This window comes from Streptomyces ochraceiscleroticus, assembly GCF_000720485.1.
Lineage (GTDB): Bacteria > Actinomycetota > Actinomycetes > Streptomycetales > Streptomycetaceae > Streptomyces > Streptomyces ochraceiscleroticus.
Map to the genome: position 1 here is coordinate 1 of NZ_JOAX01000018.1, position 57,671 is coordinate 57,671.

A 57,671-nucleotide genomic window follows, 5' to 3' on the forward strand; every position below is an offset into this window, starting at 1 on the left:
CACCAAAATCTACACCTCTCTATTCGTCGGCAGCGTCAGATGTGTATAAGAGACAGACCCCCGTCCCCGCCCAGCGCGACACCACCGCCACCAGCCGCGTCCCCGTAGGCGTGCCCGCGGCCCCCGCCCGCCGCCGGCGACTGGGCGCCGTCCTGTGGGGCGCGCTGGCCGTCGTGGCCGTCGGCACGGTGGCGGCCGGCGTGCTGTACCTGCTGCAGGACGGCGGCGGGGTGAAGGACATCCCCGGGATGTCCGACGACCCGGCCACGCCGTCCGCCTCCGCGGGCGGCAACGGCGCGGACAAGCAGAAGCCGCCGAAGGTCCCGGTGGGCTACCACCTCGTCACCGAGAAGGAGTTCGGCGTCTCCTTCCCCGTGCCGAACGGCTGGACCCGTCAGTACATGCCGGACCGCAACGAGGTCGACTACCTGGCCCCCTCCGGCCTCGTCGGCCTGAAGGTCAGTGTGCTGAACTTCGCCAGTTCGAATCACGTCCGCCACTTCGAGCAGGTCGAGCAGCAGTTGCAGAGCAAGTCGCCGGGGTACGAGCGGCTGCGGCTGCAGGACACCCTGTTCCGGGGGCAGCCGGCGGCGATCTGGGAGTTCACCTTCCAGGGCCGGGTGCGCGACTTCCGCGCCATCGATCTCGGCTTCGGCAAGGAGGGCGAGGACGAGTACGCGATCTACCTGTCGGCGCCGAAGGACCAGTGGCCGAAGTTCCAGGAAGTCTTCCAGGTGGCCCGCGACGGCTTCCGCTACAAGTGACAGCAGGTAGCGACAGGTAGCGACAAGCAGCGACCGGTAGCGACGAGTAACGCAAGTAACGGCCACCGGGGCGATCAGGGGTGGATCAGGGGTCGATCAGGGCCGACCCTGATGCCCGGACATCCGTCCGCATGTGACGATCGGGAGCATGACGACCGCTCCGCCCCGGACCGAGGGCCCCTACGCCCCGGCGCCCGACCCCGCAGAGCCGCCCCCGCGCCGCCTGTACCGCAGCGCCGACGGCCGGCTCCTCGGCGGCGTCGCCCGCGGCCTGGCCGGTCACCTGGGGCTGCCCGTCTCCTGGGTGCGGATCGTCTTCCTCGCCCTCTTCGTGGCGCAGGGCATGGGCGCGCTCCTGTATGCCGCGTTCTGGTTCTTCGTTCCCCTCGGGGTCGGCGGCGTCGGCACCCACCGGCACCCGGCGTACGGCCCGTACGCCCCGCCCGCCGCCTCCGAGGGCGCGGCCCCGGAGGGCTGGCGCCGCCGCTTCCGCCGCCTCGACAAGGGCCAGATCTTCGCCCTGATCGCGCTGGTCATCGGCGCGTCGGTGCTCGCCTCGCAGTTCCAGCTCGGCCGCGCCAACGCCTACCTCTGGCCGATCCTGCTGATCGGCGCGGGCGTCGCCCTGGTCTGGCGGCAGGCCGACAACGCCCGCCGTGCCCAGTGGCTGGAAATCGGCCGTCGCAAGGGCGTGCTCCCCGTAGTGCGCGGCGCGGCGGGTGTCCTCCTGGTCGGCATCGGGGTCACCGGCATCGTCGTCCTCCAGGGCTCGGTCCGGAACCTGGGTTCCGTACTGCAGGCCGCGCTCGCCGTCGTCGTCGGCATCGCGCTGCTCGCGGGCCCGTACCTGGTCCGCATGACACAGGACCTCTCCGAGGAGCGCCTGATGCGCATCCGCGCGCAGGAGCGGGCCGAGGTCGCGGCCCACGTCCACGACTCCGTACTGCACACCCTCACGCTCATCCAGCGCAGCGCGGACGACCCCCGGGAGGTCGCCCGCCTCGCCCGCGCGCAGGAGCGCGAGCTGCGCGCCTGGCTGTACAAGCCGGAGGGGCGCGGCAAGGACGAGGCCGCGGAGCCGGACCGCCTCGCGGATGCCGTACGGAAGGCCGCGGCGGAGGTCGAGGACCACCACGGCGTACCGATCGAGGTCGTGGTCGTCGGCGACTGCGCGCTGGACGAGAAGCTGGTCGCCCAGCTCCAGGCCGCGCGCGAGGCGATGGTGAACGCGGCCAAGTACGGTGGCAGCGGCGGCGCGGTGCAGGTCTTCGCCGAGGTGGAGGGCCGGACGGTGTTCCTCTCGGTACGCGACCGGGGGCCGGGCTTCGACCTGGACGCGGTGCCGGGTGACCGGATGGGCGTACGGGAGTCCATCATCGGGCGGATGCAGCGCAACGGCGGTACGGCGCGGCTGCGCTCGGCCCCGGACGGGGGGACGGAAGTGGAACTGGAAATGGAGAGGGCGGCCGCGGAATGAGCGCGACGGAAGCAGCACAGGGGAGCGGCGCGGAGGAGTCCCGGCGCGCGCGAGTCGTCCTCGTCGACGACCACCGGATGTTCCGTACGGGCGTCCAGGCCGAGATCGGCCAGACCGACTCGACCGGCGTCGAGGTGGTCGGCGAGGCCGCGGACGTCGACCAGGCGGTCACGGTCATCACGGCCACGCGCCCCGAGGTGGTCCTCCTGGACGTGCACCTCCCCGGGGGCGGCGGCGTAGAGGTCCTGCGCCGGTGCGCGCCCCTCATGGCCGCCACCGACCGGCCCGTCCGCTTCCTCGCCCTCTCCGTCTCGGACGCGGCCGAGGACGTCATCGGCGTCATCCGCGGCGGCGCGCGAGGCTATGTCACCAAGACGATCACGGGAGCCGACCTCGTCGACGCGATCTTCCGCGTCAAGGACGGCGACGCGGTGTTCTCGCCCCGCCTCGCGGGTTTCGTCCTCGACGCGTTCGCCAACACGGACGCCCCGCCGGTCGACGAGGACCTCGACCGCCTCACGCAGCGCGAGCGCGAGGTGCTGCGGCTGATCGCGCGCGGCTATGCGTACAAGGAGATCGCCAAGCAGCTCTTCATCTCCGTCAAGACGGTGGAGTCCCACGTCTCGGCGGTCCTCCGCAAGCTCCAGCTCTCGAACCGTCACGAGCTGACCCGCTGGGCAACGGCCCGCCGCCTGATCTGACGTCGTCGGAGGGCAGCCGGAGTTCGCACCACACGGTTTTGCCGATGCGGTACGGGCGGGGCTCGGCGCCCCACGCGTCCGCGAGGGCGGCGACGAGCGCGAGGCCCCGCCCCGACTCGTCGCCGGGCCCGGCGACCCGTGGCTCCGGCTGCGCGCTGCTCGCGTCGGCGACCTCGATACAGAGGGTGCCCGCCCGTACGAGTGCGCGGGCGCGCAGCTCGCGGCCGGGCGAGACGTGTGCGTGCCGGCACGCGTTGGTCATCAGCTCGCTGAGCAACAGCACGGCGGTGTCCGCGATTTCGTCGGGTACTTTCCACGACCGCGCCTGTGCGGCGAGCAGTGTACGCGCCCTCCCGACACTCCGTGCGCTCCTCGGCAAACGCCACTCGATGTCTTGGGGTGTTCCGTCGGTCATAGCCGCAGAGTGACCGCCTGGTCATAGCCTTGGGGAGTGACGGACCGGGTACCGCCGCAGTTGTACCCGGCCGGTACCCCCGGAGGTGGACGCGGTGACGGACGCGTGGCGCTACTGCGGTAACCAGGTCAAGCTGTGGCGTAACCATGCAGGCGTTTCGCGTGACGCCCTCGCCGCGGAGTCCGGCTATGCGCAGGACTCGGTGAAGTCCATGGAGCAGGGGCGCCGCCGCCCCACGGTGAAGCTCCTCGAAATCGCCGACGAAATGTGCGGCGCGCACGGGATGTTGCTAGCGGCGCGCGATTACTTGAAGCCGGCCCCCTTCCCGGCCCGATCCCATGAGTACATGGCGTTGGAGTCCGAGGCCATCGCCGTGCACTGGTACGAGCCGATACTGATTCCGGGCTTGCTCCAGACCGACGCCTACGCCCGAGTGCTGATGAGCGAGACCTACCCGCCTGCGGACGACGAGACGGTCGAGGAACGCGTGAGCGCCCGGCTGCGTCGGCAAGAGGCGCTGTCGTCCCGCCCCCGGGTCGTGTTCGACTTCGTCATCCACGAAGCCGCGCTACGGATGATGGTGGGCGGCATCAGGACCATGCGCCAGCAGATGCATCGGCTGCTGGAGGTCGGCGAGCTGCGGAACGTATCGATCCAGGTGCTCCCCATTGGCCGCTGCAGCGGGGTAGTCCTCATCGGCGGCATCGTCCTTCTGGAAACGGCCGAGCACGACCGGTACGCCTACGTAGAAGGCCAGCGGACGAGTGCTCTCTACGCTGACGTGGAGAAGGCCAGCGAGCTGACTCAGCGGCATGGCATGCTCCGCAAACATGCCCTCTGCGTCGAGGAGTCGGCCGAATTCATCAGGAAGGTGGCGGCGGAGCATGAGTGACGAGCTTGCTTGGTACAAGTCCAGCTACAGCGATGATGAGGGCGGCGCCTGCGTCGAGGTCGCTGAACACGCGGCACGCGTATACGTGCGGGACAGCAAGGAGCCCCTCGGCCCCCGTCTGGCGATAGCCCCCGCGGCCTGGGCGGCGTTTGTCGCGTACGCCGCCGGAGGCGAATAGGCGGATCAACGCGACCCCCGTCTACGGAGTACCGCCGTGGTGACCGGGGAGTGGAGCTCCCAGCCCATGGCCCGGTACAGGGAGAGACCGTCGTCCCGGGCCACCAGGACCCCCTGCGTCGCCCCCTGTTGCGCGGCGCGGGCCGCCAGGGCCGTCATCACGACCCGGCCCAGACCCTGGCGGCGGTGCGCCGGATCCGTACGCACGCGGTCGAAGACCGCCACCGTACCGGCCAGCGCGACCCGGCCGCCGGCCGCCACCTCACCCGTCGCGGCGAACGCACGCGCGTCGACGAGGCCGCCCTGGGCGACCGTCTCGACGACGTATCCGCCGGGCAGCACGGCTGGATCCGGCGGTGGCGCGGGCGCGGCGCCGGGCACCAACCCGTCCCGCAGCCCGTCGGGCACCCCATCGCGCGCCCCGGTGCGCAACGCGCGCCCCAGTGGGGCGGTCATCAGGTACTCCGGGGCCTGGAAGTCCCAGGACGCCGGCAGCGCGGGCTCGACGGCCGAGCGGGGCGCGCAGACCTTCAGCCACAGGCCGGGCGTGATGAGCGCGACGGACAGGCGGCGCAGTACCGCCGGGTCGGCCGCGGGCAGGACGTACCGCGCGACCTGGTCCGTGCGGCCGACGGCTATCCGGAAGCCGCCCGGTACCGCGACCGCGCCGTCCGCGCCGCGCGAACGTACCCAGCCGTCCACCCAGGCGCGTACGACCTCCGGCCGTGCCACAGGCACGCGGTGGTGCTCGGTCATTGTGTCCACGGACCCGATCGTATTGCGAGAGCTTCGCAATAGTGACGGTGGAATTCGGCCCCCTTGCATAACGCTGCCGGAGCCACCCGAATCCTTCAAAAATCAGGCTACTTGAGAGAGGCCGAGGGCCGTGCGGGTACATATCGGTGATGGTGTTCGGCTCTACTTCGATGTGGAGGGGGCCCAACTGGTGACGGACGGCCCGGACATGGCCGAACGGCCGACGATCGTGCTGCTCCACGGGGGTCCGGGGGCGGATCACACCCTGTTCAAGCCGGAGCTTTCCGCCGCGGCCGGTTTCGCGCAGGTCATCTATCTGGATCAGCGCGGAAGTGGTCGTTCCGTGCGCAGCGGGCCGCTGCAGTGGACGTGGGAACGGTGGGCGGACGACGCGATCGACTTCTGCGACGCGCTGGAGATCGAACGGCCCGTTCTCGTCGGTACGTCCAGCGGGGGCTGGGTCGCGCTGCTGGCGGCGATCCGGCACCCGGACCGGTTCGCCGGGCTGGTACTGGACAGCGTGATGCCCGGCGACACGTACGAACGGCTGGAGATGTTCGAACGGCTGGGAGGGGCGGAGGCCCGGGACGTCGCGCTGCGCTACTGGGCGGGGGACACGGGCGACGAGATGACCGACGCGTGGGAGCGGGTCTGCCTGCCGCTGTACTCGCAGCAGGCGGGCGGGGACGCGGCCGGCCGGGACCGGCTGCGCCGGGTGCGCTGGAACGACGACGTGCTGGACCACTTCCGGCTGGTGCTGGCGCGGGAGTTCGACCCTTGGCGCGGGCTGGACCGGCTGGCGTGCCGGACGATGATACTGGCGGGGGAGCAGGACCCGGTGGCGACCGCGTCGGCGGCCCGCCGCTTCGCGCACCGGCTGAGTCATACGGACGTACGGCTGCACGTACTGGCCAAGGCGGGGCACGGCGTCTTCCGCGAGGCGCCGAAACGGGCGATGGACCTGCTGCGGGACTTCGTGGTGAGCGGCCATGTACCGCGGCTGCATTGAGGATTGGGCCGGATGGGAACGGCCTGCCGAATTCCGACCGTAGGGTCGAATTCCGCGGGGGAATTGATTGACCGGGTGGTTGAGCGCTGGATCGTTTTCGTTACTGGTGTGGCGCCAGTTATCCCGAGTTCCGCCTCGCGACAGCAAAGCCGAAGGGGGACTCCGGGGGCGTGGCTGCTCGCGGTCGGTGCGGTACGGCGGCGGTCCGTAACAAGGGGGAGCGGGCCGCCGCCGTACCTCGGCGGGGGCGGCCGACGGCCGCCGGGGCGGAACCGACGGCGATGGGGAGCCGACCGCCTGAACGAGGACGCTAAACCTCCCGGCGGGCATTAGGCGGGGCATTGCCGGTACTTGTCCGTTCCGTTGCCATGGACTGGTCGCTTTCGGCCGCCGGGTGGCAGGTACCGACCGGTGGCGACTGGTGACGGACCGGGACAAGGACGGCAGCCCTGCCCGATGGCCGGGCCGAGGGCGGGGCTACGATCGACCACTATGGACGTAGTGATCAATGTGTTCGTCGCCCTGCACATCATCGGCATCGCCTCGCTGCTCGGCGGCTTCCTCACGCAGATGAAGGCGATGGGCGCGGGCACCGCCCGCTTCGTGCCCGCGATGCTGCACGGCGCGATCACGATGCTGGTGACCGGCGTCATCCTGGTCGGCCTGAACCAGATGCAGGACTACTCGGTCAACAACATCAAGATCGGCGTCAAGCTCGCCCTCCTGATCGTGATCCTGGGCCTGGTCTACGTGAAGCGTGACGAGGAGAAGGTGGAGAAGCCGCTCTTCGGGCTCGTCGGCCTGCTCACGGTGATCAACATCTTCATCGCGCTGCTCTGGACCTGAGCGCCTGCCCGGATTCGCCGGGCCCGGTGAACGTACGAACCGCGCGACTGCCCCGAGGGGGCGGCCGCGCGGTTCGTCTTTGTGGCCGGCGGGTACCTCAGGCCGGTCGTACGCTGAGGCCGATCGTGAGCTCAGGCCGGTCGTACGCTCCCGTAGATCGGCATGTAGTAGATCGACTCCACGCGGACGTTCGCGCCCGGCTTCGGCGCGTGGATCATCTTGCCGTCGCCGATGTACATCCCGACGTGGCTGATGTCGTCGTAGAAGAAGACCAGGTCACCGGGTTGCAGATCGCCCGTCGCGACGCGCGTGCCCACCTTCACCTGGTCCCAGGTCGTCCGCGGCAGCGAGACGCCCGCCGCCTTCCACGCCGCCTGGGTGAGTCCCGAGCAGTCGTACGACGTGGGGCCGGTCGCGCCCCATACGTACGGCTTGCCGAGCTGCGCGCGGGCGAAGGCGAGCGCCTTCTCCGCCTTGGTTGCGTACGAACCGTCGGGCACCCCGGAGCCTGACCCCGTCCCGGACCCGGTATCACCCCCGGAGCCGGACCCGCCGGTCGTACCACCCGATCCGCCGTCCTGCTGCTCCTGCCGCTCGCGCTCGGCCTGCTCCCGCGCCAGCTCCTCGGCCTTGCGCCGGGCCTCGGCCTTCTTCTTGCGGTCCAGCTCCGCCAGCCGCGCCTTCTCCTGCGCGGTCAGCCGGGACAGGAGCTGCCGGGCCTCGGTCAGCTTGTCCTGCACGTCCCGCTTGGACGTCTTCAGCGACTCCTGGGACTTCTGCAGCTCCTCCAGGCTCCTGGTCGCCTGCGCCCGCTTGCGCGCGGCCTGCGCCTGCTGGTCCTGGTAGTCGTCGACCGCCTCCTGCTGGCGGCCGGTGAGCCGCTCCATCAGGTGGTTGCGGTCCACGAACTGCTGCGGGTCCCGGGCCAGCATGAGCTGCGCGGTCGGGCTCAGTCCGCCGGAGCGGTACTGCGCGGAGGCGAAGGTGCCCAGCTCGCGCCGGGCCTCGTTCATCTTCTCGGTCCGCCGGGCCGCGGCCTCCCGCAGCTCGTCCACCTTCTCGCTCTGCGTGCCGGCGCGCTCCTTGGCGGCGTTGTACTTCTGGGTGGCGACCTCGGCCTGCCGGTACAGGCCGTCGACCTTCTTCTTGACCTCTTCTATGGAGGGCTTGGGGCTGCTGGGGGCCGCGTCCGCGCTCTGGGTGAGCAGCGTGACGGAGGCGAGCGCCGCGGTGGTGAGCCCGGCCGCCGTACGGCGGTGCGCGGGCACGGCGAGGATGCGGGTGCGCGGCTTGCGATGAGACGCCAAGGCCGGCGACTCCTTCCGTGGACCGCCTACCGGGTTAGCTGTCGGGTTCGGGCGTGTGCCGCATGCTGCGGCGTACTACGGAAGGTGCCCTACGGCCTGTGCGGATCGTTCCCCGTGCGGGTCGCTCCGTGCCGGCCGATTCACCCCGGTCGTACGTGTGGGTCCCCGGCTCCGGCTGTCGTGCGTACGAACAGTGCGTACGAACCGTGCATACGAGCTGTGCGCACGAACAGGCGGACTCGGCGGGGCGGCCCGTGCCGGCGCTTTCGCCGGGCGGTGGGGCGGGCTGCCCGGTCGGCACGGTAGCCAACTCGTGTGACTTCTGTGAAGGCTGATGTTCGATTTGCCCGATACATTTTCGTGACCTGATCGTGTCCGGGCCGATGACCGACCACCTGTGAACACGGATTGTCCGGTCTTGTTGTCCGTCCGTGAGTGCGGAGCGGGCCCCGTATCCTCCGCGCGCCCGCCGCGGGCGGCCCGTCGACCCCGGAATTCCGCGGTCCGGACCGCGTTGTCAGTGGGGCGGCCTAGACTCGGTGGGCGATGAGCAGCCTCTTTGACGACAGCTTCCTGGCGGACCTCGACCCCAAGGACGAGGAGCCGCCGCCTCCCGAGGACGAGGACCGTCCGGCAGCGGAGGAGGTGCCGCACGACCTCTTCGGCGGCCGCTATGACGCCCCCGTGCAGCGGGACGCGTACTACCGCGACGGCGCCGCCCGCCCCGCGGTGGACCCGGCCGCGCTGCTGGAGGGGCTGAACGACCAGCAGAAGGCCGCCGTCGTGCACAGCGGCGGTGCGCTGCTCATCGTCGCCGGCGCCGGCTCCGGCAAGACCCGCGTCCTCACGCACCGCATCGCGCATCTGCTCGGCGCGCGCGGCGTCCACCCCGGCCAGATCCTCGCGATCACGTTCACGAACAAGGCCGCGGGCGAGATGAAGGAGCGCGTCGAGGACCTGGTGGGCCCGCGCGCCAACGCCATGTGGGTGTCCACGTTCCACAGCGCCTGCGTGCGCATCCTGCGCCGCGAGTCCAAGAAGCTGGGCTTCACGTCGTCGTTCTCGATCTACGACGCCGCCGACTCCAAGCGCCTGATGGCCCTGGTCTGCCGCGACCTGGACCTGGACCCCAAGCGCTTCCCGCCCAAGTCCTTCAGCGCCAAGGTCTCCAACCTCAAGAACGAGCTCATCGATCACGAGGACTTCGCCGGGACGGCTGCTGACGGCTTCGAGAAGACGCTCGCCGAGGCGTACGCGATGTACCAGGCACGGCTGCGCGAGGCCAACGCCCTGGACTTCGACGACATCATCATGACGACGGTGAACCTGCTCCAGGCGTTCCCGGACGTCGCGGACCACTACCGCCGCCGCTTCCGGCACGTCCTGGTCGACGAGTACCAGGACACCAACCATGCGCAGTACACCCTCGTGCGCGAGCTGGTCGGCCCCGGGACGCCCGAGGTGCCCGCCGCCGAGCTGTGCGTCGTGGGCGACGCCGACCAGTCGATCTACGCCTTCCGCGGCGCCACGATCAGGAACATCCTCCAGTTCGAGGAGGACTACCCGGACGCGACCACGATCCTGCTGGAGCAGAACTACCGCTCCACGCAGACGATCCTCTCGGCCGCCAACGCCGTCATCGAGCGCAATGAGAACCGCCGCCCGAAGAACCTCTGGACGGACGCCGGCACGGGTCCGCAGATCACCGGCTATGTCGCCGACACCGAGCACGACGAGGCGCAGTTCGTCGCCGACGAGATCGACCGGCTGACGGACGCGGGCGACACCAGGGCCGGCGATGTGGCGATCTTCTATCGTACGAACGCCCAGTCCCGTGTCTTCGAGGAAGTCTTCATCCGGGTCGGGCTGCCCTACAAGGTCGTCGGCGGCGTGCGCTTCTATGAGCGCAAGGAGGTCCGGGACGTCCTCGCGTACCTGCGCGTGCTGGCCAACCCCGAGGACGCCGTCCCGCTCCGCCGCATCCTGAACGTGCCGAAGCGCGGCATCGGCGACCGCGCCGAAGCCATGATCGAAGCGCTCGCGCTGCGCGAGAAGATCACCTTCCCGCAGGCGCTGCGCCGCGTCGACGAGGCGTACGGCATGGCCGCGCGCTCCTCGAACGCCGTCAAGCGCTTCAACACGCTCATGGAGGAGCTGCGGACCATCGTCGAGTCCGGCGCCGGCCCCGCGACCGTCCTGGAGGCGGTCCTGGAGCGTACGGGCTATCTGGCCGAGCTCCAGGCGTCCACGGACCCGCAGGACGAGACCCGCATCGAGAACCTCCAGGAACTGGCGGCGGTCGCCCTCGAGTTCGAGCAGGACCGCGATGAGGACAATCCGGGCACGCTCTCCGACTTCCTGGAGCAGGTCGCGCTGGTCGCCGACTCCGACCAGATCCCCGACGAGGACGAGGAGGGCACGGGCGTCATCACGCTCATGACCCTGCACACGGCGAAGGGCCTGGAGTTCCCGACCGTCTTCCTGACCGGCATGGAGGACGGCGTCTTCCCGCACATGCGCGCGCTCGGCCAGACCAAGGAGCTGGAGGAGGAGCGGCGGCTGGCGTACGTCGGCATCACGCGCGCCCAGGAACGCCTGTACCTCACCCGCTCCACGATGCGCAGCGCCTGGGGCCAGCCCCAGTACAACCCGCAGTCCCGCTTCCTGGAGGAGATCCCCGACCAGTACGTCGAGTGGAAGCGCACCGGCCCGGCGACGCCGTCCGCGTCCATGGGCGGGCTGTCCTCCGGCCTGTCCGGCGGCGGCTTCGGGGCCTCGTCCTCCGTCTCCTCCTCGCGCAGCAAGGCGGGGCCGAGCGGCTTCGCGACCCGGCGGGCGAAGGACCGCCCGGTGGTCGCGCTGGCGATCGGCGACCGCGTCACGCACGACAGCTTCGGGTTGGGCACGGTCGTCGGCGTCAAGGGCAGCGGCGACAACGCCGAGGCCACGATCGACTTCGGCGGCGAGAAGCCGAAGCGGCTGCTGCTGCGGTACGCGCCGGTGGAGAAGCTGTAGTCGTACGTTGGCGGGGACGCCGTAGTCGTACGCACCGCAGGCGGCCCGCCCCCGGAGGGGCGGGCCGCCTGCGTGTTGCTCAGTTCGGGGTTGCTCAGTTCGGGTTGATGCCCTTGGAGCGCAGCCAGGGCAGCGGGTCTATCGCGTCGCCGCCGTCGGGGTGCACCTCGAAGTGGAGGTGCGGGCCGGTGGAGTTGCCCGAGTTGCCGGAGTACGCGATGACGTCTCCGGCCTTGACCGTGCCCGAGCGGATCTTCGCGCTGCTCAGGTGGCAGTACCAGGTCTCGGTGCCGTCCGGCGCGGTGAGCTCCACCATGTTGCCGTAGGCGGGGTTCCACTTGGTGACGACGGTGCCGTCGGTGGCGGCCATGACCGGAGTGCCGTAACTGACCGGGAAGTCGATGCCCGAGTGCAGCGACATCCAGTTGACGCCGGCCTGCCCGAAGAGCGCGCTCAGCCCGTGCTGCTTGACCGGCAGCGCGAACTTCGGCCGCAGCGCCTCCTTGCGCGCTGCCTCCTCCGCCCGCCTCTTCTTCTCGGCGGCCTCCCGGGCCTGCAGGTCGAGACGTTCCTGCGTACGACTGGCACGGTCGGCGAAGTCGTTCGCGTCCGCGCTCAGGTTGGAGAGCTGGGAGTCCAGCTTGTTGTTCGCGGCCGACGGCTTCACCGCCGAGGCTTCCGAAGCGGCCTGTACGGCGGTGTTGTCCTCGTCCTTGTCGGTCGCACCGGAGACGGAGGCGGCGGCCACGGCGCACACGCCCATGGCGGCCACGGACGGCACGGCGACGGTCAGCAGCGCGGACTTCTTCGGCGTCCGCCGCCGGCCCCGGCCGCCGCCGCTCCCGGCTTCCCGCCGGGCGGCCCGACGGCCACCGGGGGCGGCTGCGGAAGAACCGGGGGGAGCGCCTTCGGGCGCGGCTTCGGGGGAGAGGGTGGGGGTGGGGATGATCGCGGTGACCGAGGAGTGGAGATCGCTGTCGGTCGCGTCTTCGGCTCCGGCTCCGGCTTCGGGGTCGGCCAAGTCATCGACGGTGAAGACGGCGGTGGACTCGGCAGCGGCCTCGAACTGACCGGCTTCGATGTGGCTGTTGTCGAACTGGCCGGTGTCGAAGGAGCCGGTGTCGAACTGGCCGGTGTCGAACTGACCCGTGTCGAAGGGGCCGGTCCCGAACTGGGTCGCTTCGAACTGGGGCGTTTCGAACTGCGCGTCCTGCGGGGTGGCCTCGTAACCGCCGGCAGCCGGCCAGGCACCGCCGACCGTGTCGTACGCACCGGTGTCATACGTCCCGGTGTCGTAGGCACCGGTCACGTCGTACGCGCCGGTGTCGTAGGCACCGCTCGCGTCGTATGCCCCGGTGGTGTCGTACGTACCGGTGGCGTCGTGCGACGGGTACGCATACGGGTCGTACGTACCGGTCTCGTACCCCGCAGGGTAGGTGCCGCCGTCGTACGTTCCGTTCGCCTCGTACGCACCGCTCACGTCATACGCGCCGGTGTCGTACGTCCCGCTGTCGTACGGGACCGCACCGTAGGCGTCGTACGTACCAGTCACGTCGTACGCACCGCTCGCGTCGTACGCGCCGGTGTCGTAGGTACCGGCGGCATACGCACCGGTGTCGTACGTGCCGGTGGTGTACCCGTCGTACGCGGCGTAACCGAGCTGGGCGTCCTGCTGCTCGTGCGACTCGTAGCCGGGATAGGACCCGTACGAGGCGTCAGCAGCAGAGCCGGTCGGGTCTGGGTTCCCCGACGGGTGACGGTCGTTCACCACCAACTTCTCTTTCGCCTCGGCAGCAGGAGAATTAGCGGCGACTGTACCCGGCGGTATGCGATGGCGACAATCTTCCGTAGGTTTCGGGCCCTTCCAGACCGGGCATTTGGCCGTCTTTCGGAGGACGCCCGGCATGTTCTTGGCGCGACGTTCGGTGAATGTTCGACATCGATTGGCGTAGGCGTCGTGATCGGAAAGCGGGCCGGCACACGAGGTGGGGCCCGGATCCGAACGGGATCGGCCGACAGGCCGGGCGGTGTGGTCAGGCGACGGACGCCTGGTCGGGCGCGACCTCGTCCGCCGCGCCGCCGGGATTCTCCGACTGGGCCGGATTCGTCGGGTCTGCCGAGGCCAGCGCCTCGCGGATGCCGGCCGCGACCGTGCCGTTGACCGGAAAGGCCAGATGTCCGACACCGGAGACATGGATGTTCCGGCTCCGCAGATCGGCATGATTGATCTTTGCCGTCTCGGTCGGAACCATCATCTGATCGAGATCGCTCCAGAAGCAGACGAAAGAGGTCCGGCAATTCGGCGCGGGCCGGGCCAACTCCTTGATCACGTCGGAATCCGTCCGCATCTGGCGCACGAGCGGATGCGCGGGCAGCAGCGAGGCGAGCCGGGTGCCGCCGTGCGGGGTGCCGAGCGTGACCAGCGTCCGGATCCGCGCGTCCCCGCCCAGCCGCTGCACGTAGTACCGCGCGATCAGGCCGCCGAGGCTGTGGCCCACCAGGTCGATGCGCCGGTGACCGGTGCGCTCGCAGACGTCCTCCACATGCCGGCCGAGCAGCTCAGCGGCCTTGCGTATGTCGCAGGTGAGAGGGGAGTAGTTGAGCGCCTCGAGGTGGCACCAGCCGTGCCGGCGCAGCGAGCGGCGCAGCAGTACGAAGACGGAGCGGTTGTCGATGAAGCCGTGCAGCAGGAGCACCGGCGGATGCGACCGGCCCTCGGTCGGCAGCATGGCGGGCGCGGGCAGCGAGTCCGCGGCCTCGGCCGCCGGCCGTCCTGACCGTCCCGGACGTCCTGACTGCCCCGATACGGCGGATCCGGCCCCGGTTCCGGAGTCTGCGTCCGTTTCTGTCGCGGTCTGAGGCCAGGCGTTTGATCTCCCGGTGCTCGTCCCAGCGCTCGCCCCGGCGTGCGCCCCCGTATTCGCCCCGGCGTTCGTCGTTCCCGCCGGGGCCGTGGCGGTCTTGGCCGTGGTGGCCTTCGGACCGGTCTTCGTGTGTGCGGACGGCGATCGTCCGGCATCGCGTACTGCCTCGGCGTCCGAGCCCGCGGCCGAGGCCGCACGGGCTGCCGCTGCCGCGGCCTGCTCCTGCGAGACGCCCGTGGGGTACAGCAGGAGGTGCCCGGCGAGCACCGCCAGCTCCCAGACCGTGACGCGCAGCATGGCGGCGGAGGGGCGGATCAGACAGCAGAGAAAGGGCAGGGCCTTCATCGGCCGACCTCCGAACGGCACGCGGAGGACGCCTCTGTCCCCCGTCATGCCCTCATGGGGAGCCGTTGGGTGCGTACACGGTCCCTGTGCACCGTGCTCGCCGATGACGTCGAGGTACCGGCGCGGACTCCGGCGGGTGTTACCCGACGAGAGCCCCGCGGCTGCTGCGCCTGCGGTGTGTGCCGGCCGTACTGTCCGTTCCGTCTCTCCCGGCCGGCCTGCCCGTACGTGACGCGGTACCTCTTCCCCGCACACCGTGCGTGTGCATGGGGCCTGTACGTACCCGGAATGCGCACTGCCGTGCCGCGCGGCTCCGGCGCGGCGGTGCGGCAATCTGCTGCGGCTCCCTGCGCCGCCCCGCAGACGCCCCCGCCGCCTTGCGGCGGCGGAGGAGATGCGGCGTACGACGCGTAGCGAACGTGTCCCACGTGTGATTTCCCCCTCCCTCCATGTCGCGAAACGGCTCCGTACGCGATGCTGGGGATAACGTTCGTTCACGCTGGCGGCCGCCCTGGCGGCCGCATATTCGGTTGTCGGCTCGACGGCGCTGGTCAAGGCCGGTGCCGCGCTTGGCTTGGAGGCAGTGATGGGTGTGACTGGTCCGATCCGTGTGGTGGTGGCCAAGCCGGGGCTCGACGGCCACGACCGTGGAGCCAAGGTCATCGCGCGGGCCCTGCGGGACGCGGGCATGGAGGTCATCTACACCGGGCTCCACCAGACTCCGGAGCAGATCGTCGACACCGCGATCCAGGAGGACGCCGACGCGATCGGCCTCTCGATCCTCTCGGGGGCGCACAACACCCTCTTCGCGAAGGTGATCGAACTGCTCAAGGAGCGCGACGCGGAGGACATCAAGGTCTTCGGCGGCGGCATCATCCCGGAGGCCGACATCGCGCCGCTCAAGGAGCAGGGTGTCGCCGAGATCTTCACTCCGGGCGCCACGACGGCCTCCATCGTTGAGTGGGTGAACGCGAACGTCCGCCAGCTGACGGCCTGAGCGGGCCTCCGCCCGCCCGGGCCCCGACGCCGAACCCGGTGTTCGCCCCGGCCCCGACCCCGACCCCGGCCCGGGCGCGGGACGCCCCCGCGCCCGAGCGCTCGTCCGCGCGCCTGCCGCAGGCGGCGGCCAGGGGGCGGCTGCCCGGGGGCTCACGGTCCCGCTCCGGCGTGCCCGGAGTCCGCCCCGGCGTGCGGGGCGTCCCTCCCGGTCAGTTCCGCGTGCATCGTGGCGCGGAGCCGGAGCGTGCCGACCAGCCGCTGGAAGGCCTCGGACCAGTAGCCGTCCGCGCCGGGCGAGCCGTCCTCCGGCTCGCCGCCCTGCGCCGTGAGCATGTCGAGCCGGTCCGCCGCGGCCGGGTCCAGACACCGTTCGGCCAGCCCCATGACCCCGCTGAAGCTCCACGGATAGCTGCCGGCGTCCCGCGCGATGTCCAGCGCGTCGACCACCGCCCGGCCGAGCGGCTCGGCCCACGGCACGGCGCACACCCCCAGCAGCCGGAACGCGTCCGACAGTCCGTGCGACGCGATGAACTCCGCCACCCACGCCGCGCGTTCCCCCGCGGGCAGCACCCCCAGCAGCTTCGCCGCATCCCGCGACGACCCGGCCTCCCCATCGGAAGCGGCGATACCGGGAGCAGCGCTGCCCGATATTCCGTTGCCGGCTGCGGTCGGGGCGCCCAGGAGCGCCCGTGCCCAGGCGGCGTTGCGCTGGCGCACCGCCGCCCGGCACCAGGCGTCGTGCACCTCCGTCCGCCGCCCGTCCGCCACCGGCAGCGCGACGATCTCCTCCGGGCTGCGGCCTCCCAGTAGTCCCGGCCACACCCCGAGCGGTGTGGCCTCGAGCAACTGGGTCATCCACCACGCCCGTTCGCCCCGGCCGGCCGGGGCCTTCGCCACCACCCCGTCCCGTTCCATCCCCGCGTCGCAGGCCCGCGGCGGCGTCACGACGAGGACCGGGCCCGCGGTCGGCTGCTCCCGGTCCGCGCCGTCGTACTCGGCCGCTTCGTCGAGCCGGAGGCAGGCCGTGGCGCGTTCGGCCATGCGGGATGCCAGAGCGGACTCCGGCAGGGCGGAGAGCAGTTCGGCGGCTGTCGCCCGGACGTTACGGCTGCGGTCGGACAGCGCCTTCTCCAGGAACGGCTCGTCGGCCGGCGACAGCCCCTCGCGGAGCGAGTCCAGGAACATCAGCCGGTCCTCGGCCCGTTCGGTGGACCACGTGCCCGCGAGCAGCGCCAGGCCCGCCGCCGGATCGAGGCGGCGGGTCGCCGACAGCAGCGCGACCCGCTCCGCGAACAGGCCCTCTTCCCAGAGGCGTTGACTTGCCGCGTGGTCCTGTCGCGCGGGCAGTGCCGCCGCGCCGCCGATCCCGCGCAGCGCGAACTTCCAGTCGTCGTTCAGCCGCGCCAGCCACAGCGCCCGCGGCCCGGCCAGCGCGAGCGCGGCCGGCTGCAGGTCCGTACGGGCCCGGGCCGCGTCCAGCAGGGCCGGCAGCAGTGCGGCGGGCGCGCGGTACCCCTGCTCCCCGGCCGTCGCGAGCCACTGCGGCAGCAGCTCCGTCAGGTCGGGGGCCGCGCCGCGCCGGCTGCCCGCATGGCCGCCCCGGTCGGCCAGCAGCAGCGCCAGCCTGCGCCGTGCCGCGTCCGGCAGCTCGGGTCGCGGGTCCGGCGGGGCGACGGCCGGCCGCTCCGCGGCGGGCGCGGGGCGCAGGCCCGCCCGCCGCCGTACCGTGCTCACCGCGGCCGCGTCCAGCAGCGCGGCGGCGGGCTCCCGCCCCGCATGCACCGGCACCGGCGCGGCCCGCCGCTCCGTCCCGAGCAGCGCGGCACTCACCAGCTCCCCCCAAGAAGCCATCCGGTCCCCCTTCTGGACGGTCACGCTCCCGCTGGTTTCTCTCGTCTCATTCACGGCGTCCCTCCCCTCCCGTCGGTCGTTCGGCTCCGAGCCGTTCTCACAGCGCCACCGGCGCCGGGTCCCATGTCGTCAGCGGGACGAAGCCCCGGTGGCCGCACTCGCCGAACACGGTGAGGGGGCCGCCGCCGGATATCGCGGCGAGCTGCCACAGGCCCGCACCGCCCTCGCAGCGAGGGTCCACGGGCAGCGCCGACTCGCCGTCGGCGTCGGCCAGTTGCCACCCGGTGCCCGGCCGCCCCGGCGTGGGCGGCCGGCCCGGTATCGGTACGACGTCGGCCAGCACCACCGGCCAGGAGTCCAGCCACGGGTCGTCGCGCAGCGCGTCACCGTACGCGGCGAGCGCGGCGTCCGCGCCGCACCCGGCCGGTACGCCGCCGGGAGCGGCCGGTGCGTACCGCTCGCCCACGGCGACGCGCAGCGGGCGGGCGCCCGGGTAGTACGTCAGATCGGCGTCCAGGACGAGCCCCGGCGGCAGGGCGAGATCGTGCGCCCGCCCGGGGCCCGCGAAGGAGAGGTGCAGCGCCATCCGGCCCGTCCGCTCGCCCCGCATCCATATGCGCCGCGTGGTCAGCTTGCCCTGCGGGCCTTCCTCGCGGTCCTGCTGCGACAGCACCAGCCAGCGGTCCCGCACCGTCCGCTCCTCGGACGCGGCCGCGGGACCGGACGCATCGGTCGTCAGGCCCACTCGCGAGCGGACCGTGGCCGCCAGCGGCTCCGGAAGCCGCTCGATACCAAGGAGCCCCTCGTCGAGCAGGTGCAGCAGCGCGCATTCCTCCAGCAGCCGGGACGGCCAGTCGGCGCCGGAGCCCGGGATGGACCCCAACTCCCGCACCCGGGCCGCCAGTCCGGGCGCCTGGGCGTCCACCATGCGGGCCGCTGTCTCATCCCAACTGCCGTACCCCGCGCGGTCCGCCGCGGCCAGCCCGGACCGCAGCAGGTCGGCGAGGCGCCGCTCCAGCTCCTCGGCCCCCGCGCCGACCCGCTGCGCCCGGCGCTCCGCCCGCCGGCGCGCCCCCTCCGGGTCCGCGAGCCCCTTACTGCCCTTGTCCTTGCCCCCGTCCTTGTCCCCCTTGCCGGGCCGGTCCTCGCGGTGCTCGCGCCGCCCGGACAGCCACTCGGCTACCCACAGCGGCGGCTCGCCGCCCGTCACCACACCCCCGTCATCCCCGTCGGAGCCGTCCTCTCCGGCCCACAGCAACAGCAGTCCCAGCGCGTGCTTGCACGGGAACTTGCGGCTCGGGCAACTGCACTTGAAGGCAGGCCCCGTCGTGTCCACCATCGCTCGGTATGGCGTGCTCCCGCTCCCTTTGCACACGCCCCACACCGCTCCGTCGCCCGCGCCCGCCTCCGACCACGGGCCGGGCGTCGCGAGCTTGCCGCCGGCCTTGCGCGACGCCGCGTCGGGCGCCACCGCCAGTACCTGCTCGGTCGTCCAGCGTTCCCCCTGCGCTCGGGGGTTCGGGGTTTTCTCCCCGTCCATTCCCAGCATGTCGAAAACGCTAGACCCAGCCACTGACAATCGCTCTGACCAGCAGGTTTGTCACGGCGGGGTCGATTGTCAGTGGCATGGTGCAGTCTGGAATCCGCAAGCGGCCCGCGAGTTGCGGGGTGCGGGCCGTAGGGCCTGGGACAAGGGGGAGTCATGGATTGCGCGAGGGTGGAGAACGGCGCGGGGAACGGCCGGGGGACGGCGGCGGTAGCCGGGCGGCAGGACGGCGAAGCGGTGGCGCTGCGGCCGCACGCGGAAGATGCATTCGCAAAGGAGCTGGCCGCGCTGGCGGCCGCGGACGACCGGCCGCGGCCCGAGCGCTGGCGCCTCTCGCCGTGGGCGGTGGCGACGTATCTGCTCGGCGGCACGCTCGCGGACGGCACGGTCATCACGCCGAAGTACGTCGGCCCGCGCCGCATCGTCGAGGTCGCGGTCACCACCCTCGCGACCGACCGCGCGCTGCTGCTCCTCGGCGTGCCCGGCACGGCCAAGACCTGGGTGTCGGAGCATCTCGCGGCGGCGGTCAGCGGCGACTCCACGCTCCTGGTCCAGGGCACGGCCGGCACGCCGGAGGAGGCGATCCGGTACGGCTGGAACTACGCACGGCTGCTCGCGCACGGCCCCAGCCGGGACGCGCTGGTGCCCAGCCCCGTCATGCGCGCGATGGCAGAGGGCATGACCGCGCGGGTCGAGGAGCTGACGCGGATCCCGGCGGACGTGCAGGACACGCTCATCACCATCCTGTCGGAGAAGACGCTGCCCATACCGGAGTTGGGCCAGGAGGTGCAGGCGGTCCGCGGTTTCAACCTCATCGCCACCGCCAACGACCGCGACCGCGGGGTCAATGAGCTCTCCAGCGCGCTGCGCCGTCGCTTCAACACGGTCGTGCTGCCGCTGCCGGCCACGCCGGACGAGGAGGTCGACATCGTCACGCGCCGCGTCGATCAGATCGGCCGCTCGCTGGACCTGCCGCCGGCGCCGGACGGCATGGCCGAGATCCGCCGGGTCGTGACGGTCTTCCGCGAGCTGCGGGACGGCCTGACGACGGACGGCCGTACAAAGCTCAAGTCGCCCTCGGGGACGCTGTCCACGGCGGAGGCGATCTCCGTGGTCACCAACGGGCTGGCGTTGGCGACGCACTTCGGAGACGGCGTGCTGCGGCCGTCGGACGTCGCGGCGGGCATCCTGGGCGCGGTGGTCCGGGACCCGGCGGCCGACCGCGTCGTCTGGCAGGAGTACCTGGAGTCGGTCGTGCGCGAGCGCGACGGCTGGAAGGACTTCTACCGCGCCTGCCGGGAGGTGAGCGCATGACGACCCGGACAGCGGAGCACGGTACGGAGCGCGGCACGGGGGAGCGGCGGGCGGCCGGTCCGTGGCTGCTCGGGGTGCGGCATCACGGGCCCGGGTCGGCCCGTGCGGTCGGGGCGGCGCTGGCGCAGTACGAGCCGAAGGCGCTGCTCATCGAGGGGCCGCCGGAGGCGGACGCGCTGGTGGCGCTGGCCGCGGACGAGGAGATGCGGCCGCCGGTCGCGCTGCTCGCGCACGTGGCCGACGACCCGGGGCGGGCCGCGTTCTGGCCGATGGCGGAGTTCTCCCCGGAGTGGGTGGCCCTCCGGTGGGCGCTGCGGCGCGGCGTCCCGGTGCGCTTCATCGACCTTCCGGCGGCGCATTCCCTCGCGGGGTCGGGGTCGGGGTCGGGGCCGGAGGAGCCTTCGCTCGCGGGCCCGGAGGCCGAGGCCGAGGCGGAGGCGGAAGCGGGGGAGGGGACGGCCCCGGACGGACCCGCTGAGCCGGCTGGTCCCGTGGCGGGCGACGCGCGGGTCGATCCCCTCGGGGTACTGGCCGAGGCCGCCGGGTACGACGACGCGGAGCGCTGGTGGGAGGACGTGGTCGAACACCGCGGTACGGCCGCATCCGGTGACGCGCTCGCCCCCTTCGAAGCGCTGGCCGAGGCGATGGGCGCACTCCGGGAGGAGGGGGAGGCGGGCGAGGAGGGCGGGGCCTCCCGGGACGCCGTGCGCGAAGCGCACATGCGGCTGCGGTTGCGTGAGGCGCGGCGGGAGTTCGGGGACGACATCGCGGTCGTCTGCGGGGCGTGGCACGTACCGGCACTCGCCCGCCGGACGACCGTCACCGCCGACCGCGCCCTCCTCAAGGGCCTCCCGAAGGCCAAGGTGTCGGTCACCTGGGTCCCGTGGACGCACCGCAGGCTGTCCCGGAGCAGCGGTTACGGCGCGGGGATCGCCTCACCGGGCTGGTACGGCCACCTCTTCAGCAGCCCCGACCGCCCCATAGAGCGATGGCTGACCAAGGTCGCGGGGCTGCTGCGGGGAGAGGACTACGCCGTCTCCACCGCCCACGTCATCGAAGCGGTGCGGCTCGCCGAGTCGCTCGCGGCGATGCGCGGCCGCCCGCTCGCCGGTCTCACCGAGACCGAGGACGCGGTGCGCGCCGTGCTGAGCGACGGCTCCGACGTCCCCGCCTCGCTGATCCACGACCGGCTGGTGGTCGGCGACGTGCTCGGCGAGGTGCCGCGGGCCGCGCCCGCCGTGCCGCTCCAGCGGGACATCGCGCGGCTCCAGCGCACCCTGCGCCTCAAGCCGGAGGCGAAGGAGCGCGAGCTGGAGCTGGACCTGCGCAAGGAGACCGACGCCGCGCGGAGCCGGCTGCTGCACCGGCTGCGGCTGCTGGACATCCCGTGGGGCGCGCCGACCCATTCCCGCACGAGTACGGGCACATTCCGGGAGACCTGGCGGCTGCGCTGGGAGCCGGAGCTGTCGGTGCGGGTCGCGGAGGCGGGCATCTGGGGGACGACGGTGCTCGCCGCGGCCACGGCGCGGGCGGCGTCGGACGCGGCGGACGCGGGCGCGCTCGCCGAGGTCACGGCGCTGGCCGAGCGCTGCCTGCTGGCCGAACTGCCGGACGCGCTGCCGGTGGTGATGCGGGTACTGGCCGACCGGGCGGCGCTCGACGCCGACGTCGGCCACCTCGCCCAGGCGCTGCCCGCGCTGGTGCGGTCGGTGCGGTACGGCGACGTGCGCGGCACGGACGCGGCGGCGCTGCGCGAGGTCGCGGTCGGCCTGGTCGAGCGGGTCTTCGTGGGCCTGCCGCCGGCGTGCGCGTCCCTGGACGCGGAGGGCGCGGCGGAGATGCGGACGCACCTCGATGCGACGCAGCAGGCCGTGGGGCTGCTGTCCCAGGTGACGGAGGACGGGGGGCTCCGCGGGCGGTGGACCGCGGTGCTGCGCGTGCTGGCGGAGCGGGAGGCGATACCGGGGCTGATACGGGGGCGCGCAGCACGGATGCTCGTCGACGACGGCCGGCTGGAGGACGGCGGTACAGGCGGTACAGGAGGTACGAGCAGTGCGGGGGAGGGCGACGGTACTCGGGGGGACGGCGGGGCCGCTCGGCTCATGGGGCTCGCCCTCTCGCCGGGGGTGCCGCCCGCCGACGCCGCGGCCTGGATCGAGGGGTTCGTCGGGGGCGGGGCCGGCGGGGGAATGCTGCTGGTCCACGACGAGCGGCTGCTGGCGCTGCTGGACGGCTGGCTGACGCGGGTGCCGGGGGAGGCGTTCACGGACGTACTGCCGCTGCTGCGGAGGACGTTCTCGCAGTACGAGCCGGGGGTGCGGCGCACGCTCGGCGAGCTGGTACGGCGCGGGCCGGTGGCCGCCGGGGCGGTCGGCGGCGGTGCGGCGGTCGGCCACGGTGCCGCGGGCGGCGGCGAGGAGGCGGCAGCCCCCGGCTTCGGCCCGGGCCTGGACCGGGACCGCGCCGCGGCCGTCCTGCCGACCCTGCACGCCCTGTTGGGCGAGGGACCCGACGGCAGGGACCGCGCGCTCACCACCACAGGAACGGACACACCCTCGGGGGAGAGGCGATGACCGCGGAGTCGGCAGCGATGGGGGCGACAGCGACGGAAGCGGTGGCGATGGATCCGGTGGCGATGGATCCGGTGACTGGGGAACCGGAAACCGCTGATCAGGCCGAAGAGCGCCTGCGGCGTTGGCGGTTGGTGCTGGGCGGGGGAGAGGGCGACGGGACCGGGTGTGAACTGCGCGGGCGGGACGTCGCGATGGACGGCGCGCTCGGGGCGTTGTACGGCGGCGGTCCCGGTGAGGGGCCCGGCGCCGGGAGTGCCGGAGGGCGGGGCGGGCGGAAGGACGGCGCGTCGCGGTCCGGGGGGCTCGGCGGGTCCGCGCCCGTCGTGGCCAGGTGGCTCGGTGACATCCGCCGGTACTTTCCCACCCCCGTCGTCCAGGTGATGCAGCGGGACGCGATCGACCGGCTGGGCCTGTCCGCGCTGCTGCTGGAGCCGGAGATGCTCGAGGCCGTGGAGGCCGACGTCCACCTGGTCGGCACGCTGCTCTCGCTGCACAAGGCCATGCCCGAGACGACGAAGGAGACCGCACGGGCGGTCGTGCGCAAGGTCGTCGAGCAACTGGTGAAGCGGCTGGCGAGCCGGACGCGGGCCACGCTGACCGGCGCGCTGGACCGTTCGGCGCGGATCAGCCGGCCCCGGCACCGCGACATCGACTGGGACCGCACGATCCGCGCGAACCTCAAGAACTACCTCCCCGAGTACGGCACGGTCGTGCCGGAGCGGCTGATCGGTTACGGGCGGGCGGCGCAGTCCGTCAAGAAGGAGGTCGTCCTCTGCATCGACCAGTCCGGTTCGATGGCGGCGTCCGTCGTGTACGCCTCGGTGTTCGGGGCGGTGCTCGCGTCCATGAGGTCGCTCGCCACCCGCCTGGTCGTCTTCGACACCTCGGTCGTCGACCTCACCGATCAGATCGACGATCCGGTGGACGTGCTCTTCGGTACGCAGCTCGGCGGTGGCACGGACATCAACCGGGCGCTGGCGTACTGCCAGTCGCGGATCACCCGGCCCGCCGAGACGGTCGTCGTGCTCATCAGCGACCTGTACGAGGGCGGGATACGGAACGAGATGCTGAAGCGGGTGGCGGCGATGAAGGCGTCCGGCGTGCAGTTCGTGACGCTGCTCGCGCTGTCGGACGAGGGGGCGCCCGCGTACGACCGGGAGCACGCGGCGGCTCTCGGGGCGCTGGGGGCACCGGCGTTCGCCTGTACGCCGGATCTGTTTCCGGAGGTGATGGCGGCCGCGCTGGAGAAGCGGCCGCTGCCGATACCGGACCCGACGGGCTGACGCATACGCGTCCGCCGAGTCCTCCCCGGACGTCAGCCGAGCCGCCCCTCGCTGCATCAGCTACTCGCTTGCGGCGGCGTGTTCGCAGGTCGTACAGCCTTTCGTTAGTCTTCCGCCGGCCTTTCGTCACTGCCGATACCGGACATGACGGAGTAACGGTGACAGGTGGCACGGAGGACTTGCGCGGCACCTGGCTGCTCATGCAAGTATCTGCGCATCGCTCGATCACCCGCGACGTGCTGTGTGATGCGAGGTGCCCTGAGTGCCTCGCTCCCGGACGCCGTCCGTACGGGAAGGTCCCCCTTGTCTGCTGTGCTCGCTCTGCCTGCCGCCGTGCGCCTGCCGCGTACCGCGGTCGTGCGGCGTGCGCTGCTGAGCGGGCTCTTCCTGATCGGCTTCGTCGTCCTCGCCGTTGTCTTCGGCGGTGGTACGGCGCACGCGGCGGACACGGCCGAGACGCAGACGGAGGCGCAGGCCGCCTTCTCCGACGGCTCGACCGACACCACCGGTACCACTGACTCCACCGGTACCTCCGGCTCCGCCACGATGGGCGACGCGTCCGCCACTTCGGACCCCGCCACCGCCGAGACCACCGCCGACGAGCGTTCCCCGTTCGACGGTTCCGGTGCGGCGCTGGAGCAGGAGGCCGCGGAGCGTGAGGCGCGGGCCGAGGAGGCCGGCGCCCGGCTGTCCGCCGGCGCGCAGGCGACCGGGGAGCGGCTGGACGAGACCGTACGCCCGCTCGCGGACCGCCTGCGGCCCGTCACCGACCCGGTCACCGCTCCGGTGCACAAGGTCGTTGAGGGCGTCCAGGACGCGACCGGGCTTCCGGTCCGGCTGTCCGGCGACGGCGTGGGCCAGGACCGGGACGGCGAGCAGCCGCAGTTCAGCGACGCGCGGGACAGCGGCGGGCAGCACATGGCCGTACCCGACCGGTGCGGGGACCGCACCGGCGACGGCCCGTCGACGGCTCCGGTGGACACCACCGGCGGCCCGGACCGTACGGCGGCGCAGGCCGCGGCCGACGGTGCCGACGGCGCACCCGGCCGGGGCGGACTGCCCGGCCAGCTTCCGCAGGGCCCGGTCGCACCGGCCCCGCACCTCACCGGCGACGGCAACGGCCCCCGAGTCGGGGACCAGCACGCCGTACTGCCGGGCACGGACCCGCGCTTCGGGCTGGTGCCCGGTGGCGTACGGGCGGCGAGCGGCGCGCCGACGCGCGAGCGCAGCACCGACATCCCCGAATTCCCGGGCTAGGGCAGACCTCCCGCCGGACCTCCGACACACGCGCCTCATCGACGCACGGTGAGTGAGCGCACGGATCCGACGGCCGTCAGCACCCCCTAGACCTGCCGCGCGGGGGCGGGACAGGTCTGCCCGTCACACTTCCAGGAATTCGAAGGGCTCATCGCCACCATGCGCAACAACATCCGTCGTTCCATCTTCGTCGCCGCTGCCGCCACCGGCCTGTTCGCCCTGGGCACCGCGGGCGCCAACGCCGCCGAGCTGCCCGTCGACGCCCCTGACACCGGTGCCGTCACCGGTACCGTCCAGAAGACGCTGCCGGCCGGCGAGCTGACCGGCACGGTCGAGGACACCGCGGGTCAGGCGACCGGCACCGTCGAGAGCACCGTGGGCGGCGCGGCCGACAAGGTGACCGGCGTGCTCGGCGGCGGCGACCTGCACACCACGGACGGCCTGCCCACCGGCCGCGTCGGCGACGCGACCGGCACGCTGAACGACGTGCAGAAGAAGGCCGACCTGAACAAGGTCACCAAGACCGCGAAGGACGCCACCAAGGCGACCAAGGCCGCGGGCAAGGCCACCAAGACCGTCAAGGGCGCCGCCAAGCAGGTCCAGCAGGCCGGCGGCCGTCTGCCCGCCTTCCCGTTCCTGCCCGTCCAGGGCGTCCCCGCCCTCGACCTCCGCAGCCTGCCGATCGAGGCCCCCGCCGCCGAGCTCCCCACCCAGCTCCCCACCGAGCTGCCCGCCGACCTGCCGGTCCAGGCCCCCAACGCCGAGCTGCCCGCCCAGCTCCCCGCCGAGCTCCCGGTCCAGGCCCCCAACGCCCAGCTCCCCACCGAGCTGCCCGCCGACCTGCCGGTCCAGCTCCCCAGCGCCGAGCTGCCCACCCAGCTCCCCAACACCCCCGAGCTGCCCGACGCTGCCGGTGCCGCTGACGGTGTCACCTCGCTCGCCGGTACCGACCTGCGTCCCGGCACGCTGACCAACCCGGCCCAGGGTGCCCTGGCCACCGCCCGCCCGGTCGTCGACCAGACCGCCGCCGACGTGCTGCCGCCCGTCGCGCAGCGCGCGGTCGGCAAGGTCGTGCCGGTCGCCCAGGACGCGGTGGGCGGCGTGGGCCTGCTCGCCGGTGACGCGGCCGGCCAGGCCGCCCCGTTCGCGCAGGGCGTCGCCGCCGGCACCCAGATGTTCGCCGAGGGTGCGGCCGCCGACGCCGTGCCGTTCGCGCAGGGCACGGTCGCCGACGCGCAGGGCTTCGCCACCACCGCGGTCCCCTTCGCCCAGGGTGCGGCCGCCAACGCCGTGCCGTTCGCGCAGGGTGTGGCCGCCGACGCTCAGCCGTTCGCGCAGGGTGTCGCGACCGACGCCGTGCCGTTCTCGCAGGGCCTGGCCACCACCGTGGCCGCCGACGGCCAGGACATCGCGGGCAACGCCGCCGCCGGTGCGCAGCGCATCGTCCCCGTCGACATCGCGCAGGCCGACCTGACCAGCCCCGCCAACATCCCGGCGCTGCCGGTCCTGCCGGCGCTGGCGGGCTGAACCCCGGACTCCCGGGCCGGCGCCCGGGTGCCCACGGGCCGGCGTTGTGGGGACGCCGCCCGCACGGCCCCCGGTAGCCGCGACCAGCAGTAAGCAACACCAGCAGTACCCGCAGTACCAACAAGCCGCTGGACGGCCCTCTTTGGGGAGGGGGCCGTCCAGCGGCTTTTGTGCTGAGGGGAGCCGGATCCAGTGAGCGGTCCTCAGGACTTCGGCACCTTCAGCCGCTCCCAGCTCACCTTGCCCGGTATGCCGTCCGCGTCCTTGCCGCCGAAGCCGAGCTTGCGCTGCCACGCCGCGTAGGACTTGCGGTCGGCCTCCGTCCAGTACGGCCCCGGCCCGTCCTCGTAGTGCGAACAGCCCTCCGCGACCAGCCGCTTGCCCATCGCCGTGATGACCGGGCTGTGCGCGCCCGCCTGGAAGAAGCCCCCGCCGGGGAAGCGTTCGTACCGGGCCGGGCGCGGCCGGCCGCCCTCGGGCTTGTCCGGAGCGGGCTTCTCGGGCGCCGGCTTCTCGTCGGTGCCACCGCCACCGCCGCTCCCGCTCGGCTTGCCCGCGAGCCGCTTCTTGATGCGGTCCCGCATCCCGTCCATCGTGAAGCCGCGCGGGTCCGTCTTGCCCGGCTGCCACTCCTTGTGGCCGATGACGGATCTCTCGGTCCAGCCGTGCGCCCGGCAGATCGCCGCCGACACCTTCTCGATGGCGACCTTCTGCTCCTCGGGCCAGGGGTCGTCGCCGTCGCCGAGGTTGATGCACTCGAAGCCGTAGAAGTGGCGGTTGCCGTCGGTGTTGGCCGCGTTGTCGTGCGGCAGCCTCGACTCGTTGACGACCGCACGGAGGACGTCGGAGTCGCCGAGCCCGGCGTGGTTGGCGCGGCCGTTGCCGACCAGCCAGACCTCGCCCTTCTTGTCGATGACGCCGTGGCACAGCGGGCCGGGCAGTCCGGAGCGGCCCTCGTAGCAGAGGTTGACGGAACTCTCGGTGCCCTTGGTGACGGTGTGGTGGATCATCACGCCGTTCAGCGGGCCCCACGGGCCCTTGCTGTTCCTGTTGTGCCGACGCCAGTTGCGGACTTCGTGGACGGTCAGGCCCTCCTTGCGCAGGACCTCCACCAGGCGCGACGCGCTCAGCGGCTCGGCCATCGTTGTGCTCCTTCCTCGGCCCGCCCGGGCGGGCCGGTCCCCCGGTCGCGGCGCGCGAAATCACCCGCGCGCCGCCTCGTACCTACGCGGTGGCGCGTTCCCCGTGGCGCCACCCGCCGGTGTCACTCCTCCGTCAGCGCCTCCGCCTCGGCAGTCGTCTGCGAGCGCAGCGCCGCGCCGTGCGCCGGGCCGGCGGAGGCCACGTCGGCGGGCTCGTTCTCGGCGTCCGCCGCGGCGTCGGCGGCCCGCGCCTCCTCCTCGGCCGCCAGCTCCTCGTCGCTGGCCGCGGCGATCTCCCCGGCCAGCGGCTTGAAGGCGAGCCGCAGGTCGGAGACGGTCTTCTCGCCCATCACCCAGCCCAGCGGCGCGTAGTGCACCTGCGGCCCGAGCGGTGCCTGGAGGAGCGGGCGGCGCGCCGCGTCCGTCGGCCACTCCACGCTGCCGGTGGCCGTGCGGGCCGGTACCAGCCAGAAGTCGCCGCTGCGGTAGGTGCTGCCGGCCGCGAAGTACACCTCGACGCCGTCCTCCAGCGGCAGCCACGCGCCCTCCTCGACGCGCACCGCGCCGTTCTTCAGCCGTCCGGCCGCGCCCTTCTTCGTCGTACGCTCCTGGGCCCGGCCGGCCTCGCGGTGGTCCCAGCGGCGCAGGTACGGGTGGAGTTCGGGCCGCCGCCCGACGCCCTGCGCGGGCTCGTCCGACAGCCGCACCCGGCGGCCCGGCAGGTCCAGCTCCTCGACCCGCAGCAGCGGATGGGCGTCGAGCCGCGAGGCGACCGCGGAGTCCATGAACTCCACGTGGTCGCCGACGTCCAGGTCCAGCTTGTCGTCGTTGCCCAGCGTGGCCAGCTCGACCCAGGTGCCGTCCAGGCCGTCGACCGGGAAGGTCACCGAGCCGTTCTCGCGGGACCACTTGAAGGTGGCGTCCTTGGCCGCGCCGCCGTCGTGGATCTCGATCCGGTAGAGCTGGTTCTCCGGGCCGCGGTAGCGCGCGTCCGGCTTGACCAGGCACGGGTCGTCGTCGGCGTGGTCGGGGCGCTCGCTGCGCACGGCGAGCCGCGCGCTCGCCTTCCGCTGCTCGGCGACCCACTTGCGGAACGCCTCGCGGACCGGGGCCTTCTTCGTCTCGTCGCCCTCGATGTCCAGCTCGCCGCCGGGGAGCGGCAGCACCTGCCAGACGACCTTGAGCCGGGCCGCGGTGTCCGGCAGCGCCGCGCCGAGCGCGACCTCGCGCAGCGCCGGGTCCTCGGCGGCGGTGACCGAGCGCTCCCACACCTTCAGGTAGGCGAGGTAGGGGAACTGGGTGGGCAGCCGGTCCTCGGGGCGCTCGGCGTCGCGGTACGCGTCGGGCTGGTCCCAGTACGTCCAGGTGGTCGGCGGCTCGGCGGCCGCGCCCTCGCCGTCCTTGGCGTCCTTGTCGTCGTCCTTGGCACCGGCCTCGGCCGGGTCCGGCACCGGCACGCCCGGCTGCGGCCGGTACGCCTCGACCAGGATGCCGTCGACGTAGTACCGACCGGGGCTGATCGACAGGTCGTCCAGCTCGCGGCTGCCGCCGGTCATGTCGATCTTGAAGCCGGCGTCGCCGGCCGGGCCGCCGTGCTGCCCGATCAGGTCGGTGGCGGTCACCCGGGCCTGGTAGAGCTGGATCGCGGTCTGCTCATTGGCGTCCGCGTCGAGCTGGACGCGGCCCTGCTGGGCGAGGACGGCGGAGTAGTGGGCCTGCGGCCGGAAGGTGATGCGGGAGAGATCTGCGTGCATCGGAAGGGTTCCCCCTCGGAAAAGAAGCTCGTGGTTATCGGCTGGCGGGTGGCGGATCGGCTCAGGTCACGAAGAAGATCCCCGCATCCGTTCCGGCCGGTGTGTACTCCGCGAGCCGCGCCCGCAGGCTGTCCTCGCGCTGCGGCTGGTACAGGTCGTGGAAGGCGCCCAGTTCGGCACCGTCCTCGGCGGCGCGCCGGCATCCCTCGCCGGCCGGACCGTCAGCACGGGCCGCCGCCAACTGGCCGTAGGCGGGCGTGCCGTACCGCTCGCTGCGCAGCAACGGCCGTACGGACGCGGCGTTCTCGGGCCCCACCAGGTCCGGCAGGCAGCGGTAGCGGCGCGGCGTCCGGGAGCCCGGCGTGACGTAGGAGTACCGGATACAGCCGAGCTGCCGCCGGGCGACGTGCAGCCGCCCGGTGAAGAGGGAGTTCTCGGCGATCTGCACGGCGTGTACGTGGACTTCGCCGATGACCGTGGTGCGGTGCGCGTGCAGGACCGCGTGCGCGTGGCGGCAGTCCGGCGCGGAGAGCGCCTCGCGGTCGTGTCCGGTGGCGTCCAGGATGCTGTCGCGGATGTGGATCGGCAGCGGGTCGGTGGACACCTCGTCGCCGATGACCTCGATGGTGCCGAGGATCGTCCGGTCGATCTCCACGCACGCGCTCGTGCGGTCCAGTACGAGGCTGGGCTCCTCGGGGGAGTGCGGGTGGCACTCCGCCTCAAGCGACCAGCCGGGGACGAGCGTGCAGTGCCGCAGCGCGAGCGCGCCGACCGGGCCCTGGACGTTGATCCCGCGGCCGGTGATCAGCAGTCCGTCCAGCACCATCCGCGGCCGGTCACCCGCCGCGCACTCCTCGTCCCGCGCCCGGATGTTCAGCGCGTCGGGCCGGTTGCTGTACCAGTCCAGCAGCCGGATCACCGGCCGGGTGCCCTCGGCGGCGCGCACCTCCAGGCGGTCGCCCGGGTCCAGGTCGAAGTCGAGCTGTTCCTGGTAGGCGCCGCTGTGGGTGATCTCGATGATGCCGTCGGGGCCGCAGCGCCCGGCCCGCCGGTCGTTTTGCCACTGCCCGTACGCGTCCATGATCCGCTGGTACGTCTGGCCGGGCCCGACCCGGTACACGGCCGCGTCCGCGGGCGTCTGCCGCTCGCGGAGGTATTCGCCGCCGCCCAGGTCGTCCCCGAAGGCGTAGTGGTACGTGACCCATACGCCCTGGCGGGGAGCGGAGCGCGAGCCGAAGGCGATGCGGCCCAGCTCCGGGTCGACCGCGACCTGCCCGTGCCTGGGCCGGTAGCGCCAGTCGCTGAGGTCGGCCACCACGATGTCGGACGGGTCGACCGGCTCGCGCTGCCCGTCCCGCCAGATCGTGAAGGACTTGCCGGGCCCGTAGTAGTCCGCGAGCCGGTCGTGGAGCTGCCGGCGGCGGACGTACGCCGGGACGTTGTCGATGGTCGCGATGTGGGTGGCCGACGGCTCCGGCTCGGGCTTGGTCACCAGCGGGGTGTCGTTGCCGAGGATGGAGAAGGTGTAGAGATTGCGGGCCCGGTCGATGCAGTACGCGGGCGCCCGCGTCACCGAGTAGGGCTTGAGCCGCCACACGTACAGGCCCACTCCGGCGGGGGACAGGCCGCCCTGGCGGCGCCGCGAGTCGGCCCGGCGGACGTCCGCCGAGCGGGCCGTCGTGCCGAACGGGCCGCCCGCGAGGTCCAGCCCGGCGGAATCCCGCACGTCCACCGACCGGCCGCGCGCGGCCCGCCGCCCGTTGACGGCGGCGGTTCCCGAGCCGTACAGCTTCACCGGCTGGTCGTGGGAGAGCAGCCGGGAGAACTCCACGGCCCGCGCGGGCCAGTTCGCGACCTCCGCGGACAGCTCCTCCAGCAGCGCGAGGGTGCCCTTGCGGCGGCGGTTGGCGACCGTGGACGCCACGTCGCGGCGCGGCGCGAGCGCTTCGGCGAGGCGCCGGCGCGAGGAGTCCGGCAGGCCGCCGTCCTTCAGGCCGGTGGCCAGCACCCGCTCGTATCCGGGCAGCGGCTTGTAGCCCACCAGGTCACCGAGGTACGGCAGCACCCATTCCGCCGCCGTCTCCACGAACCAGTCGTCGTACTGCTGCTCGACCCCGTCGCGTACGAGGTCGACTTGTTCGGCGATGACGGCGAGCAGCGCGCGCAGCGGCTCGCCGTTCTCGGCGTCCCTCAGCCGGTGCCACTGCGGGAGCAGCTCCGCGAGCCCGTCCGGCTCCCTGGACATCACTTGACCTCCGTCAGAATCATGGTGTCGGCGACCTGCGGCGAGAACAGCGCGAGCTGGGCGGGCCGGATGCCGCGGAAGACGCACACCGAACGGCCCTCGGCCAGCGCCCGGGTGTCGGTGATGTCCGGGTTCAGGCGCAGCAGTTCGGCGAGCGGGATGCCGTTGCGGGCCGCGATCGAGGAGAGTGATTCGCCCTTCTCGTCGGTGACCCGGTACATCTGCTCGTCGTAGGTGGCCCGGCGGGCCGGGACCGTGGTCTGCGGGGCGGTCAGCCGCTCGCCGAGCCCGGCCAGGTCGGCGGGCGAGGCGGACGCCGGTACGCCGGTGAAGGCGTCCACGTCCACGTAGTCCACGCCGGGCACGGACTGGGCGGTGGCCAGCACCTCCGACAGCCGCGCGGGCTGCCCCAGTTCGCGGCCTTCGTAGCCGAGCCGGTGCAGCAGGGCGGCCCGTACGCGCGGTTGGACCGCCGCCCACGAGTGGTCGGGCGCGACCTTGACCTTGGCGACCAGCAGGAGCAGGACCAGCTCCCGCACGTCGACGCGCACCGGCAGTGCGGCGTCCCCGTACTCGGCCAGCGAGGACCGCAGCGCCCGCAGCACCTCGGCGTCGGCCGCGACCGGGTTGTCGTCCACCCCGGCCACCGTCAGATGCAGCACCTGCCGCCGCCCGTCGTACAGTTCGGCCGCCGCTGCCCGGCCGATGCCGGCCCGGGAGCGCGCGAAGTCCTCGTAGTCAGGGAGCGAGACCAGCCGGTCCAGCGCGGAGACGGCGAGTGGAACGGTACGGCGGGTGAGCCCCGGGCCGTCGGCGTCCGCGCCGCCCGTGGCGGGCTGCGGGTTGGTGACGCCGGTGACGCCCAGCGGGCGGGTGATCGCCTGGGTGATGCGGCCCGCCTTCACGTTGGCGGCGCGCCCGGTGCCGAAGCGGTAGCGGGCCCGGACGTTCTCGTGGCCGGTGGGCAGCCGCGCGCCGTGCACGCCGTCGCCGAAGGTCACCGTCGTCCGGCCGTCCCCGGCCGCGCCGAGCACGTACACCCGCTCGCGCGGCCCGCGTCCGGCCAGGCTGTCGACCCGGTGCCACAGCAGCCCGTCGACCCGGATCTCCAGCTCGGGCACCGCGCCCAGCGGATTGTCGTCGGGCAGCCAGGTGAGCGGGGACTGCCACAGCGCGAACGTCTGGTTCGGCTGCTCCGCGTTCCCGCTGCCCAGCGGCTCGTCCCGGCTCTCGCCGTGGGTGGCCGGCACGACGTTGCCCTGGATGCGGACGGTGTCGCGGCGGTACCGGTAGGCGAGGTCGGCGGTGAGCGTGAGGACCGTGTGGACATGGTCGCCGGGCAGGTGCTCGTCCAGCCGCTGGTCGACCGCGGCGATCACCGCCAGCTCCGTGCCGCGCACCCCGGCCGAGCCGGGGATGTCGGTCCGCTCGCCGGAGACGACGATGTACCGGCCGGGGCGCAGCCCCTCGTACAGGTCGGCCAGCTCCAGCTCGTTGCCGTGCACGTCCTCGCCCAGCGGCTCGTCCGCGCTGCGCAGCGGCTCGCCGCCCGCGTGCACGGTCGTGTCCCGGATCGCCGACAGTACGACGTCGTGCTCGTCCAGCCAGGGGTCGGCGAAGGTCAGCTCCGTGCCGCGCCCGGTGATGCCGAAGTTGGTGTACGCGGCGGTGCGGACGGCCGTCACGCGGGTGGTGACGAACGCCAGCTTCTTGTCGCCGGGGATGCCGTCCGGGCCTTCGGCGCCCTTGCGGGGCCGCTGGACCGCGACCCAGCTCCCGACCGTGATGCCGTCCTGCACCGACTCCAGCGGCAGGACGTAGCGGTTGGCGGGCTCGGGCACGGTGGCGATGCCGATCTCCACGGCGGGCGGCTCGCTGCCCGGCGTGCGCCGCACGGTCACCTCGTACTCGCCGTGCCGGACCTGGTGCTTGTCGCCGGGCGCGAGGTCCCAGGTCTTGGTGTCGCCGTTGTTGACGGCGACCTCGATCTTCCCGTCCTCGTCGGGGCGCGCCACGAACAGCGAGCGCTCGGGCAGCCCGGCCAGCAGCCGGACGGTGACCCCGGGCTCCTGGGACTCGGTCGGGCGGCGGCCCAGCCAGCTCAGGTCGCGGTCCTGCCCGGTACGGGTGGACACCTGGACCCGCCCGGGGCCCAGGTCGAAGGAGTTCTCGGACGGCAGGTTCTCCGTGTACTGCACCGAGCTGCCGGTCTCGACGTGCTGGAACTCCGCCTTCACCGGCACCCTGCCGGCCGTGTCGAAGACGATCCGCACGCTGGTCAGCACGCCGCCGGTGAGCGGCCAGTCCGCAGTGCGGATCACCCGGCCCGCCTTGTCCTGCACGGGCTTGAGCGGCGCGGTGGCCCCGAAGGGCGCGGACGTCACCCGCATCGCCAGCAGCGCGCGCAGCGCGGCGGGCGTCGCGGGCGCGGCCTGCCGCCACGCCGTGTACATCCCGTCGGACAGCCGCGGGTCCAGCGCCGACAGCAGCCGCGCGGTGAGGTCTGAACCGGGCGCGAAGAGGCGTCCGGGGTCGCGCGAGACGGCCCGCGCGCCGGACGGCGGGCGCACGACGCTCGTACGGAGGGCGGGCAGCACCGCGTCCAGGGCACGCAGCGCGGGCGTGGGCCGCGGGGCACCGGCGCCGGCCTTCTTCGGCTGCGGCTCCGACGGCGGCACGGTCCGCGCGGGCTCCAAGTCCCCGGCCCGCTCTCGGAGTTCCCCGATCACCGCTTCGAGCTGCTCGAACCAGGCCGCGACCTCCACGTACGGCGCGGCGAGTACCTGCACCTCGGCCAGCCGGTCGTGCGGCCCGGCCAGGCGCTCGGCGAACGCGGCGGGCGTCTTGGCGGCATTGCCCTCCAGGTCCTTGCGCAAAGGCGCCAGTACCTGCGTGTCGAAGGTCTCGATCAGCTTGCTGACCGGCCGCGGGTTCGGCGTCTCGGCGGTGGGCGGACCGGGCTCGTCCGGGTCGTCGGGGTCGCCGCCGTCCTCCGGCTCGGTGATCCACTGCTTCAGCTCGTCGACCAGCTCCTTGAGCGTGGGTGGCGCGGACTGCTGCAGCCCGATCGCGGTGACGTCCTCCTCCCGGTCGATGCGGACCTTGGCGACCGGCAGCAACTGCTGCTCCTTGCCGCCGAAGTCGAAGAGCAGTTGGTCACCGGTCTGCAGGGAGGTGTTCGTGCCCGAGACGTACAGCTCGGACCGCTTCTTCAGGTCCTCGGCGACCAGCAGCGCGGGCCGCCGGCGCCGTACCTTCAGCTCGTTCCACGCCCAGCGCGCGGTGAGGTCCTCGCTCGTCTCGAAGGTCTGCGACTCCTCGCCGGTGGCCGCGGGCACGCTGTGGCTGCGCGCGCCGCGCGGGATGACGACCGGCAGGTCCTCGGCGCGCGGGTCCTTGTCCAGGGTGTACGCGAGATGGGTGTCGGCCGCGACGCCGGGCCGCGGCCGGTGCCCGACCAGCCGCCCGAGCAGCGCGAGCGACCGGTGCTCGTTGGCGGTACGCAGATACCCCTCGTCGGCGATCCGCTCGCTGTGGAAGGTCAGTACGTCGCCGAGGACCGCCCAGGCGTCCAGCAGCCCGATCGCGGGGTCGTCGGTGGTGCGGACGGTCAGGCCGCGCAGCGCCGGGTAGGCGGGCGAGGCGAGCCGGTCCAGCATGCCGGCCAGGAACGTGCCGTACGTACCGACGCGGTAGTCCAGGGCCGTCCGGGCCGGCGGGTTGTACAGGGCGTCCGGGGCGCGCCGCTCGTCGCTGCCGCCCCCGCAGCCGCAGCCGCACGTGGCGCTCATCGCGCACCTCCGAGCTCTCCGAGGCTGATGACCAGGCGGCCGTTCTCCGGGCGCTCGGGGTCGTTGTCGCACACGGCGATCTCCAGCGGGCCGAGCCGCAGCACACCGTCCTCCAGTGCTCTGTTGTCGAGGTGGTCTTGCGAGAAGAGGCGCTGCAGCCGGGTCACCCGCACGCTCTCCACGCCAGGTACGGCCGCGGCGACCGCGGTGAGACGGCTCAGCCGCACCGGTTCGCCGAACGTCAGCGCGTCCGGATGGAAGAAGCCGAGGCGCCCGCCGGACAGCCGCCGGCTGCCGAGCACCCTGGTCAACTCGGCCAGAATGCCGCCGTGTTGATGTCCAGGCGCCGCACACACTTCGATCTCGATGTCGAGCGGTACCGTGCGGGCCGGCTCCACGACCAGGTCGTGGCCGATCCGCCGGTAGCTCTCCAGCGCGTACGCGACGGAGTCCAGCAGTTGGGGCGTGGGCTCGCCGGTGCGCGCCGCGTCGATCGCGATGTGCGCCTCCTGCACGCTGCCGGTCCAGCGGATCTCTGCCGCGGCCCGCTGCACACCGGGCAGCGCGGACGCCAGCTCCGCGTAGTCGGCGGCGGTGACGGCCCGCCGGCGGGTGCGCTTGAGGTCGAGCGGCGCGAGCTGCCGTACCTGCTCGACGGACTCGGGCGCGGCGCCGCCGGTCGCGGGCAGCGGATTGCGTACCCCCGCCACCGGCATCGGGTCGCCACCGTCCGATTCCGCGGCGTCGCGGCTGAGTACCAGGTGGTTGATGGCCTCGGCGCCCACATTGCCCGCCGTGCCGCCGCCCAGCCGGTAGTGCAGGGTGAGCCGGCTGCCGGGCTCCGGGCGCGCGCCGTACCGGCCGTCCCCGAACCGCAGCGCGATCCGCCCGTCGTCCTCCAGCTCGCCCACGAAGTGGCGGTCGCGCGGCCCGCTGTCCAGCAGGTCGCGGCGCGGCTCCCAGGTGTGCTCGCCGTCCTCGATCCGTACGGCGGGGAGCGCGGCCCGTGCGTCGGGCGCCAGGCTCGACGCCGGGCCGTGCAGCACCGGCTCGTCCGGGTGCAGCCCCGCGGCGTACGCCGGGCCCCAGCTGTGTGCGATCTCCCAGGCGATCCGCGCGTCCAGCACCGCGCCGGCCCGCGCCCGCGCGCTCAGCACGTCCAGGCGGCGCAGCTTGGCTGCGAGGAGCCGGTCGGCGCGGTGCAGCAGCTCGCGCAGCGCCCGTACGGGATGCCGGTGCAATTCGAGGTGTTCCAGGATGTGCAGCCCGAACAGCACCGTCAGTTCGGAGATCTCCGCCTCCGACAGCCCGTCGTGGTCCCGGGCGCTGCGCCACAGCTCCACCAGCCGCGCCCGCACCCGCTCCCGGATGCCGGCGAGCCGTTCCGCCTGCCCCGCCGCCACCAGCTCGGGGCGCGGGAACGGCACGGTCTGCGCGACGGGGGAGCGGTGCAGGACGGGCCGGAAGCGCGCCCGGATGCCCGGGTACACGGACTGCGCGAGCAGCGTGCGCAACGCCTCGGCCTGCGCGTACACCGTCCCCGGCACGACCTTCTCGCGCCGCTGCCCGGCCAGCTCCAGGCCGAGCCCGGCCCGTACGGTCGCCTCCTCGCCGACCACCTCGAACAGCTCACGGATGTCGTCGGCGGTCAGCGCCCGGTGGTGCTTGGTCTTCTCGATGAGGTGCTCAATGGTGCGCGCCGTGGCGTTCCCGCTGTCCTTGTGGTCGGCGCACCCGAAGGCGGGCGGCTCGCAGGACCCGGTCACGGCCGGTACGGGCGGCACGGTCACCGTCTCCGGCACGCCCTCCGGGCACTCCCCGAAGGTCAGCGACCGCCCGTGGTCGACGAGGACGACATTGCCGCGCGCCACGCTCACGTCGTCCACCGGCGCGCAGTCGCTGCCGCCCCGCGTGGACAGGCACAGGGGGAACGTCAGCGCGTCCTCCTGCGCCCAGGTGACCTCCAGCACCGGCTGCCCGTCGAGCTGGTCGACGGCGGGGGTGACGGAGGTCAGCCGGACGGCCTGCCGGTGGCCCGGGTCCTGGTCGCCGGGCGTGCCCGTACGCGGACCCTTGACCTCCTCGAACAGCAGCAGGTCACCGGGGGAGAGGCGCAGGGAGCGGGTCTCGTGGGTGTCGTCCGCCCACTCGTCCCGCAGCGTCGCCGACGTCGCCCCCTTCGGCAGCGCGCAGACCTCGTCGCCCCAGGTCCACAGCCGGATGGTGTTGTGTTCCGGACGCAGCCGCAGCGGCGCGTCGCCGACCGGCTCGAAGACCTCCACGGAGCCGCGCTCGTCCAGTACGGCCAGGTCCCGGTCGTCGATGACGGTCCCGATCTCCGGCCGGTCGCGCGGCCCGTACGTACGGAAGTCCACCGCGGCGAAGCGGAACGTACCGGGCAGCAGTACCTGCTCCCGTACCGTCTCGACGGACACGAACGCCCGCGCGCTGCACCCGTCGTGCATCGGGTAGTCGATCAGCCGCACGTGCCGGCGCACCGACACTCGCCGCCGCGCCGTGTCGAGGTACGCCTCCGTGGCGACCGCGTCCTGCTGGTAACTGATCTGGTCGGCGGTGTACGCCAGCAGCTCGACCAGCGTCATCCCCAGGTCGGCGGGGTTGCGCTCGACCCAGTCGGGCGTGGTCAGCCGCAGCCGGTCCAGGACGAGCCGGCGCAGCGTCTCGTAGTCGCGCGCGGTGTAGTCGATGACGGGCGCGGGCTTGAAGGTGTCCGGGCAGTCCGCTCCCGCGTCTTCTCCGCCTCCTTCGTCCACGCAGTCGAAGGGGCTCGGACAGTCCGTCCGGAACCGGAAGTCGGTGGCGAAGTACCGCTGGTCGAAGCCCTCGTACGGCTCCGTCCCCGGCCGCCCGTACGGATCGGTCTCCACGACCGACAAGCGGTACCGGGACGTGTCACCCGTCCGGTCCAGCACCACATGCAGCCGGTCGTCGAGCTCGGGATCCTCCTCCCGCTCGACGGAGACCTCCAGCGCCTCCAGGCCGGTGATCCGCCGTCCGCCGTCGATCCGGATGTTCTCCGGGCACAGCCCGTGCGGCGCCTTCCCGAGGAACGTGATGGTCAGCGTCACCCCGTCGTCCGCGACCTCCACCCCGTCGATACCGTTCAGCCGCGCGGCTCTGATCCGCCCGCGCCGCTGGTCGGTACGGCACACCAGCTCACCGCTGATGAGCTGCTGCTCACTCATATCTCGCCCCGCCCCTCGAACACTTCGTCGCGCCTGCTCGCGGTGGAGCGCACCACATAGCGCAGATACACCCGTACGACGTTCTCCTCGCTCACCACGTCGAGCGACTCGACCTCGATCAGATCGCCCAGCCACCGCTGCAGCGACGCCTGCACGGACAGCTCGACCGCCGACGCCAGCTCCGGGCTGTTCGGCGTGAAGACCAGATCCAGCAGCCCGCAGCCGAAGTCCGGCCGCATGACCCGCTCACCAGGGCTGGTGAACAGCAACTGCTCGATCAGATCCCGCACATGCTCGTCGTGGTCCACGTGCGCGGTCCGCCCCCGCCGGTCCGTCCGGAACGGAAAAGCGATCTCACTCCGCACTTTCTTCACAGCCCTCATCGGCTGGACACCCCCTGATGGACGGGCGCCACGACCGGCGGGCCCTGCGGCACCAGCCCGGCGCTGAAACACATCGCCGCCGAGGTGTCCAGCAGCACCGGCACCCCGTCGATCCGTACCTCGTCTCCGCCGCCGACCGGCAGCCAGCGCACGCTGGTGCACGGCTGCGGGCGGCCGCCGACGGAGTGCGGGCAGCCGCTGACCGTGAAGAGGTCGGCCGCGGTGGCCACGGGCGCACCGTCGACGCGTACGCCCGTGCCGGCGGCCGCGGTGGACACCGCGCGGCCGCCGTGCGGACAGCTGACCACGGCACCGCCGTGGACGAGATTCCCGGTCACCACGTCTTCTCGCTCCCCCGTCTTCGCTATCGCTTCTTGGGCACGGTCAGCCGGCCCTCGTTGATGTCGACCTGGTCGCCCTGGAGCAGGATCGCGGCTCCCGCCCCGTTGCTGATCTGCACGCCCGCCGCATTGATCCGTACATACGCACCACCCGGCGCCTGCAGCAGAATCCCTTCCTCCGGCACGTCCGACAGCACGATCTTGTGATGCCCCTGCGTCTCGATGACCACCGGCTCGGCACCGGCCCGCGCCCCGGCCTGCGCGTCCACCGGCATTTCGGCCTCGGCGCCGTACCAACACCCCGTCCACACCGGGAAACTGGGGTCCCCCTGCTCGAACTCGATCCACACGCCCGCGCCCTCGCTGGGGACCACGTACTGACCCGCCTGCGCGCCCGTGAACGGGAAGCAGGGCATGGCCCAGGTGGACGCCTCGTCGCCGAGCACGTCCGGCACATGGGCCGTGATCCGGCCGATCCGCAACGGATCGTTGTTGCTCGCCACCCGGCCCCGGAACTTGCCGAGGAAGCGATTGTTCGATGCTGGCGCCATGGTGGCTGCTCCTGGTCGGTCTCTCTGGTCTTTCTGCGGTGGTTCGTTGCGGAATTACGGGCTTACGGGCGTACGCGGTCGCTCCGGGCAATCAGCCCCTCACGCGACAGGGTGAAGTTCTGCTGGTACGACCCCGGCCGGAGGTTATGGGTGACGCTCTTCACGTAGTAGTCACCGTCATACGTGACCCCCGCGCCCCGCACCCCGACCAACTCCCGCGGCCGCAACACATATCCATGCCGATTCACGTCCAACTGCCCGGATCCGGAAATGGCATCGGCACTCGTGGCGGCCCGCCCCAACGCCTCCGCCTTCGCCAGCGCCTCGTCCTTCTTCGCCGTCCCGCTCAGAGTCTTCCGCTTCAACGCGGGCGAGGCGCGCCGCCCCAACGGCGGCCGCAGCGGACTGATATCGGGCTGGGCGAGCAGTGGCGCCCGCCGCGTCACAGGATCCTGAACCCGCGCCTGCGGCTCTTCCCTCGCCGTCCCGTCATAAGCGAAGGTGAGCTGATCAACGGTCGAATTCACATCCATATTCACATTCAGCGCATGCTGCCGCTGCCCGAGCCGCTGCTCGGGGCCCCAGAAAGCGGTCGACCTTCCCGGCACGGGCCCGGGCTCCAGGTAGAACGTATAGCCGTTCGCCCCCGCCAACTCATTCACATACTGCAAGTCAGTACCCGTTTGGTAGTCCACTCGGGCCTGCTCTCGCGGCGGCTGCGGCACCTGCTCCCGAATGATCCGGGCATCGATCCCGTAATCCGCGTACTTCCCGAGAATCCGCTCCACCCGCTGCGAGGGCGCCAGATTCGGGTACCGGTCGGTCCGCTCCTCCAAGTCCATGAGCAGCGTCAGATCTTCCCCCGTGACCGTCAAGGTCGTCTGCCCGGGCTGATTACTGGCCCCGACCTCCTGCCGCACGATCAACCCGTCCAGCAGCACCACAGGCGTCCCCTTGACGGCAACGGTGAGAATCACCCGCGTCTTGGGATCAAAAAACCCCTCGGGCAGCAGCCTCTGTACAATCGCGCCCTTCTTGGTGAGGTCAAAAGCGAGCTGGAATCCGCTTCTCTCACCCGCCGTACTGGTGATCTGCGCGGACAGCAGCGCCTCCGTCACCTCCTGCGGCACCAGTCGCGCCAACTTGGGCCCCATGTACAGCGACACATGAATGGGCCCGCCGCCCACGGGCAGGTCATCAGCCATTCCGCACCCCCGGCCCGCCCATCCCGCCGGGGAATCCACCGGGCATCGGCACGGCTATCTCCTCACCCGGCTCATCGGTCAACTCATCGGGCGCCAGCACAGGATTGGCATCGGCAACCCGCCACCACTGCCCCGAATCCCCGAAATACCGCTGCCCGAGCTGATCGGCCCGCTCCCCGGCACTGACGGTGTGCGGCAGGATCTCGTCGGTGTCGTGATTGAGCGGCGGCAGCAGTCTCCGCTTGGCGTACTTCACCTCACTGCCGTCCGCGTCCCGATGCACCCCAATCTCCACATCGTGATACCGACTGCTCCTGGGATACGGATGAGCCCCCGGCACATCGTCCAACGCACTCTCATACGGCTCGATCACGCTCAGATCCCTCCCCCGAGCCCAAGCTGCGCCAAGCTCCCGGCCCGAGCCCGCCGCGCCAACTGCTCCTTCTGCGCAAGATGAGCCAGGTACAACTCAGCCCCCCGATGCCCCGCCGGCAGATCACTCACCGTCAAAATCTTCATCCCGATGGAGAGCGAAGCCCGAATGGGATTCAGGTTCACATCAAACGCCGACTCATTGACCGACAGCTCCGTCAACCTGACGGGCATAACCCGCTTGCTCCCCCAAGTGAAGAGCGTCAACGGCATCTCGATCGGGCTGATCTCGATGGTGCCTTTCTTGCTGAGCTTGGAGGCAGCGCGCAACTGCGCCGTGGTCGGCTGCACCAGCATTTCCAGGACGGCGAGTTGGGGGTGAATCCCATCGGGCGCGGCGACGTCGAGCTGATCGGTAGCGTCAATCTCAGCGGTGAACTTCCACGTCTCCTGCGCGGGGCCCTTCAGCCGCAGCGCTTCGTTACGATCCCCACCGCTGTCCCCACCACCTCCACCGCCTTCTCCTCCGGCGGCTTGGGGCGCGACGGAGCGTTCGAGCGTGTCGGGGTTGAACTGCAGCACAATGATCCGCTGCGGCGTCCCACGCTCGGGATCAACAATGACGATCCCGGACCGAATGGGCTTGGGTATGTCGGCGTAGGTACTCACAGTCGGGCCTCCAGGCGTGCCCGCAGGTCGCTGTAGTCGTGCCCGGGGAACAGTTCTTCCAGTGCGTCCAGGGAAATCTGCAACTGGCGGGCGAGGAATTTGAATTCGTCGTCAGCCAGTCGCGTGTCCGTGTAAAGGTACTGCCAGCCAGGGATTCCTTTTGTGATGAGCAGGATGTCCACGTACGACGAGTAATCGAGGTCCAGCAGGTCGAATCGTTTGTGGTTCATGTCGTAGAGCCAGATCTCATGGCACGGGGTCATGTCCATGGGGACCCGCATCGCCGCGAGACGGCCCGAACCCGGCGCTTCCTCAAGTACCTTGACCTCGTCCATGACCAGCTGCTCTGCCGGTGCGAGTCGTTCGTCCGTGTAGGGCAGGTACTGTCCCCACACGCAGGTCCTGAGATCGTTGAGGGCGAACTCTCCGTATATGTTCTGATCGGCGGTGTGCCAGGAGAGGTGGACGCGTTCGGAGTCGAGCAGATGGTCCGCCACCTCATCGACGGCGGCAGTCCCCAGATACCGGCCAATCAGTTCCGCATCGGCCTCGGTGAGCGGGCGCTCCCGTTCGCTTTCGATGTCGTATTTTGCCACGGTGAGTTCTGCCGCGGACCTTACTTCTTCGAACGCCTCGCGGGCACGCGCCTGGAATGCGGTTGGCATCTCGTCCTCCCCGGCTAGTTCTTCCAGTCGATCTTGTCTTCTTTGGCAAGCTGTTTGAGTTTTGCGAGCGCGGGGTTGATCAGCCGCCGCACCTCGACCGACATGCTTCCCTTTCTGGTGTCCAGGTACCGTCGCACATCGGAAACCGAGTAGTAGTGCGGGTGGCCGTCCGGTACTTCACGGCCGTACTTAGTGGTGGTTTTCGCCTTGCCGCTCGTGTCCAGTCCGGCGATATAGCGGGCAATCTGTCCCCAGGGGCGGGTCGCGTCCCCATTTCCGCCGAGGCGGTTGGTGATGGTCTTGGCTCGTGCGGAATTGATGAGGAGTTTTGTGTGCTCGTCCGCGGAGGGCAGTCGTATGCCCCCGATGGGATTGGTCTTCTTGGCCGTCGTGTGGGCTTTCCAGTCGCCCCGGTTCTTCCCGGTTCCTTTGATGTGGTCGTATTCGCCGTAGCTGGAGGTGATCTGTTCAGGGAAGCCCTTGAGGAGTTGCCCCGCGCTGTCCTTCTGTATGGGGTGGAAGGAGACAACGGACTTGTACCAGATCATGTCTCTCTTGCCTTCGGTGTCAGCGTAAGCGAAGTTTTCGAGATCGGAGTTCATCGGCGTGTTCACTGAAGGCCCGGGTGCCGGAACCAAATTGTTGTTGGATGCCATGCCTCCGAGTTTTTCCGGGAGCAGGTGCATGCGCACCCAGGCAGACCCCCCGGAGAGACCCTTCGACGCCACGTAATCCCAACCAGGTGGGTTGCTGTGGGGGCCCGGCTCTTCGCCTGTGCCTCGCACTGAGCGACTGAGGAACCGCGCCTCCATGGAGCTTGCCTGGTTGCCGTTGAAGGCCGGCAGATCCGGTTTCGGCATCTCGTCCTCGCGCAGCTGCTTCAGCGCGATCTTCGGTTGCCTGAGATGGCGGTCGCGCCAGCGCTTGGCCCTCACCGGTATGGAGGAAGGGTTGAGCGTGGCCACAACGTTCACGTCCGGGTCGCCGATACCCCGCAGGCTGGTGAGCCGGTAGTGGTTCTTCATCGCGGTGAGCAACGGGTCGAAGCTCTTTTCCCACATGCCGTCTTCGTCGAGCAGCGGAAGCAGCCTGGCGCGTATGCGCGCGGTGATGAGGGCAAGTCTCTTGCCCAGGTCGTCGTGGGAGCCCTCCTTCTGCTTCTGCTTCTGCTTTTCCGGCTTGGTCTTGGGCCTGCCCGGGCCGGCCTTGTCGGGCCGGGGCTTCGGCTTGCCGGGGCCCTTGTGGGACGGCTTGGGGTTGCGGGGCTTGCCGGGGCTGTCCTTGTCGGGCTTCGGCTTGGTGCGGGCGGGGCCGGCCTTGTCGTCCCGGGGTTTGGGCTTCTTGCCGTCCGCGTCCTTGTCCTTGGGCTTGTTGGGATCCTTCGGCTTTGTGGGGTCCTGGTCCTTGGGCTTGTTCGGGGTGTCCTTGTCGCCGTCCTTCGGTTTGCCCGGGGCGTCCTTGTCGTCCTTGGGCTTGTCCGGAGCCTTGCCGTTCGTGTCCTTCGGCTTCGGCTTGGTGTCCGGGTCGGGCTTGGGCTTCGGCTGGGGTTCTGCCTTCGGCTTGGGCTTCGGGGCCGGGGTCGGGCGGGTGTCCGGCTTGTCGGAGTCCTTGGACAGGGGCTTTCCGGGGGCGTCCTTGTCGCCCTTCGGGCGGCCCGGCTTGTCCGTGTTCTTGGGCCTGCTCGGAGCGTCCTTGTCGTCCTTGGGCCTGGCGGGGCCGTCCTGGTCCTTGGGCTTGGCCGGTTCGGGCTTGTCGTTCTTCGGCTTGCCCGGAGCCGTGTCCTTGGCCGGGGACTTCGTGGTCGGCTTGTTCGGGTCGGCCTTCGGGTGCGGCTTCGCGTTCGGCCTGGTGTCCGGGCCGGTGCCCTTGCCCGGCTTCGGGAGGGCGGAGGTGGGGCGGGGGGCGTCCCGGTCGGAGCTCGGCTGTTCCTTCTTGCCGCCTGTGTGGGGCCTCTGGTCGTCCCCCGCACCGCTCTGCCGGCCGCCCCCGCCGCCCTTGTCTCCCTTGCCGAGCTTCGCCGCCACGGCCTTCAGGCGGCGGCCCACCTTCGCGACGTACTTGCCGATGCCGTTGAGGAGGGCCTCGTAGGCCAGTTCCAGGAGGGCGACGATGCCGGCTGCCACCGCCTTGGCGAAGAGGACGCCCGCGCCGCCCTGGCGTACCGCCTTCAGCCACTCGATGACCGCGCCGATCGCGCGCAGGATCTCGCTCAGGGCACCGATCGCCGTGCGGATCGCGTCGATGACCGCCATGACCCAGCCCGCGCCGGGGATCAGTTTGGCGATGACCTTGGTGATGACGATTTCGCCGATGATGAAGGGGAGCATGGGCACGATGGCGTCCCACGTCTCTTTCACGATCTTCTCCAGGGTGAAGCCGCCCTTGATGAGCTTCTGGATGATCGCCTTCGGGACGCCGATGATCTCCTCGATCTTCGACTGGAACCACGATTTGACCGCCGCCTGCACCTCGCGGAACAAGTGGTTCTTCGCGCCGTCGACCGCCGAGTTCTTCGCGCCGCTCAGCCAGCCGCCGGGGTCGTCCATGAAGTCGATCGCGATCATCATGAACTCGCCCAGTGCGCCCAGGAGTTTGGACGCGTACTCCAGGACGGTCTTGATCGCGTCCACGACCGCCTTGATGACGTCCACGAGCATCTTCTTCAGGACGTTCAGGATGTCGCTGAGGAGCTTGGCGATGCGGTTGAGGAGGTCTGTGATGACCTTTTTGAGGAGTGCCGCCAGCTTCGTGACGAGGGCTATGGCCGCCGCTATCAGGTTCGTGATGAATTTCCGGATGCGGTTGGCGAGGTCAATGATCGCCTTGACCATGTTCTTCGCGAACTCGATCAGGTCATTGATCAGGTTCTTGACCGTGTCGACGATCCACTTGCGCGCCTCGTTGATCCAGCGTTCGACGTTCTCCTTGAAGTTCTTGATGAAGTTGACGACTGCTTCACGCGCCTCCCGGATGATCCGGACGATCGCGTTCTTGATCTCTAGGACCTTCTCCTTGAGCCAGTCGAACGCCTTCGTGAGCCAGTTGCCCGAGTCCTTGGCCGCGTTGTCGGTCTTCTGCTTGGCGTCGGTCTCGGCCTTGTCGCCCTTTTCCTTGATCTTCTTGTCGCTGTCCTTCTTTTCCTTCTCCGTGTCGTCGTCGGTCTTCTTTTCCCGGTCCTTGACGTCCTTGCGGACCTTGTCGCGCTTCTCGTTCTTCTTCGTACCGAGCTTCTTGAGCTCCTTGTCCTGCTCCGTGCGCCAGTCGGCGCGCTGCGACGTGACCTCCGACTGGGCCTTCGCGCGCTCGCCCGACTGGTCCGCGGTGTTCTTGGCCACCTCGCCGGCGACCTGCTGCCTGTGCTTCGCCTGCGACTGGCGGAAGTTCTTGTCCTTGGTCTGGCGACCGTCGGACATCTCCTTGTGGCCCTTGCTGAACGCCTGCTGGAACTGCGGCTTCCGGTCGTGCTCCGCCACGGTCGACGCCGCCTCGGCCGGTACCGCCCCCGTCGACGCCTTGCCCGTGCGCACCCCGCCCTTGCCGCCCTCGCGGCCGGGCACCTTGCCCTTCAGCTCCTCCTTGGGGGCATTGGGGTAGACCTGGTTCTCGCCCATCGTGCGCCCGGCGTCGTCACGGCCCGTCGTGACGGTCTCCTCGCCCTTGGCGTCGACCGCCTGGCCCTGCTCACCGGCCTTCTCGTCGGCAGCGCCCTGCATGTTCACGCCCGGCGCGTTGCCCGCCTGGGCCTGCTTCAGGGCCTCGTCCTTCGTCGGGAGCCCCGCGAACTTGGCGGCCAGCTCCTCCTTGTCCACCTTGAAGCCGAGCTTCTCCGCGACCCAGCCGACACCGAAGCCGAGGGCCATCTTGAAGGTGTCCCAGCCGCTGGGCTCCTCCGCCTTCTCCGCCTCGATCTGTCCCTCGGGCTTCTTCTCGCCCTTGACCTCGGCCTTCTCGTCCTTGGGCGCGTCGGACTTCTGTGCCGGATCCTGGGAGTACTGCGCCGGTGCGTCCGCCTTGGGCTTCCCCTCCAGGGTCTGGGGCGCGCCTGCCGGGCGCTGCATGTTCGGCGGTGCCGCGGCGAGCTGCTTGTGTTCGTCGCCGACCGTGCGGTCCACCGAGCCGCCCACGCCGCCCATGGCCTCAAGCGCCTTGTGGGGCTTGAGCCGTGAGGCCGAGGACAGGCCGGCCTCGGGGGAGACCTGGGAGAGGTTCGGTGCGGGACCCGAGTCCTTCTTCTTCCCCTTGGCCGGTGCGCTGCCCTTGCCGCCTCCGCCCCCACCGCCGCCACGGGGTGCCTTGGGCGCGGGAGCCGCCTTGGGCACGGCGGACTTCGCGCCCGGCTCCTCCTTGGCGCCCGGCTCTTCCTTGGGTGTCTTCGGCGGCGCCGGGGCTTCCTTCGGCGCGGCCGCGGACGGCTTCGCCGGTTCCTTCGCCGCCGGCTCCTTGCCGCTCTCCGGGGCGGCGCTCTGCGAGCCGGCACCCTCCGAGTGGGCGCCTTGCGACTGCCCGCCCTGCGCCCCGGAGGACGCCTCGCTGCTCGCGCCCCCCGGCGTATCCGCGTTCGAGCCGCCCGTGGTGTGCGAATCCCGCGCGGGCGACGGCGACTTGCTGTCCGAGTCCTTGCCGTCCGCGCCGGCCTTGTCCTCGCCCTTGCCCGCCGTGTCGCCGCCGCCCTTTTCCGCGGTGGCCGGCTCCGCCTTCTTCTGGCCGTCGTTCTTCTGCTCGTCCTTCTTCGGTTCGTCGCCCTTGCCTGCCGTCTCAGGCGCCGCGGACTTGCCGCCCGCGGCCTTCTGGGACTCCTTCTCCTGGCCATCCTTGGCCTTGTCGCCGCCGGCCTTGGTGCCCTTCTCCTCCTTGGCGGCGGACTCCTTCTCCTCGCCGCCGCCGTCCGCCCTTCCCGGTGACTCCTGTACCGCCTTCTGCGCGGCGACGGGCCCGGCCTTCGGGTCGTCCCCGCTCTTCGGGTCCTTCGACGGGGTGCCCGCGCCCGGCCGGGAGTCGGCCATGCGCTCCGCGTCCGGGTCACCGGAGAACGCGTCGTCGGGCCCGCCCTCGGTCTCCACCGACGGCTCGGACTCCAGGGGGGCCTCGGCCTCGGCCTCCTCCGGCTCGGCCTCGGCCGCTTCGTCCTCGGCGTCCTCCGCGTCCCGCTCGGCCTGCACCTTGTCGGCCCTGGTCGGCGGCGGAGCGGGGAAGGAGGGCACGGACCGGTCGTCCGACGAGGAGGGGTCGAGTGTGTCCGCCGTCGGCACCCCGGACACGTCGAGGTCCTGCTCGGGCAGGAAGTCCTCCGGCTGGAGCTTGGTGTCCCAGGCGCTCTTCTCGGCGCCGCCGACCTCCACCTCCGACGCGCTGCCGGAGCCGAACGGGTCGTCGTCGGCCGCCTCTTCGGGACCGTCGAGGTCCTGGTTGCGTACGCCGTCGAGCCTGCTGGTCCTGCCGGGCAGCTCGGTGTCCCTGCCCGCCGTGGTGGGGGAGCCCTCGGGCTTGTCCTTACCGCCCTTGTCCTCCTGCTTCACCTGCTGTCCCGCCGCGTGCTGCTCGGCGGCTTCCGGGCGGTTCTTCGCCGCGGACTCCTCCTTGCTCGCGGCCGCCGCGCCCCGCTGTTCGGTCTCCTCCTTGCCCGCCGCGCCCTTCTTGTCCTCCCCGCTCTTCTTGTCGTCCCCGCTTTTCCCGCCGTCGCCGCTCTTCTTGTCCGCGCCGTCCTTCTGGCCCTCCTGGGCACTCCCGGACTTCTGCTGACCGTCTTCCTTGCCGCCCTCGGCCGCCGTGCCCGACGACGACTCCTTCTTCTCGGCGGCCGCGCCTCCGGCGGAGCCCGGCTGTTCCTTCCCGGCGGACGAGGCACCGTCCTTGCCCGCGCCCGCCTCGGACTCCTGCCCGCCGCGCGGCGCACTCCCGCCCTGCGGGGTGCTCCCGCTCTGCGGCGTGCCGCCGTTCCGGGGCGTACTACCGGGCGTGGGCCGCGCCTCGGCACGGTCCTTCTCGGGGCCGGGCGCCGGGGCGGGCTTCTCCTGCCGGGCCTGCTCCTCCTTGGCCGCGCGGCGCTCGCTGTCCCGCTCGATGCGCAGGTCGTCGGCCATGTCCGGCTCCACCGCGGGGGCATCCTGCGCCGCCCACTCGGCGGCGTCGGCCCCGAGGTCGCCCTGCGTCTCGATCTCCTGGACGAGGTCGAGCACCCGGTCGTGCTCCGAGCCGAGCAGCCGGGTCTCCAGACGCTCCAGAACCGAGTCCTGCAGCTCCTCCGGCAGGCGCGCCAGTTGCATACGGGTGCGCTTGGACCGGTCCTCCGGGTCGCCGCGCAGCGACCGGACGACGCCGTTCGCCAGCCGGTCCACCAGCGTGGCCGGGTCCAGCTTCTCCATACGGGAACGGTCCGCGTCCACCGTCGCGTACCGCAGCCACCCCGGCGTCGCCCGGCCCTCCTCGACCTCGGCGGCTGCCGGTTCCTCCGCGCGTACCGAGTCCCGCATCGCCCCCAGTACCGACTCCTGCGCCGCCGACTCCGCCTCTCGCTCGATCGTCTCCTGCGGGAGGCTCACCGAGCCCAGGTCGCGGCCGGCGCGGAGGGCGCCCAGGCCGTGCGGGTTCTGGACCGTGTGGAGCAGCTCGTGGGCGAGCAGGCGCTGCCCGTCCGCCGTACCGGGGCGGTACGTGCCCTCGCGGAAGAAGATGTCCTGGCCGACGGCGAAGGCGTCGGCGCCCATCAGCTCCGCCAACTGCCCGGACTCGCGGTCCGTGTGGAGGCGGACCTGGCTGAAGTCGTGGCCGAGCTGTTCTTCGAGGTCGCGGCGGACGCTCAGGTCGAGGGGCTGGCCGGCGCCGCTGACGATGTCCTTGGGTTCCGGGGTACGGGATTTGGCGTTGCGTTCCCTGCGCTTGCGGCGTTTTTCGGCGGCGGTGGACTGGTCCTGCGACGCCGACGACTGGCTCGTGCTCATCGGGCCTCACCTCGTCCGGTCAGGCCGGCGTGGACCGAGCGGGCCAGGGCCTCGCCCAGGCGGGCCGGTGACGTCGTACGGGGGAGGGGCGGCAGCCCGGCGAGCCCGTCGAGCGAGACCGGGGAGCCGTCGGCGGCCAGTGGTACGCCGCGTTCCTGTACGAGACGGGTCAGCTCGCGCTGGAAGGACGTCATCACACGGTCGGGATCGACGCGGGAGTCGAAGCCGTCGAGGACCAACTCACCGATGTCGATACGAAAGGAGCGCGGGGCCTCGTTCTCCGTGCGGCGGGAGACCCGCGCCGCCGCGCCCTCGTCACCGGGCTCGTAACCGGGCTCGTTCAGACCCATCCGTGGACCTCCGACGGGGTCAAGGAGCGTTCCAGCTTCAGGTATTCGGTGCGCGCCGCGGCCAGCATGTGGCGCATCTGGAGGTGGTCGCCCTCCTCGGCGGCGAGGAAGGCCCCCGAGAGGGCGATGTTGCGGATCGAGCCGCCGGCGACCGTCAACTGCGCGAGCAGCGCCGGATCGATGCCCTTCGTGGGGGCCTGGGGCGGCAGGACGCGGCGCCAGATTTCGGCGCGCTCGCTCTCGCCCGGGAAGGGGAAGTCGACGACGAAGCGGATGCGGCGCATGAAGGCCGAGTCGAGGGCCTTCTTCATGTTGGTGGTCAGGACCGCCAGGCCGCGGTATGCCTCCATGCGCATGAGGAGGTAGCTGACCTCCAGGTTGGCGTAGCGGTCGTGGCTGTCTTTTACCTCGCTGCGCTTGCCGAAGAGCGCGTCCGCCTCGTCGAAGAGGAGCAGGGCGCCGCCTCGTTCGGCCGCGTCGAAGACCCGGCTGAGGTTTTTCTCGGTCTCGCCGATGTATTTGCTGACGACCTGGGAGAGATCGATGATGAAGAGGTCGAGGCCCAGTTCCTTGGCCATGACCTCGGCGGCCAGGGTCTTGCCCGTGCCGGAGCCGCCCGCGAAGAGGGCCGTGACGCCGAGGCCGCTGCGGAGGGCCTTCGCGAAGCCCCAGTCCTGGTAGACCGTGCTGCGCCGGCGTACGTGCGCGACGATCTCCTGGAGGATGCGGAGCTGGCGGTCGGCGAGTACGAGGTCGTCCCAGCCGGCGCGCGGTTCGATGCGGCGGCCCAGTTCGTCCAGGCCCATCCGGGCCTCAGTGAGGCCGGCCTGCCAGGCGAGTTCCGCGCCGTCCAGCACGTCGGAGTGCGGCAGGTCGCGGCGTACGGTCGCGGCGGCCTGGCGCACGACGTGCGGGGGGAGCTGGAACTGTGCGACGAGGGACCGCACATGCTGGTCGGTCACCTCGGGGACGTCGGCGAAGGCGTCGGTCCAGAGGCCGAGGTGTTCCTCGTCGGAGAGCTTGGGGACGGTGACGCGTTCGCCGCGGGGCCGGCCGGTCCGGCGCGGGTCCTGGCTGGAGACGACCAGCGGTACGGCGGCGCCCGCGATGAACGCGTCGGCGGCCGCGTGCTGTTCGCGGTCCAGCTCGCCCGTCTCGATCAGGAGGGCGGCGGGCAGCAGGATCGCCTCGCGCTGCCAGAGGCGGGCGAGACGGTCGCGTTCGGCGGCGTCGGTGGGGATGTCGTCGGCGGCCATGGAGTACAGACCGAGGCCGGACCGGCGCGCCGCGGTGGCCGCGATGTCGGCGCGGGTGCGCAGGTCGGCGCCGACCAGCTCGACGCGGAGGGGCGCTTCGGGGCCGGCACCGGACCAGCCCGCGGCGACGCGGTCGGCGGCGGCATCGTACGAGGGCGGCAGGGACGCGGGCGCGGTGGTGCGGGTGAGCAGGCCGTGCAGCCTGGCGTCCAGGTACGGCGTGCCGACCAGGAAGTGCAGGATGCGCTCGTCGAGGCGGAGACGGGTGGTGGTCAGCCGGGTCTCGTCGTCCAGCTCGATCAGACGCCAGCGGCGGAGCGGCGCCACGGGCGTGAGGGCGCTCCAGTGCGGGTCGCCGAGGACGGCCAGGGCGAGCGAGAACGTCGGGTACGTACGGGTGGGGTCGCCGCTCGCCGCGGCGCAGCGGGCGGCGGTGGTGGGGTCGAGCTCGGCCGCCGCGGCCAGCAGGACGAGCTCCTGCTCGAAGCTGCTGAGGCCGAAGCAGGCGGCGAGCGCTTCGAGGGCGCGCGGGGTGGCGGGGGAGCGGGGCGCCGCGACGGGCGCGGGAGCGGGCGCGGGTGCGACGGCGGAACGGGCCGGTTCGGCCGTCGACTCAGCCGCCTCAGCCGAGTCCGCCGGGCCCGTGGCCTCTGCCGCGTCCCCGGCGGGCGAGGCGTCCGTACTGCCCGTACGTGCCCGCGCGGCATGGGCGTCCAGGCGCGCCAGTACGGAACGCACGGCAGCGGCGAGCACGGCGCCGTCGTCCGCGCCGTCGCCCGCGGCGCCCGGTCCGTTGCCGCTGCCCATGTGCTGTTCCGCCCCCGTCTCGCGCACCCTGCCTCAGCTCTCCTTGCCGTCGTCGGTACGTGTGGCGCCCTTGGCGCCGCCGGTGGACTTGCGGGTACGGGTACGCGAACGCGTGGGCGTGGTAGCGGACTTGGCGTCGCCCTGGGCCTCGTCCCGCTTGTCCGGTGCGGGAGCCGCCGCCTTCTTCGCGGGCCTCTTCACCGCCTCGGAAGGGGCCTCCGAAAGAGCCTCGGGCCGAGCCGGCGCGGGCACGGCGCCCTCAGCCGGCGCACCCGCCGAAGCCGGCGCGTCCCCCAGAGACGGCCGCTCCGGCGCCCCCGGCGCCCCGAACGGCGCCACCCGTACCTCCGGCCTCCTGACCGGCTTCGCCGGTGCCGGCTTCTCGTGGCCGTCCAGCAGGACCAGCGATGCCTGGTACACCACCGACAGGGAGTACGGCGTGTTGTGCAGCATCCCCCACAGCTTCGACGTCTCGTCGACGTCCATCTGGGTCGGCGTGAAGCGGACCTTCTGCAGGGACTCCGCGAGGTCGCTGCCGTCCAGGTACGGGCGCTGCGCCGCCTCCGCGATCAGCTCCTTGGGCAGTACCGGGATCTCGTGCAGCGTGCGCACGACGCTGCCGATCAGGCGCTGCCCGACCAGCTCCGTCTCCTCGCCGTACGCGCTGATCACGTAGTGCAGGTCCAGCGCCGCCGCGGAGCGCTTCAGCAGCGTGCCGTCGGGGGCGCGGGTGACCAGGTCGTTGTTGCGCATGGAGGGGTTGTGCGTGACCTGGTAGCAGAAGACGGTGACCGTCGGGTCCGTCGGCGGGTCGGCCGGCGGCTTGCGGGTCTCCACCGAGACGGCCATGTCGATCTCGGGGTGCAGATTGTGTTCGATCAGCAGCGCAAGGGCCTGGGTGACCGTCGCGACGGCGAGTGCGTTGCTCATGAGTTCAGTCCCGGTGAAGTCCGTGAAGTCGTCGTGGCCATGCCCGTCAGCTCGTCCTCTCCCCGCGAGCCAGGTAGTCGGCGAGGCTCAGGGCAGGCCCCCGGCGGTCGGCGCGGCCCGCCCGTGCGCCCGTCGCCGGCCGGTCCGGCCCGGCTGCGCTGACCTCCAGCCGTCCGATCTGTACGTGCACGACGCGCTCGGCCGGCCGCTGCCCGCGTCGCCCGGCGGCCGCGCGTGCCGTGTCGCGTGCCGTCGGCACCTCCGTACGGGGGCGCAGCGCGGGCGCCACGGCGCGCGGGGCGGCGTCCGTGTCCGGGCGCAGAGGCGTGGCCGCCGGCCGGGGCGCCCCCGGCTCCTCCGGACGGCCGCCCGCACGCCGCGTTCCAAGGCGCTGCCCCTCGGGTGCCGCGGGCCGCGGGCCCGGTTCCGGCCGGGCGGCGGGCCGCAGCAGCGGGGCCGTCGGCCGTACGGGACGCTCGGCAGGGACCACGGCGTCCGGGCGCGTGGCCTCGGGCCGCAGCACGGTCGTCTCGCGTTCGGTGGTCCTGATCTCCCGCTCGACGCGGAGCTGTTCGGAGGGAGCGGTCAGCGGAGCGTACGGATTCCGCGCGGCCGGGGCGTGCGGCTCGGCGGGCGCGCCGCCCAGTGACTCGATGCGCTCGAAGGGGCCGGGCAGGCGCGGCTGTACGAGCGTGCGCCGGGCCGATCCCGTACCCACGCCGGGCGCGCCCGGCAGCGCGTGCCGAACCGGGGCGTACCGCGCCACCAGCCGCCCCAAGTAGTCGTCAGACATCTGCGCACAGCTCCAGGTAGTAGCGGCGCCGCAGCGGGCTGAGCGCCAGGATCTCGGGCTCGCTCCAGCCGTAGGCGGAGGCGAGCAGGTGGACGTCCAGGAGCACGTCGCGTGCCCAGGCGTCCAGTTCGGTCCACAGGTAGGCGGCGATGTCCAGCTCGGCCGGGGTGGCCGCGCCGCACTCGGGGCAGGCGATGTTCAGCGTCACCTCGGCGCCGGGGTCGGCCTGCTCGACCGCCTCGGCGAACCGTTTCAGTACCGCCTCCGGCAGCCGGGCGTACTCCTCCTCCGCCGTCGTACGGCCGTCCCGTACCGCCGTGAGCACGCAGCGCGCACCCAGCAGCCGCCGGGCGTCCGCCGCGTCCGTGGCGGCGGCCGCGGCCTCGGTGAGGTCGGCGACGGCGGGCAGCCGGAACGTCACCGACCAGCCGTCCTCGGCGACCCGCAGGCCGTCCTCGGGCGGGGCCGGCCGGACCGCGCCCAGCTCGGCCGCGTCCAGCTCGAACTCCATCGCCTCGCCGCACTCCGGGTCCGCGCACGCCAGCTTGACCTGCATGCGCTCGCCGAAGAGCGCGCGGCGCAGCGCGAACAGGTCGGCGGCCCGCTCCCCGGCCGGCACCGACAGCAGTGCGTCGGTGCCGGCCTCGGGGCGGGCGGCGCGGTGCAGCAGCAGGGCACGGCCGCTGTCCTGGAGGGCCAGCCCGGCCTCCCAGGTGGCCAGCAGCTCAGCGGGCCCGGTGACCGCCATTCCTCACCTCGTCCGGTGGTGCTCAGGTGTCTCGCGTACGGGGTGGGGTCAGGCGGGGTGCGTGAACGAGGGCTCCTGCGGCTCCTCGACCTCGTAGTCCCGCTCCCAGCCCTCGCACTCCAGCTTCAGGCTCTGGATCGCCACCGCGTTGGCGTTGGCGTCCATCTCGCCGAGCACCTGGTACTCGCTCGGCCAGGCCCGGTAGATCTTGTGCGAGACGGCGACCTGACCGGCCTCGTTCAGGACCTGGATGACGATGTCCTTGCGGAAGTCCGCGAGCGACACCTCCGAGCCCAGACCGGCGCCGACCTGCCAGACCTTGTTGGCCCAGCGGTCGAACTCCGGGTCGTGGGTGACCCCGCGCTCCAGGGTGATGCCCTCGAACTCCGAGCGACCGGGCGACTTCCGCGGCGAGCTGGGGTCGCCGCCGTGCCGGTGCTTGACGACCTCGGTGGTGCGCTTGAGCGGGGATATCTTGCTGATGCCCGCGACCGTCCGACCGTCCCACAGGACCAGGAACTTGAAGTTCTTGTACGGGTCGAAGCGATGGGCGTTGATGGTGAACTCAGCCATCGGTTTCCTTCGTTGCCTAGGTTCCTTCGCTGACGGATGCGCGGCTAGAGCTCGAACTGCCCGGCCATCTGCTGGATCTTGACGATCACGAACTCCGCGGGCTTGACCGGCGCGATGCCGACGACGACGTTGACGATGCCGTTGTCGATGTCCTCCGCGGTCGTGGTGTCCTTGTCGCACTTGACGAAGTACGCCTCGCGCGGCGTGCCGCCCTTGAAGGCGCCCTGCTGGAAGAGGCCGTGCAGGTACGACGAGGCGTTGAGCCGGATCTGCTGCCAGAGCTGCTCGTTGTTGGGCTCGAAGACCACCCACTGCAGGCCGCGCAGCAGGGACTCCTCGACGTGCAGCGCGAGGCGGCGGACCGGTACGTACTTCCACTCGCTGTCCAGCGCGTCGGCGCCCTGCAGCGTGCGGGCGCCCCAGACCACCGGGCCGACCATCGGGAAGGTCCGCAGGCAGTTGATGCCCAGCGGGTTGAGCAGGCCGTTCTCCCGGTCGGTGAGCTTGACCGAGAGAGAGTGCACGCCCGCCAGGCGCGCCTCGGTGCCCGCCGGCGCCTTCCACACGCCGCGCTCGCCGTCCGTACGGGCGATCACGCCCGCGATGGCGCCGGACGGCGGGAAGGTGCGCAGCCGGCCGGTGAGCGGGTCGGTGAGCTGGAGGTGCGGGAAGTACAGCCCGGAGTGGTTGCCGCGGACCGAGTCCAGGGCGCCGATGCCGGCCCGCGCGGAGTCCACGGAGACCCAGGTCGAGGGCGCGTCCACGAGGTGGAAGATCCGCCGCTCCCGGCAGAGCCGCTCGGCGGCGGAGAGCACCGTGACCATGTCCTCGGTGTTCTCGTACGCGGAGAGCTCCGGCAGCGACAGCAGGTTCACGTCGTCGACGTCGCGCAGCGCCTGCAGGCCGGTCTTGCGGGCCTCGCTGCCGATGATGTCGCGCGGGCCCGGCGCGTCGCCGTCCACGCCGCCGGAGAGCGGGAAGACCGGCGGGTTGACCGATGCCTCCAGGCCCAGGTCGTTGGCGCACTCGCCGACGAACCGCACCACGTCCTCGGGGTCGGCCGACCCGGCGACCACCTGGAGGCGGCGGCCGAAGGCGGTGACCTCGGCCCCCGCGAAGGCGTGCTTGCCCGGGGCGTCCGGCAGCGCGCGCAGCTTGCGCTCCAGGAGGAGGGCGAGCTCGGTGACGGTGCAGGGTGCCTCGCCGTCCTGGTCCGGGTCGTAGAGCGTGAACTCGCGCTCCACCTCGCCGATCTTGACGGTGAGGTCCACGGCCAGGTCGGGCAGCTCGTGCGCGAACGGCTTGGAGACCGTGCCGGAAGGGTCGGGGCGCCCCTCGTCGAGGACCTTGACGCGGATGAGCTGGGAGCCGGCGTTGATCACCGTCTCGGCGTACCGGCCGCTCTCGGGGTCCATGGACAGGTTGCCGTAGGACTCGCGGGCCGTGCCCTTGGCGTCGAGGACCTGGAGGTTGAAGGTCTCCTCGCAGGCGGTGGTGTCGTGGTCGACGGCCACGCGCAGGCCGTCGCCCCAGATGCCGGGCTCCTTGGCGTGCACCTCCAGCACCGGGCACTCGCTGTGCCCCTCGGTGGACTCCAGGGTGACGCATGCCTCTTCGCCGGTGCCTGCCTTGACGGCCCGGACGATCACGGCGACGGTGCCGCCGTTGCCGAAGAACTGGTGCACGGCGTAGCTCAGCGGACTCTTCGAGGTCAGGCCGCCGAAGCGGCGCTCGAAGTCGGCGAAGCTGGTGACGCGCACCGGGTGGTTGAGCGGACCCCGCCGAGTGTGTCCCACAAAGGCGGTCACCGAGGTGGTGACGGTGGAGATGTTGCGGACGCTGCTGGGAAGCTCTTCGACGTAGACGCCGGGATAGGTCGCGTTTGTCGGCATTCCCCCTCCAATCCCTTCAGGCACCGAGTAAGAGGGCACCAAGAGGGAGGTGGGGAGGAGGTGGCCAAGCCGACGCCACCGCGCCCCTACGCGGCCGCGCACTGCTCATCAGTCTCCCCCGTCCGCCCCGGCGAGTTTCGGT

At 71.9% G+C, this 57,671-nt stretch carries 41 protein-coding genes and 1 riboswitch; of the genes, 14 read left to right on the top strand and 27 right to left on the bottom strand.

The genetic code is table 11. The features are described from left to right. The first annotated feature begins 41 nt into the window (after positions 1–41). The 3 genes from IG84_RS0121870 to IG84_RS0121880 all read left to right on the top strand — a co-directional run bounded on the left by IG84_RS0121870 (position 42) and on the right by IG84_RS0121880 (position 2,942). Positions 42–764 carry a hypothetical protein gene (locus tag IG84_RS0121870; protein WP_157848927.1) on the top strand — a complete coding sequence of 241 codons (723 nt, stop codon included), beginning with the start codon at positions 42–44 and terminating at the stop codon, positions 762–764. Between the two features lie 148 nt (positions 765–912). After that, a complete protein-coding gene (locus IG84_RS0121875; RefSeq protein ID WP_031059793.1) occupies positions 913–2,241 on the top strand; it encodes a PspC domain-containing protein in 1,329 nt (442 codons plus the stop codon). Then, positions 2,238–2,942 carry a LuxR C-terminal-related transcriptional regulator gene (locus IG84_RS0121880; RefSeq protein WP_031059796.1) on the top strand — a complete coding sequence of 235 codons (705 nt, stop codon included), beginning with the start codon at positions 2,238–2,240 and terminating at the stop codon, positions 2,940–2,942. The genes IG84_RS0121875 and IG84_RS0121880 overlap by 4 nt, the downstream gene beginning before the upstream one ends. On the opposite strand, the gene IG84_RS40015 is transcribed toward IG84_RS0121880, so the two are convergent. Beyond that, entirely contained in the window at positions 2,842–3,357 is a 516-nt protein-coding gene (locus IG84_RS40015; protein WP_078649191.1) for an ATP-binding protein, read from the bottom strand. The genes IG84_RS0121880 and IG84_RS40015 overlap by 101 nt on opposite strands. A gap of 94 nt (positions 3,358–3,451) precedes the next feature. Here IG84_RS40015 and IG84_RS0121885 point away from each other — a divergent pair, with 94 nt between their 5' ends. Continuing rightward, positions 3,452–4,249, top strand: a complete 798-nt coding sequence (locus IG84_RS0121885) for a helix-turn-helix domain-containing protein (RefSeq protein ID WP_031059800.1) — start codon at positions 3,452–3,454, stop codon at positions 4,247–4,249. Next, positions 4,242–4,427, top strand: coding sequence for a DUF397 domain-containing protein (locus IG84_RS0121890; protein WP_031059803.1), 186 nt, complete (start codon positions 4,242–4,244; stop codon positions 4,425–4,427). Before IG84_RS0121885 ends, IG84_RS0121890 begins: the two co-directional genes overlap by 8 nt. A gap of 5 nt (positions 4,428–4,432) precedes the next feature. Here the strand turns inward: IG84_RS0121890 and IG84_RS0121895 are convergent, their stop codons facing one another. Further along, positions 4,433–5,182, bottom strand: a complete 750-nt coding sequence (locus IG84_RS0121895; protein WP_051862188.1) for a GNAT family N-acetyltransferase — start codon at positions 5,180–5,182, stop codon at positions 4,433–4,435. Between the two features lie 190 nt (positions 5,183–5,372). On the opposite strand from IG84_RS0121895, the gene IG84_RS0121900 reads away from it, so the two are divergent. Next, entirely contained in the window at positions 5,373–6,191 is an 819-nt protein-coding gene (locus IG84_RS0121900) for an alpha/beta fold hydrolase (RefSeq protein ID WP_051862190.1), read from the top strand. A gap of 492 nt (positions 6,192–6,683) precedes the next feature. Next, positions 6,684–7,037, top strand: a complete 354-nt coding sequence (locus tag IG84_RS0121905) for a hypothetical protein (protein WP_031059812.1) — start codon at positions 6,684–6,686, stop codon at positions 7,035–7,037. A gap of 131 nt (positions 7,038–7,168) precedes the next feature. On the opposite strand, the gene IG84_RS0121910 is transcribed toward IG84_RS0121905, so the two are convergent. After that, entirely contained in the window at positions 7,169–8,344 is a 1,176-nt protein-coding gene (locus IG84_RS0121910; RefSeq protein ID WP_031059815.1) for a C40 family peptidase, read from the bottom strand. Between the two features lie 8 nt (positions 8,345–8,352). After that, a riboswitch (cyclic di-AMP (ydaO/yuaA leader) is annotated at positions 8,353–8,539 on the bottom strand. Between the two features lie 351 nt (positions 8,540–8,890). Here IG84_RS0121910 and pcrA point away from each other — a divergent pair. After that, the gene (gene pcrA / locus IG84_RS0121915; protein ID WP_031059818.1) at positions 8,891–11,359 is read left to right on the top strand and encodes a DNA helicase PcrA; all 2,469 of its coding nucleotides are present in this window, start codon (positions 8,891–8,893) and stop codon (positions 11,357–11,359) included. A 94-nt stretch (positions 11,360–11,453) separates the two neighbouring features. On the opposite strand, the gene IG84_RS0121920 is transcribed toward pcrA, so the two are convergent. Together IG84_RS0121920 and IG84_RS42345 are read right to left on the bottom strand one after the other, a co-directional pair. Then, positions 11,454–13,127, bottom strand: a complete 1,674-nt coding sequence (locus IG84_RS0121920; protein ID WP_031059821.1) for a M23 family metallopeptidase — start codon at positions 13,125–13,127, stop codon at positions 11,454–11,456. 265 nt (positions 13,128–13,392) lie between these two features. After that, positions 13,393–14,568: an alpha/beta hydrolase gene (locus IG84_RS42345; RefSeq protein WP_245659507.1), complete on the bottom strand. Its 1,176-nt coding sequence runs from the start codon at positions 14,566–14,568 to the stop codon at positions 13,393–13,395. 586 nt (positions 14,569–15,154) lie between these two features. On the opposite strand from IG84_RS42345, the gene icmB reads away from it, so the two are divergent. Continuing rightward, complete coding sequence (gene icmB / locus IG84_RS0121930) at positions 15,155–15,565, top strand: coenzyme B12-dependent isobutyryl CoA mutase small subunit (RefSeq protein WP_030254259.1); 411 nt, start codon at positions 15,155–15,157, stop codon at positions 15,563–15,565. Positions 15,566–15,717: 152 nt separating this feature from the next. Here the strand turns inward: icmB and IG84_RS0121935 are convergent, their stop codons facing one another. Both IG84_RS0121935 and IG84_RS0121940 read right to left on the bottom strand, forming a co-directional pair. Beyond that, positions 15,718–17,418, bottom strand: a complete 1,701-nt coding sequence (locus IG84_RS0121935) for a DUF5691 domain-containing protein (RefSeq protein ID WP_051862236.1) — start codon at positions 17,416–17,418, stop codon at positions 15,718–15,720. Positions 17,419–17,515: 97 nt separating this feature from the next. Further along, positions 17,516–18,958: an SWIM zinc finger family protein gene (locus IG84_RS0121940; RefSeq protein ID WP_031059833.1), complete on the bottom strand. Its 1,443-nt coding sequence runs from the start codon at positions 18,956–18,958 to the stop codon at positions 17,516–17,518. A gap of 162 nt (positions 18,959–19,120) precedes the next feature. Between IG84_RS0121940 and IG84_RS0121945 the strand changes: the two genes are divergently transcribed. The 5 genes from IG84_RS0121945 to IG84_RS0121965 all read left to right on the top strand — a co-directional run bounded on the left by IG84_RS0121945 (position 19,121) and on the right by IG84_RS0121965 (position 26,918). Then, a complete protein-coding gene (locus IG84_RS0121945) occupies positions 19,121–20,278 on the top strand; it encodes an ATP-binding protein (protein WP_031059835.1) in 1,158 nt (385 codons plus the stop codon). Next, positions 20,275–22,851, top strand: a complete 2,577-nt coding sequence (locus IG84_RS0121950; protein WP_051862198.1) for a DUF5682 family protein — start codon at positions 20,275–20,277, stop codon at positions 22,849–22,851. Before IG84_RS0121945 ends, IG84_RS0121950 begins: the two co-directional genes overlap by 4 nt. Positions 22,852–22,898: 47 nt before the next feature. Further along, complete coding sequence (locus IG84_RS0121955; RefSeq protein ID WP_063761833.1) at positions 22,899–24,134, top strand: VWA domain-containing protein; 1,236 nt, start codon at positions 22,899–22,901, stop codon at positions 24,132–24,134. Positions 24,135–24,437: 303 nt separating this feature from the next. Continuing rightward, the gene (locus IG84_RS0121960; protein ID WP_157848928.1) at positions 24,438–25,391 is read left to right on the top strand and encodes a hypothetical protein; all 954 of its coding nucleotides are present in this window, start codon (positions 24,438–24,440) and stop codon (positions 25,389–25,391) included. A gap of 159 nt (positions 25,392–25,550) precedes the next feature. Continuing rightward, positions 25,551–26,918 carry a hypothetical protein gene (locus tag IG84_RS0121965; protein ID WP_037800733.1) on the top strand — a complete coding sequence of 456 codons (1,368 nt, stop codon included), beginning with the start codon at positions 25,551–25,553 and terminating at the stop codon, positions 26,916–26,918. A gap of 203 nt (positions 26,919–27,121) precedes the next feature. Here the strand turns inward: IG84_RS0121965 and IG84_RS0121970 are convergent, their stop codons facing one another. The 20 genes from IG84_RS0121970 to IG84_RS0122065 all read right to left on the bottom strand — a co-directional run bounded on the left by IG84_RS0121970 (position 27,122) and on the right by IG84_RS0122065 (position 57,529). Beyond that, positions 27,122–28,060 (bottom strand): peptidoglycan-binding protein, encoded by a 939-nt coding sequence (locus IG84_RS0121970; protein WP_031059850.1) that lies wholly within the window; start codon positions 28,058–28,060, stop codon positions 27,122–27,124. A 122-nt stretch (positions 28,061–28,182) separates the two neighbouring features. Then, positions 28,183–29,814, bottom strand: coding sequence for a DUF6519 domain-containing protein (locus tag IG84_RS0121975; RefSeq protein ID WP_031059855.1), 1,632 nt, complete (start codon positions 29,812–29,814; stop codon positions 28,183–28,185). Positions 29,815–29,875: 61 nt separating this feature from the next. Further along, entirely contained in the window at positions 29,876–32,059 is a 2,184-nt protein-coding gene (locus IG84_RS0121980; RefSeq protein WP_031059859.1) for a hypothetical protein, read from the bottom strand. Then, positions 32,059–35,850, bottom strand: a complete 3,792-nt coding sequence (locus IG84_RS0121985; protein WP_031059862.1) for a putative baseplate assembly protein — start codon at positions 35,848–35,850, stop codon at positions 32,059–32,061. Before IG84_RS0121985 ends, IG84_RS0121980 begins: the two co-directional genes overlap by 1 nt. Further along, positions 35,847–39,056, bottom strand: coding sequence for a putative baseplate assembly protein (locus tag IG84_RS0121990; protein ID WP_051862200.1), 3,210 nt, complete (start codon positions 39,054–39,056; stop codon positions 35,847–35,849). Before IG84_RS0121990 ends, IG84_RS0121985 begins: the two co-directional genes overlap by 4 nt. After that, the gene (locus tag IG84_RS0121995; protein ID WP_031059867.1) at positions 39,053–39,439 is read right to left on the bottom strand and encodes a GPW/gp25 family protein; all 387 of its coding nucleotides are present in this window, start codon (positions 39,437–39,439) and stop codon (positions 39,053–39,055) included. Before IG84_RS0121995 ends, IG84_RS0121990 begins: the two co-directional genes overlap by 4 nt. Further along, the gene (locus tag IG84_RS0122000; RefSeq protein ID WP_031059870.1) at positions 39,436–39,777 is read right to left on the bottom strand and encodes a hypothetical protein; all 342 of its coding nucleotides are present in this window, start codon (positions 39,775–39,777) and stop codon (positions 39,436–39,438) included. The genes IG84_RS0121995 and IG84_RS0122000 overlap by 4 nt, the downstream gene beginning before the upstream one ends. Positions 39,778–39,803: 26 nt before the next feature. After that, positions 39,804–40,331 (bottom strand): phage baseplate assembly protein V, encoded by a 528-nt coding sequence (locus IG84_RS0122005; RefSeq protein WP_031059874.1) that lies wholly within the window; start codon positions 40,329–40,331, stop codon positions 39,804–39,806. Positions 40,332–40,393: 62 nt separating this feature from the next. Next, the gene (locus IG84_RS0122010; RefSeq protein WP_031059877.1) at positions 40,394–41,536 is read right to left on the bottom strand and encodes a hypothetical protein; all 1,143 of its coding nucleotides are present in this window, start codon (positions 41,534–41,536) and stop codon (positions 40,394–40,396) included. Beyond that, entirely contained in the window at positions 41,529–41,915 is a 387-nt protein-coding gene (locus IG84_RS0122015) for a hypothetical protein (protein ID WP_037800734.1), read from the bottom strand. The genes IG84_RS0122010 and IG84_RS0122015 overlap by 8 nt, the downstream gene beginning before the upstream one ends. Continuing rightward, positions 41,912–42,577, bottom strand: a complete 666-nt coding sequence (locus IG84_RS0122020) for a hypothetical protein (protein ID WP_031059882.1) — start codon at positions 42,575–42,577, stop codon at positions 41,912–41,914. The genes IG84_RS0122015 and IG84_RS0122020 overlap by 4 nt, the downstream gene beginning before the upstream one ends. Beyond that, positions 42,574–43,242 carry a hypothetical protein gene (locus IG84_RS38990; RefSeq protein WP_051862201.1) on the bottom strand — a complete coding sequence of 223 codons (669 nt, stop codon included), beginning with the start codon at positions 43,240–43,242 and terminating at the stop codon, positions 42,574–42,576. Before IG84_RS38990 ends, IG84_RS0122020 begins: the two co-directional genes overlap by 4 nt. A gap of 14 nt (positions 43,243–43,256) precedes the next feature. Further along, a complete protein-coding gene (locus IG84_RS0122030; RefSeq protein ID WP_051862203.1) occupies positions 43,257–50,180 on the bottom strand; it encodes an eCIS core domain-containing protein in 6,924 nt (2,307 codons plus the stop codon). After that, entirely contained in the window at positions 50,177–50,530 is a 354-nt protein-coding gene (locus tag IG84_RS0122035; protein WP_245659509.1) for a hypothetical protein, read from the bottom strand. Before IG84_RS0122035 ends, IG84_RS0122030 begins: the two co-directional genes overlap by 4 nt. Continuing rightward, on the bottom strand, positions 50,521–52,593 hold the full coding sequence (locus tag IG84_RS0122040; protein WP_031059891.1) for an ATP-binding protein: 2,073 nt from the start codon (positions 52,591–52,593) through the stop codon (positions 50,521–50,523). The genes IG84_RS0122035 and IG84_RS0122040 overlap by 10 nt, the downstream gene beginning before the upstream one ends. A 33-nt stretch (positions 52,594–52,626) precedes the next feature. Beyond that, positions 52,627–53,523: a Pvc16 family protein gene (locus tag IG84_RS38135; protein WP_051862205.1), complete on the bottom strand. Its 897-nt coding sequence runs from the start codon at positions 53,521–53,523 to the stop codon at positions 52,627–52,629. A gap of 46 nt (positions 53,524–53,569) precedes the next feature. Then, on the bottom strand, positions 53,570–54,316 hold the full coding sequence (locus tag IG84_RS0122050; protein WP_031059896.1) for a hypothetical protein: 747 nt from the start codon (positions 54,314–54,316) through the stop codon (positions 53,570–53,572). Continuing rightward, positions 54,309–55,064, bottom strand: coding sequence for a T4 family baseplate hub assembly chaperone (locus tag IG84_RS0122055; RefSeq protein WP_031059898.1), 756 nt, complete (start codon positions 55,062–55,064; stop codon positions 54,309–54,311). Before IG84_RS0122055 ends, IG84_RS0122050 begins: the two co-directional genes overlap by 8 nt. 48 nt (positions 55,065–55,112) lie before the next feature. Then, positions 55,113–55,637 carry a phage tail protein gene (locus IG84_RS0122060; protein ID WP_030254205.1) on the bottom strand — a complete coding sequence of 175 codons (525 nt, stop codon included), beginning with the start codon at positions 55,635–55,637 and terminating at the stop codon, positions 55,113–55,115. A gap of 44 nt (positions 55,638–55,681) precedes the next feature. Next, entirely contained in the window at positions 55,682–57,529 is a 1,848-nt protein-coding gene (locus tag IG84_RS0122065) for a phage tail sheath C-terminal domain-containing protein (RefSeq protein WP_031059901.1), read from the bottom strand. Between the last annotated feature and the right edge of the window lie 142 nt (positions 57,530–57,671).

What these genes read in the sequence shown, in the direction of transcription:
- IG84_RS0121990 (WP_051862200.1), bottom strand. Translation starts at nt 39,056, where the DNA reads ATGAGTGAGCAGCAGCTCATCAGCGGTGAGCTGGTGTGCCGTACCGAC.
- IG84_RS0121890 (WP_031059803.1), top strand. Translation starts at nt 4,242, where the DNA reads ATGAGTGACGAGCTTGCTTGGTACAAGTCCAGCTACAGCGATGATGAG.
- IG84_RS0121975 (WP_031059855.1), bottom strand. Translation starts at nt 29,814, where the DNA reads ATGCACGCAGATCTCTCCCGCATCACCTTCCGGCCGCAGGCCCACTAC.
- IG84_RS0121905 (WP_031059812.1), top strand. Translation starts at nt 6,684, where the DNA reads ATGGACGTAGTGATCAATGTGTTCGTCGCCCTGCACATCATCGGCATC.
- IG84_RS0122065 (WP_031059901.1), bottom strand. Translation starts at nt 57,529, where the DNA reads ATGCCGACAAACGCGACCTATCCCGGCGTCTACGTCGAAGAGCTTCCC.
- IG84_RS0121945 (WP_031059835.1), top strand. Translation starts at nt 19,121, where the DNA reads ATGGATTGCGCGAGGGTGGAGAACGGCGCGGGGAACGGCCGGGGGACG.
- IG84_RS0122055 (WP_031059898.1), bottom strand. Translation starts at nt 55,064, where the DNA reads ATGGCGGTCACCGGGCCCGCTGAGCTGCTGGCCACCTGGGAGGCCGGG.
- IG84_RS40015 (WP_078649191.1), bottom strand. Translation starts at nt 3,357, where the DNA reads ATGACCGACGGAACACCCCAAGACATCGAGTGGCGTTTGCCGAGGAGC.
- IG84_RS38135 (WP_051862205.1), bottom strand. Translation starts at nt 53,523, where the DNA reads ATGAGCAACGCACTCGCCGTCGCGACGGTCACCCAGGCCCTTGCGCTG.
- icmB (WP_030254259.1), top strand. Translation starts at nt 15,155, where the DNA reads ATGGGTGTGACTGGTCCGATCCGTGTGGTGGTGGCCAAGCCGGGGCTC.
- IG84_RS0121985 (WP_031059862.1), bottom strand. Translation starts at nt 35,850, where the DNA reads ATGAGCGCCACGTGCGGCTGCGGCTGCGGGGGCGGCAGCGACGAGCGG.
- IG84_RS38990 (WP_051862201.1), bottom strand. Translation starts at nt 43,242, where the DNA reads ATGCCAACCGCATTCCAGGCGCGTGCCCGCGAGGCGTTCGAAGAAGTA.
- IG84_RS0121995 (WP_031059867.1), bottom strand. Translation starts at nt 39,439, where the DNA reads ATGAGGGCTGTGAAGAAAGTGCGGAGTGAGATCGCTTTTCCGTTCCGG.
- pcrA (WP_031059818.1), top strand. Translation starts at nt 8,891, where the DNA reads ATGAGCAGCCTCTTTGACGACAGCTTCCTGGCGGACCTCGACCCCAAG.
- IG84_RS0122040 (WP_031059891.1), bottom strand. Translation starts at nt 52,593, where the DNA reads ATGGGCAGCGGCAACGGACCGGGCGCCGCGGGCGACGGCGCGGACGAC.
- IG84_RS0121875 (WP_031059793.1), top strand. Translation starts at nt 913, where the DNA reads ATGACGACCGCTCCGCCCCGGACCGAGGGCCCCTACGCCCCGGCGCCC.
- IG84_RS0121970 (WP_031059850.1), bottom strand. Translation starts at nt 28,060, where the DNA reads ATGGCCGAGCCGCTGAGCGCGTCGCGCCTGGTGGAGGTCCTGCGCAAG.
- IG84_RS0121940 (WP_031059833.1), bottom strand. Translation starts at nt 18,958, where the DNA reads ATGGACGGGGAGAAAACCCCGAACCCCCGAGCGCAGGGGGAACGCTGG.
- IG84_RS0122050 (WP_031059896.1), bottom strand. Translation starts at nt 54,316, where the DNA reads ATGTCTGACGACTACTTGGGGCGGCTGGTGGCGCGGTACGCCCCGGTT.
- IG84_RS42345 (WP_245659507.1), bottom strand. Translation starts at nt 14,568, where the DNA reads ATGAAGGCCCTGCCCTTTCTCTGCTGTCTGATCCGCCCCTCCGCCGCC.
- IG84_RS0122030 (WP_051862203.1), bottom strand. Translation starts at nt 50,180, where the DNA reads ATGAGCACGAGCCAGTCGTCGGCGTCGCAGGACCAGTCCACCGCCGCC.
- IG84_RS0121955 (WP_063761833.1), top strand. Translation starts at nt 22,899, where the DNA reads ATGGATCCGGTGGCGATGGATCCGGTGACTGGGGAACCGGAAACCGCT.
- IG84_RS0122005 (WP_031059874.1), bottom strand. Translation starts at nt 40,331, where the DNA reads ATGGCGCCAGCATCGAACAATCGCTTCCTCGGCAAGTTCCGGGGCCGG.
- IG84_RS0121965 (WP_037800733.1), top strand. Translation starts at nt 25,551, where the DNA reads ATGCGCAACAACATCCGTCGTTCCATCTTCGTCGCCGCTGCCGCCACC.
- IG84_RS0121980 (WP_031059859.1), bottom strand. Translation starts at nt 32,059, where the DNA reads ATGTCCAGGGAGCCGGACGGGCTCGCGGAGCTGCTCCCGCAGTGGCAC.
- IG84_RS0121895 (WP_051862188.1), bottom strand. Translation starts at nt 5,182, where the DNA reads ATGACCGAGCACCACCGCGTGCCTGTGGCACGGCCGGAGGTCGTACGC.
- IG84_RS0122010 (WP_031059877.1), bottom strand. Translation starts at nt 41,536, where the DNA reads ATGGCTGATGACCTGCCCGTGGGCGGCGGGCCCATTCATGTGTCGCTG.
- IG84_RS0121935 (WP_051862236.1), bottom strand. Translation starts at nt 17,418, where the DNA reads ATGGCTTCTTGGGGGGAGCTGGTGAGTGCCGCGCTGCTCGGGACGGAG.
- IG84_RS0122060 (WP_030254205.1), bottom strand. Translation starts at nt 55,637, where the DNA reads ATGGCTGAGTTCACCATCAACGCCCATCGCTTCGACCCGTACAAGAAC.
- IG84_RS0121880 (WP_031059796.1), top strand. Translation starts at nt 2,238, where the DNA reads ATGAGCGCGACGGAAGCAGCACAGGGGAGCGGCGCGGAGGAGTCCCGG.
- IG84_RS0122035 (WP_245659509.1), bottom strand. Translation starts at nt 50,530, where the DNA reads ATGGGTCTGAACGAGCCCGGTTACGAGCCCGGTGACGAGGGCGCGGCG.
- IG84_RS0121950 (WP_051862198.1), top strand. Translation starts at nt 20,275, where the DNA reads ATGACGACCCGGACAGCGGAGCACGGTACGGAGCGCGGCACGGGGGAG.